Genomic DNA, 45,410 nt, shown 5'->3' on the forward strand with positions numbered 1-45,410 from the left:
ACGATCGGGTGTTCACCCCCACTCCGCCGGTCGCGCCCGCGGCTTGACATCTTCATTGAGACTCCTTGTCGGCTGTATGACTATTGACATGTTATCAGTCGATGCATACCGTGGAATCCAGCCTAGTTATCAGTCGATTACAACAAGGACTGGATATGACCGAAATCCTGAGCCCACCGGCTACGGCATCCGCTCCCACTACGGCGCCGGATGTGCCGTCACGGCGCCCGTTGGCGGCCGTCCTCGCCGCCGTCGGCATTCCGATGTTCATGGTCACGCTGGACAACCTGGTGGTCACCAACGCGCTCCCGGTGATCCGCACCGAACTGGGCGCCTCGCTGAGTGACCTCCAGTGGTTCGTCAACGCCTACACCTTGTCCTTCGCCGCTCTGCTGCTCACGGCATCCGCGCTCGGCGATCGGCTGGGCCGCCGCCGGGTCTTCCTGGCGGGCATCGTCGTATTCACGCTCGCCTCGGCGGCCTGCGCACTCGCGGCCGATCCGGGGATGCTGGTCGCCGCGCGGGTGATACAGGGCTTCGGTGGTGCGGCGGTGATGCCGCTGTCGCTGACCCTGCTCTCGGACGCGGTGCCCGAACGGTTGCGCAGCGCGGCCATCGGGATCTGGGGCGGGATCGCCGGCCTGGGTGTGGCGGTCGGCCCATTGCTCGGTGGGGCCGTGGTCGACGGGTTGAGCTGGCAGTGGATCTTCTGGGTCAATGTGCCCATCGGGGTGCTGGTCCTGCCGCTGGTGGTCTGGACGCTGCGCGACTCCCGCGGTGGCGGCGGGCGGCTGGACCCGGCGGGCCTGGTCCTCGCCTCGGCCGGAGTGCTGGCGGTCGTCTGGGGAATCGTGCACGGGGCCGATGACGGCTGGAGTTCGCGCGGTGTGCTCACCGCGCTCCTCGGCGGCGGGGTCCTGCTGGCCGCGCTCATCGTCTGGGAACGCAGGGCCGCCGCCCCCATGCTGGCGCCGCGGCTGTTCCGGGTCCGGGCCTTCGGCGTGGCCAATGTGGTGGCCTTCGCGTTCTCGATCGGTGTGTTCGGGTCGATCTTCCTGCTCGCTCAGTTCTTCCAGGTGGTACAGGGCTATACACCGCTCGAATCCGGTATCCGCACCATGCCGTGGACCATGGCGCCGATGGTGGTGGCCCCGCTCGCGGGCCTGGTGATCGACCGGGTCGGCGCCCGGGCGCTGCTGGTGACCGGGCAGGCATTGCTGGCGGTGGCCCTGGCCTGGATGGCCGCGATAATTTCGGTCGATCTCGCCTACGGCTCGTTCGTGGCACCGTTGCTGGTCGCGGGGATCGGGATGGGGCTGACCTTCGCGCCGCTGGCCACCGTCGTGATGGCCGCCGTTCCGGAGGCTGATCGCTCCGTCGCCTCGGGTACCAACAACACGGTGCGTGAGGTCGGGGTGGCCATGGGCATCGCGGTCCTCGCGTCGGTGTTCGCCTCGTACGGGGCGTACACCGATCCGCAGAGCTACGTGGACGGACTGGTGCCGGCGGTATGGGTCGGCGCGGGGACGGTGGCGGCCGGGGCGCTGGCCGCGGCGTTGCTTCCGGGGCGAGCCGGTCGGCTGAGCACGGTGCGCTGAACGGTCACGGCCCCGTCGGCGCGGCGGCCCGGAAACCGGACGTATCGATCTGCGGCGTGCCGACCGGCGTGTCGCAGATCAGCGTTCGCGGACCGAGACCAGCGATTCCGCGGAGCCGGTGGGAGCGGGCCGGGGGAGTGCCCGCTGCCGCCGGCCCGCGGCCGCGTACAGCACGACCAGTAGCAGGCTGAACCAGACGTAGCCGTTACCGATCACTTTCTCCCATGCCGACCAGTCCAGCTCGCGGCCTTCGTTACCGGGTAGGTCGTTGTGCTTCGCCAGTACGAACACCACCATCGTGGCCGCCGCCGCGGCGTACCAGCCACGGACCTGGGACCAGGGCCGGGTGGTCGCGTACCCGATCATCGCCAGCAGCGCCGGTGCCACCCACACCCAGTGATGTGACCAGGAGATGGGGGATACGAGCAGCGCGACCACCGCGTTGACGGCCAGCGCGATCATCGGTGGGGTACCGGTGCGCCGGATGGCGGCCACCGCCACCGCGACGAGCGCGACCGCGGCGACGAGCCACAGTGCCGTGGCCGCGGTGCCGGTGACCTCGAAGCGGGCCAGGACGGCCTGAATGGATTGGTTGGTCTGGAACTCCGAGCCGCTCAACCCGCCGACGTTGCCGAACCCGCCGAACCAGTACCGCACCGACTCGTCGGGCATCACCGCGAAACCGATCACCGTGGCGATCGCGCCGCTGATCGCGGCCGTCGCGGCGGCTTTGTAATCCTTGCGGATCAGGAAGAACAGGACGAAAGCCGCCGGGGTCAGTTTGATCGCCGCGGCGATACCGAGCAGCGCACCGCGCGGCCAGCGCGGGCTGCGGGTGAGGCAGTCGGCCGCGACCAGGCCCATCAGGATCAGATTGACCTGGCCGAAGTCGAGGGTCGACCAGATCGGCTCCAGCAGCAGCGACAGCGGGGTCGCGGTCGCGGTGACCACCAATGCGAGTTTGCGCTGGTCCTGACGCGGCCAGACCTGCCAGGCCACCAGGAACAGCGTCATGGCCAGAGCGCCGATCGAGACCACCAGATAGGTGATGACCGACGCGGCCCACGGCAGCAGCGCGTAGATCCCGAGGGCCAGCGCCGCGAACGGCGGGTAGATGAACGGGAGGCTGATATCGGCGCCCGTCTCGGGGAGATGACCGTAGAGATCGCCGCCCGCGCGCCACTGCTCGACCCCGAGGCGGTAGACCTCGAGGTCGATGTACTCGCCGCTGATGGCGCGGAACGGATCGATCGGGTGCGACATACACACCCACGTCACGATCACCGCCAGAAGCGGCAGCAGCCAGACCGCCTGCTGGCGGGTACGTCCGGCGAGCGTCTCGGTGCGGGTCAAGGCGTTCGTCATCGGAAGGGACTTTACCGGTTGCAGGTGTCCGCGTACCGGGCAGTGATCGACGGGGGATATCGGCGTGAGCCGAGTGGAGGCCATCGAATACGATTCCACCAGCAGCAATACGGGCGCCGGAGCCGACCGCGCCCGCTCACCGATGCCCAGGGGAGAGACGAGTAGACCGTGGCCGACGACACCGACGCAGGCGCAGCGACCGGCGAGCAGGAATCCGCCCTCACCGAAGAAGCCCTGGCCGCCGCGGCCGCGGCCGCGGAGAAAGCCTTCGCGGCCGCCACCGACCTGGACGCGCTCGCCACCGCGAAAACCGAGTACATGGGCGGCCGGTCGCCGATCGCGCTGGCGCAGCGGTCGCTGGGATCGTTGCCCAAATCGGAGAAGGCCGACGCCGGTAAGCGGGTGAACAAGGCGCGGGCGCGGGTATCGGAGGCGTTCGAGGAACGGCAGCGGGTGCTGCTCGCCGAACGCGACGCCGCGGTGCTCGTCGCCGAGGCGATCGATGTCACTCTCCCGGCGAACCGCGGTCCGGTGGGTGCCCGGCATCCGATCACCGTCATCTCCGAGCAGGTCGCCGATGTGTTCGTCGGGATGGGCTGGGAGATCGCCGAGGGCCCGGAGGTGGAAACCGAGCATTTCAACTTCGACGCGCTCAATTTCCTGCCCGACCATCCGGCCCGAACCATGCAGGACACCTTCCATATCGCCCCGGCCGGTTCGCGTCAGGTGCTGCGCACCCACACCTCCCCGGTGCAGGTGCGGTCCATGCTGGAACGCGAATTGCCGATCTATGTGGTGTGCCCGGGCCGTACCTTCCGCACCGACGAACTCGATGCCACCCATACGCCGGTGTTCTCCCAGGTCGAGGGACTTGCCATCGACAAGGGCCTGACCATGGCACATCTGCGCGGCACCTTGGACGCGTTCGCGCGGGCACTGTTCGGTCCCGATACCACCACCCGGATCCGGCCCAACTACTTCCCGTTCACCGAACCCTCGGCCGAGGTCGACGTGTGGTTCCCGGACAAGAAGGGCGGCGCCGGCTGGGTCGAATGGGGCGGCTGCGGCATGGTCAACCCGAAGGTGCTGATCGCCAGCGGTATCGACCCCGACGAGTACACCGGTTTCGCCTTCGGGATGGGGCTGGAACGGACTCTGCAGTTCCGCAACGGCATCCCCGATATGCGCGACATCGTCGAGGGCGATGTGCGGTTCACCCTGCCCTTCGGCATCCGGTCCTGATCTTCCCGAGCGAGAGAGCGAACGTCACAGTGCGAGTAGCGCAGTCCTGGCTGACCGAAACGATCCGCCGCACCGTCCCCGACTGGTCGGTGACGCCGGCGGAACTCGACGCCGGATTCGTCCGGGTCGGGCTGGAAGTCGAAGAGATCGACACACTCGAACGGGTCGGCGGGGATATCGACCATCCGCTGGTGGTGGGGCGGGTCGCCGAGATCATCGAACTCACCGAGTTCAAGAAGCCCATCCGGTTCTGCAGGGTCGATATCGGCGCCGCGGAACCCCAGGAGATCGTCTGCGGCGCGTCCAACTTCGCCGTCGGTGATCTGGTGGTCGTGGTGCTGCCCGGCGGTGTGCTGCCGGGCGGTTTCGCCATCTCCTCGCGCAAGACCTACGGGCATATCTCCCACGGCATGATCTGCTCGGTCGCCGAACTCGGTATCGGCAAGGACCATTCGGGCATCCTCGTACTGGAACCCGGTACGGCCGAACCCGGTACCGACGCCAACGAACTGCTCGGCCTCGGCGATACCATCATCGAACTGAACATCACCCCCGATCGCGGCTACTGCTTCTCGGTCCGCGGACTGGCCCGGGAACTGGCCTGCGGTTTCGACCTCGAATACGCCGACCCGGCCGTACGCACCCTGGGCGACGGCGCCGAGGCCTGGCCGGTCCGGGTGGAACCGGAATCGCGGTGCACGCGTTTCGGAGTCCGCCGGGTGACCGGTATCGATCCGGACGCGGTGAGCCCGTGGTGGTTGCAGCGCCGGCTGCTGCTGTCGGGCGTGCGCCCGATCTCTCCGGCGGTCGATGTCACCAACTACGTGATGCTGGAACTCGGTCAGCCGCTGCACGCGTTCGACGCCGCGAAACTCAGCGGCGGACTGGTGGTGCGCCGGGCCCGCGCCGGTGAGACCCTGCGCACACTCGACGATATCGAACGTGAACTCGATGCCGGGGATGTGGTGATCGCCGACGACACCGGTGTGGTCTCGCTCGCCGGTGTGATGGGTGGCGCGACCACCGAGGTGGGCGCGGAATCCACCGATATCGTCCTGGAAGCCGCGACCTGGGACCCGCTGTTCATCTATCGCACCGCCCGTCGCCACAAGCTGGTGTCGGAGGCGAGTAAACGCTACGAGCGGGTCGTCGATCCGGAACTCAACCTGGCCGCGCTGGATCGGGCCGCGACTCTGCTCGCCGAGATCGCCGGGGGCACGGTGGAGCCCACTCTCACCGATATCCGGCTGCCGCTGTCCCCGCCCGAACCGATCCGCGTGGATATCGACCTGCCCGACCGCGTGGCCGGCGTGCAGTACGCTCCCGGCACCTCCGCCCGCCGCCTCACCCAGATCGGCTGCCATGTCGAGGTGGCGGTCGACGAGACCAGCGGTCACGGTCAGCTGGTGGTGACCCCGGCGAGCTGGCGGCCCGACCTCGCCCAGCCCGCCGACCTGGTGGAAGAGGTGCTGCGGCTCGAGGGCCTGGAGCGGATCCCGCTGGTACTGCCGCAGGCGCCGGCCGGGCGCGGTCTGACCTCGGTGCAGCGCCGCCGCCGCGCGGTGAGCCGGGCGCTGGCCTTCGCCGGTTGCGTCGAGGTGCCGCCGCCGGTGTTCCTGCCCGCCGGTGTATTCGATATATGGGGCCTGGACGAGGACGACCCCCGACGGACGACCACCCGGGTGCTCAACCCGCTGGATGTCGAGCGTGCCGAACTCGCCACCACCTTGCTGCCGGGTCTGCTGGAGATCGCGGTCCGCAATATCTCGCGCGGCGCGCGCGATCTGTCGCTCTACGGGATCGCGCAGGTGGTGTTGCCCGGGCCGGACACCAAACCCGTGGAACCACTGCCGGTGGACCGCCGCCCGACCGATGCCGAGATCGGTGAACTGCTGGTCTCGCTGCCCGATCAGCCACAGCATGTCGCGGTGGTGCTCACCGGCCGCCGGGAGCCCCGCGGTCCGTGGGGACCGGGTCGTGTGGCCGAGGCCGCCGACGCGTTCGCGCTGGCGGATGTGATCGCCGAGGCCGCCGGGGTCGAGCTCGAACGCCGGCCCGGGAAGCAGCTGCCGTGGCATCCGGGGCGATGCGCCGAGCTGACGGTGGACGGCACCGTGATCGGTTACGCCGGTGAACTGCATCCGGGTGTGCTGGAACGGTCCGGTCTGCCGCCGCGCACCTGTGCCCTGGAACTCGATCTGGACGCGCTGCCGCTGCGCGAGTCCCGGCCCGCGCCGGCCATTTCGCCGTTCCCGGCCGTACTGCAGGATGTCTCGGTCAGCGTCTCCACGGACGTCCCCGCGGCGGCCGTCGAGACGGCGCTGCGGGCCGGTGGCGGTGAACTGCTCGAGGATATCTCGCTGTTCGACCTGTACGCGGGCGCGCAGGCCGGGGAGGGGCGTAAATCGCTCACCTACGCCCTGCGTTTCCGGGCCGCCGACCGCACCCTGACCGAGGACGAGGCCAGCGCCGCCCGCGACGCCGCCGTGACCGCGGCCTCGGGCGCGGTGGGCGCGGTGATCCGTTCGTAGGTAGGGCTGTTCGCGGGCAGCGTGGTCGGTCCGTCCGAACGGACGGGCCGGACGTCGTAGGGTGGTCGCATGAGTGAACCGAGCGCAGGCGATCCGGGCGCGCTCGCCGCGCGGTTGGCGGCCCTGCCCGACGAGCAGTTGCTGGCCGTCCTGGTCGTGGCCGCCGCGGGCCGCGATAAGCTGACCCCCCTGTACGAGGCCGCTACGAGGCTGCTGTCGGAAACCGGGCAGAGCGGCTCGGAGCCCGGTGTGATTCCGGGCACCCCGGATGCCGCCGGCTATGGATCGTCGCCCGATCTCATATCGTCGTCGCAGGTCGGCGGGGGTGTCGGTACGGTAACCGGGCAGGGCGCAGGAGCCGCCGGTCCGGCCGGTGGCTACACCCGCTCCGGTGTGCCGACGTTCGGGTCCGTACGCGATAAGGTCGAACGGCGTATCGGCACCGCGTTCGGCGCCCGGGCACTCGATCGGCAGAGCCCGGCGGGCCGCGGGACCGACGAACAGTGGGAAGCGCGTGAACAGGCCGCGCGGGAACGTCTGGCACAGATTCGCACCTCGCTGCACGAGGGCGAAGAGGCGTGATCCCGCCCGGCCCGCGCCGGAGTGACAGGGGGCCGACCCGATGAGGCGATACCTCCGCCTTCGCTGCGGCCTCCGCCGATCGCATGAAGCCGCTCCGAAGGAGGATCTATGATCGAGGGTGAGGTCGCACGCGTGCTCGCCGACCGGCTGCTCGACGTTCAGGTGCAGTGGCTGCTCGACGAAGTGAGTGGCGACCGGTTCGCCGAAGTCGTCGCCCGGGATGTGGCCGCCGTCCTCGACATCGCGGGCACGGTGAACGCGGGTGAGGTGGTCGAGGCCGAACAGCTCGAGCAGACGGTGGCTGTACTCGTCGACAAGGTCGGCGGCAGTGCTGTACTGGCCGATACCGTCGGCCTGTTCGCCGACGCGATCTACGACAGTATCGCCGCCAACGAGGACCACACCCTCGGTGAACTGGTCGAACGTGAACCGGTCGAAGCGCTGCTGCAGAAGATCGTGGATATGCACCACACCCAGGAACGGGTTCTGGAACGCCTGACCGACAGCCCGCTGGTGGCCACCGTCGCCTCCAAGTTCGTCGACAAACTTGTCGGGGATTTCGTGGAGGTCAACCGGCAGCGCGCGGAGAAGATCCCCGGTATGGGCACGCTCATGTCGATCGGGCAATCCGCCGCCGACCGCGCCCGCAAGGTCGCGGAGTCCAACACCATTCTCGGCGATATCGCGGGTAAGGGCGCCATGTACGCGCTCAAACGGACCAACAGCGCGATCCGCGAAATGCTGCGCGATGCCCCCGTGCACGACGCGACCATGGAGTTCTGGGATCTGCACGCCGACGAACCGATCAGCGGCCTGCGGGAATACCTCACCAAAAAGGATCTCGGCGAGCTCGTCCTGCTCTGCTACCGGATCGCGGTGACCACCCGGGAGAAGGAGTACTTCGGTCTGCTGGTGGCCGAATGCGTGCAGGTCTTCCACGAGAAGTACCGGGACCACACGCTTGCCGCGTTGCTCGCCGAACTCGGGCTCACCGGTGAGGACATCGTCGCCGAGATCCTGCACTATGGCCCGGCGGTGGTGGAGGCCGCCAAACGGGATGGGGTGCTCGCCGGGTTGATCCGGGAGCGGCTGGAGCCGTTCTACCACTCGGAAGCCGTTCTGAAGCTCCTGTCTCCGACGGGGTGAGGGGTGTGGGCCCGGTGCCCGGCCCGGGACCTGCTGTGCATCGGTCGGGCTCGACTCGGAACAGGACATAGCGTTCAGGATCTTTTACGCTTCGGATGTACCGTGATATCCGTCCGACCGGGGACAGCGGTGCGCCTCGGAGCGTGGGGTGAGGGAGCGGCGGCTTGATCAGCAGAGCGGTCGCGATCATGCGAAATCTCCGCGAGACCCTTTCGCGTGCGGTGGTGGGCGGTGGGCAAGGTACTTCCGAAGCGATCAAACGGGGCATCAGCGGACCCTTGGCGAGGGGTAGCGACCTTTTCCGGTATATGGAAGGCAACGGTAAGAGACGGTTCAGCGCAGAGGAACTAGCCGCCGCACACGGCGCACCTTTCGACCGGTCCATGAGGTCGGACTTCGATCCTTCCCGACCGGTGAGTGCCCGGAATATTCCGCCGATGGACGAACTTCGGTTCAGCAGTCTTTCGGGCGGCACGGGGCATGTCTATCTGGTGGAACACAACCACACGCCGATCGGAGTGTACAAGCCGATGGGCCCCATTAAAATCAAGAACGAGTCGAGCGCGTGGAAAGCCGATCGAATTCTCGGACTGGATATCGTGCCCTATACCCGCGAATGGTCGGGCCCGCGGGGACCTGGATCATTTCAAGAATTCGTGCCGAACGATGGACCGGGTTGGAAATTCAGAAGTGTCGAAGGTCAGAAGGTGGCTGTGTTCGACTACATCATGGCGAGTGGTGACCGACACTCGGCAAATTGCCTGAGCAGGGAGGGCGGCGGGTTGGCGGCAGTCGATAACGAGGATATTCTGCCACCTCGGTTCAGCAACGACGCGAACACTATTCAATCGGTATACATCGCGGCGAATCTCGGTGAGAATCTCGACAGTTCACTGGTGGAGCAACTCGGGCAGGTGGATCCGAAGGGGTTCAGTGACAGCTTGGTCGAACTCGGCTACTCACGCGATACTGCCGATTGGTCGGCGCAGCGGTTGAGGGAAATACAAGGAGACGGCAAAATAACCGGTGAATCCTGGGGCTGCGCAATTATCAACGAGAATTTTCGTGTGATCTATCCGCCGGAATACAGCGATCTGGTCGACTACTGGCGGGATCATCCACTTGATCCGGCGGACCTGCAGTGACAACGACCGTTGTACCCGCAGGCGGCGGAAATACCTGCTCCTGGTTCAGGTTGCCTGCACAGGGTATATTCGGGACGGCAGATATCATGAATCCGGCGCGCGAGGTGAACGAGTGACCGCTGGTTTGCGTGTGATAAGCCTCCACGCGGTCACGGCTGGGAAAACAGTACGGGCCGCGGAATTCCGCTGGTCGCCGGGAAATGATGTCACGTTGACGGTTATGGATCCCCGGTGGGGAAGTCTCGCTCAGCACTACTATGACCACGGTGTTCCCGACCGCGCTTCCCTGACGGCGGTGGACCGTGCGGCCGGAGCCGAATTCATGTCGGCCCTGGCAAGATTGCAGTTGGGAAGCTACTGCCACCTGATCGTCGAGAAATAACGGAGCGCGGCAGCGGTTCGGATCTCGGTGACCGGTGTCGGTCCGGATGGCGTCCGGACCGAACGATCTGCATCGTGCAGCACGGTGGCCGGTCCGAAGCATACGACGCATGATCCGAATAAGGGGTGAGCGCTCCCCGGACTCAGGAGGAATGCACCTGCTCGGTGTCCCGCTTACCGAGTTCGGGGCGCCCGGCGCGTTCGGCGAGCAGATCGCGGATCTCGGTGAGCAGCGCGATATCGGCCGGAGTGGACGGTTCGGCCGCCACATTGTTCTTCGCGTAGAAGCGCTTCTGCATGGTTTTCATCGGCAGGATGAGGGCGAAATACAACACCGCCGCGACCATGACGAAATCGATGGCGGCGCTGATGATCGGGCCGAGCGCGATGAAGGTCGCGGGTTTGCCGGCCACCAGGGTGACGCCGAAGCCGAACTGACCGCTCCCACCGAGAACTGCCAGCAACGGTTCCACCACGCCCTTGGTGACCGAGCTCACGATCGCGGTGAACGCGGTGCCCATCACGACCGCGACGGCCAGATCGATGACGTTCCCGCGCATGAGGAAGTCTTTGAAACCTTTTAGCATCAACCCACTCCGTATCGAACGCTGCTGTTCACCGCCGGTCCCGGACTCGGCCGATGAGCGGTATCGCCGCGATCGGGGTCCCGGCGCTACACCGCAGGTGATAGTGGCAGCCACGCTTTCCCCGCGCAAACCGGCAGCGATCCGGTAGGTCGCCCGGACGGCCCGGACCTCCGCTGTGACCGGGTGCACTGTGATCGGCGCCCCACCCCGTCACGGGCTAGGGTCGAGTCGACGGGGGGACATTTACCGAGCAGGAGGAACCCTTGACATCGTCGACACTGCTGGGCCGGGCGGTCCGGGGCATCAATACCGGCGTGGTCGCCCTGCTCGACATCCCGGTGCTGGGGCCGTTGCTGGGCAAGGGCTTCGTGGAGGTCGAGTACGTGGGCCGCCGGTCGGGGCGGACCTTCCGGACCCCGGTCAACTATCTGAAGAAGGACGGCGGCCTGGTGATCGGTGTCGCCATGCCCGACAAGAAGAGCTGGTGGCGGAACTTCTTGGGGGAGGGCGCCCCGATCCTGCTGCACTTCCGCGAGGGCGACCGGCGCGGACACGCGACTGCCCGGCGCGATGAGAAGGGCAGGGTCACAGTGCAGGTCCGGCTCGACGATCCGAGCTGATCGCTCCGTACGCACCCGGCATCCGCCGGACCGCCGCCGCGGGCCGGTGCACGAAATAGGTGTGCGCCGGCGCGAGTGGGTCGCTACTCTCTGTTCCATGTCGAGCCCGGAGGCATCCAGAGCAGGGCTGTCGGTCATCCCCGTCAGCTCCTGAACCCTTGCTGTTCCCTACCGTGCCGAGTCCATCCGACCGGCACGGTGATCCGGTGATCCCGGGCGCTGACCGGGGTGACGAGACGTTTCCTGTCTCTTCCACCTCGGAGTCTTCATGCCCTTCGCTCTCTATCTGCTCGCCCTGGCGATTTTCGCCATGGGTACCTCGGAATTCATGCTGGCCGGGCTGGTCCCGGATATCGCAGCCGATCTCGGTGTGGGTCTCGGTGCCACCGGTCTGCTGACCTCGGCGTTCGCGGTCGGAATGGTCGTGGGCGCACCGCTTATGGCCGGTCTCGCCCGGAACTGGCCGATGCGGTCGAGCCTGCTGGGATTCCTGCTCCTGTTCCTGGCCGCGCATATCATCGGCGCCGTAACCGACAGCTTCGCCTTCCTGGTGGCCACCCGGGTTGTGGCGGCCGTCGCGAATGCCGGCTTTCTCGCGGTCGGGCTGACCGCGGCCACCTCGCTCGTTCCGGCCGGGAACAAAGGGCGGGCACTGGCGGTCCTGCTGGCCGGCACCGCCGTGGCCACCGTCGCGGGGGTACCCGGCGGGGCGCTGCTCGGCGCGGTGCTCGGCTGGCGGGCCACGTTCTGGGCGATCGCGGTGCTCTGCCTGCCGGTGGCGGCGGGGGTACTCGCCGGGATTCCGGAACGCTCGCGGGGAACCGATACTGTCGCGCGTCCGCACCTCAGCCGTGAACTCGCACAGTTGCGACACCCGCGGCTCCTCGCGGTGATGCTGCTGGGAGCCCTCGTGAACGCCGCCACTTTCGGTAGTTTCACCTTCCTCGCGCCGCTGGTGACCGGGACCGCCGGGCTCGCCCCGCTCTGGGTGCCGGTGGTGCTCGTCCTGTTCGGTGCGGGTTCCTTCGCGGGGGTGACGGTCGCCGGGCGATTGTCCGACAGCCGCGCCGGGACGGTGATCGCGGTAGCGGGACCGCTGCTGTGTGGTGGGTGGTTCGCTCTCGCGGCGACGGCCGACTGTCCCGGCGCCCTGTTCACCCTGGTGTGTATCCAAGGTGCGTTGTCTTTCGCGGTCGGGAGCACCGTGATCACGCGGGTCCTCTACGAGGCCGCGGAGGCTCCGACCATGGCGGGCTCCTATGCGACCGCGGCACTGAATCTCGGCGCCGCGGTGGGACCGGTGGTGGCGGCCTTCGCCCTGGACACCGGAGCGGGCGAGCGGGGGCCGGTATGGCTGAGTGGTGCCCTGGTGGCGGTGGCGCTGCTGCTCGCAGCGAAGGTTCGCGCTGTTCTCACTGCGAGCCCGGTCCCGATAGCAGCCGATGGGTAGTTTCCCCGTCCGCCGGAGACCGGTGGCCGTGGCGGATCCCTTGCCGGCGATGCGTATTCGACCCGGTCGGCCAGGATTGCGGCGCGGTGAACAGCAGGTGGTGTAAACGCGACGTAACAGTGTCCAGAGTTCGACGACACGCGACCTGAACCGGTGTGCCGACTCGGTCCGGACCGCTAACCTCGGCATCACCATGCGGAGTGGCCGAGTGGTGTGGCGCAACGGCCGAGGGTGATGGAGGTACCGGCATGGGTACACCGTCGGCGATCGATATGCGGGCCCGCGGCCCGCAGTTGTATCACGTGCACCAGGACCATCCGCTGGCCGTCGCGCTGCTCGCGGAACTCGCCATCGACTACAGCATCCGATACGGCGGCACCGCCGGTGCGATCCACCGGCGGCTCCGGGACTGCCCGGCTGCCGATTTCGCCGCCCCCGACGGTGATCTGCTGGTGCTGGTGGACCACGGCGGCCCGGTCGCGGGCGGTGGTTTCTGTCGTATCGATGCGACGACCGCCGAACTGAACCGTGTGTGGACCGCGCGTGAGCATCGCCGGCGCGGACTGGCGACCCGGGTGCTCGCCGAACTGGAGGCGGAGATGATCCGGCTCGGCTATCGGCAGGTATCCGCGACCGCCGGAGACCGTCGGCCCGAGGCCCGGGCGTTCTACACGGCGGCGGGGTTCACCGAGGTGGTTTCCGGTGCCGCCCGGCTCTTTCGGTTCGAGAAGGTGCTGGGCGTCGGTGCGGGACCCTGCGGGGCGACGCCGCCCGGCGCGGCCGTCGAGGTCCGGGGCCGTCGTCGTCGTCGGCACCGCTGAGTCTTCGGCACGGCTGGGTCGTAACCACGTGGTCACGACCTCGGTCTTCGACTCCGGCGTCGGTATCGTGATCCACCGGCCGCGGTGACGGCGGCCGGAAAGGACGCCCATGCTCGCCTCCGTACTCTTCGCGGTGCTCGCCGCCGGACAACTGGCCCTCGCGGCCCGGTGCGTCCTTCGAATCCGGCGGACCGGCGACGGGCTGCCGATCGTGCCCGCGATGGTGTGCGCCGCGTTGGCCTATGACAACGCGGTGCTCGCGGCGGGCCGCTGGATCGGTGCGGGCGCCACCTTGGAGGGATGGTCGGCACCTCGTTTCGTGGCGCATATCGTGCTCACGCCACTGCTGATGCCGTGGGCGTGCGCCGCCGCGGTCCGGGCCGGGGTCGGCTGGTGCCGGGCCCGGTGGGTGCGGGCCGCGGTCTGGGCGGTGACGGCGGCGGTGATCGTGCTGGGGGTGCTCGGTGAACTGACCCCGCTCACGCTGGAGCCACGGGAATGGGCCGGCACCGTGCGCTATACGACCGCGCACGCGTCGGCTGCCGGAGTGCTGCCGCCGGTCGTGACGGTGCTGGTGGTCCTTGTGGCGGCGGTCGCGGTGTGGCGGGCCCGGGGCTATCGACTGTGGACGGTGACCACCGTGATCATGACGGTGGTCTCGGCCGCGATGCCACCCATGCTGCTCACCAACTGCGCCGAACTGGTGTTCACCTCGGGCGTGGTCGCGACGGCGATATGGCTGTCGCAGCCGTCGCGGTCGTCCGGCAGCGGAGCCGCCGCGGCGCCTTGATCGCCGAGTCGGAACGGCGGCCGGTCACGGGCGCGCACGGCACACTCATCTGCACCACGGAATCGGTCGACGAGACCTTCGCGCGGCTGCGTGACGCCGGGGTGCGGGTCACTCAGGAGCCCATCGACCAGGTGTACGACGTGCGGGATTGCGGATTCGCCGATCCGGGGGGGGGGGGGGGAATTTCCTGCGTTTCTCCCAGCCGCTGGGCTGAGGGTCTCGCGAGGGGCGTCACCTGCGCTGATAGCGGAAGTTCGCGGCGTCCGGCGCATACGGGTTCGCCCGGCCCGTGTGCGTCGTCACAGCTACCGGCACGGTGGCCGTCCATACTGTCTGATCATGGGCGATGCGCAGACCGCTGCAGGAAACGACGCGACCCAGCCGCTACGCGAGGATATCCGGTTCCTCGGTGGCGTACTCGGTGACACCATTCGCGACCATGAGGGCCCGGAGGTCTTCGACCTCGTCGAGCGGGTGCGGGTGGAGGCGTTCCGGGTCCGGCGCGAGGAGGTGGAGCGCAGTGCGGTCGGTGAGATGCTGACCGGGGTAGACATCACGGTCGCGCTACCACTGATCCGGGCGTTCAGCTATTTCGTCCTGCTGGCCAATCTCGCCGAGGACATCCAGCGCGACCGCCGCCGCGCCGCTCACGAGGCGGCAGGGGAGGCGCCGCAGGATTCTTCCCTGGCAGCTACCTACCGGAAGCTGGACGCGGCGGCGGTGCCGGGGGAGCGGGTGGCCGAACTGCTGTCCGACGCGCTGGTGTCGCCGGTGATCACGGCACATCCCACGGAGACCCGGCGTCGGACGGTGTTCGATACGCAGAGTCGTATCACCGAACTGATGCGGCAGCGGCTGCGCGCCCCCGAGGCCGAACGGGAGACTCTGGAGATCGAGATCCGGCGGCAGGTGCTCACCCTCTGGCGCACGGCCTTGATCCGGCTGTCGCGGCTGCGCATCCAGGACGAGATAGCCGTCGGACTCCGGTACTACGAACTCACGCTGCTCGATGTCATACCCGCGATCAACGCCGGGGTGCGCGCGGCGCTGGGGTCGCGCTGGCCCGAGCAGCGGCTATTGCCGAAACCCCTGCTGCGACCCGGTTCGTGGATCGGCGGCGACCGGGACGGGAACCCGTATGTGACAGCGGAGGTGGTACGGACGGCTGCCAGCCAGGCCGCGGGGGTGGCGTTCGGGCGCTATCTGCGCGATCTGGTGCAGCTGGAGAAGACCCTGGCATTATCGGCGCGGCTGGTTTCGGTGACTCCGGCGCTGGACGCGCTCGCCGATCGCGGCTACCCGGATCCGAGAACCTACGCCGACGAACCGTACCGGCGGGCGCTGTACGGCATCAGGGTGCGGCTCACCGAGACGGCCCGGCAGGCCGTCGCCGCGCTGGATCCGGCCGCGGCGGGTCCCTGGGAGTTCGAGTCCTACGGCGCGAGTGACCCGGACGGGGGCACTCCGTACCCGACGCCCCAAGACCTGCTCGACGACCTCGACGCGGTCGACGCCTCACTAAGGGCCGGTGGTGACGCGCTGCTGGCCGACGATCTTCTCGCCACGCTGCGATATTCGGTGGAAACCTTCGGATTCCATCTGCAGGGCCTGGATATGCGCCAGAATTCCGAAACCCATGAGCAGGTCGTCACCGAACTGCTGGCCTGGGCCGGAGTGCACCCGGACTACCCGAGCCTGCCCGAGCCCGAACGGGTCGAGCTGCTCACCCGGGAACTGCGTACCCGTCGGCCCCTGCTGAGCCCGCGGGCGCGGCTCAGCGAACAGGCCGCCGAGGAACTGGGCATCGTACGCGCGGCCGCCGCCGTGGTGGCCGCGCTCGGTCCGGACGCGGTGCCCAACTACATCATCTCGATGTGTACTTCGGTCAGCGATCTGCTCGAAGCGGCGCTGTTGCTCAAAGAAGGCGGGCTGCTGGATCCGGGCGGCGCCGACAGCGGGCCCTCCTGCCCGGCCGGGATCGTCCCACTGTTCGAAACCATCGAGGATCTCGCGGCCGGGGCCTCGACACTGGCGGCGGCCCTGCGGGTGCCCGAGTACCGGGAACTGGTGGCCGCCCGCGGTATGCGTCAGGAGGTGATGCTCGGCTACTCCGATTCGAACAAGGACGGCGGTTATCTGGCCGCGAACTGGGCGCTGTACCGCGCCGAACTCGATCTGGTCGAACTGGCGCGCGAACACGGGATCCGGCTGCGGCTCTTCCACGGTCGCGGCGGTACCGTCGGGCGCGGTGGGGGCCGCAGCTACGACGCGATCCTCGCCCAGCCCGCGGGTGCTGTGCGGGGTGCGTTACGACTCACCGAACAGGGCGAGGTCATCGCGGCGAAATACGCCGAACGCGGTTCGGCGCATCGCAACCTCGAATCGCTCATCGCGGGCACCCTCGAATCGACACTGCTGGATGTCGAGGGCTTGGGTGCCGACGCCGAACCGTCCTACGCGCTCATGGACGAACTGGCGGCCCGGGCCCGCGCCGCGTACTCCCAGCTGGTGCACGAAACTCCCGGGTTCGTGGAGTACTTCCGGCAGTCGACCCCGGTCGCCGAGGTGGGCGATCTCAATATCGGCAGCCGTCCCGCGTCCCGTAAACCCACCAACTCGGTCTCCGATCTGCGGGCGATCCCGTGGGTGATGTCGTGGAGCCAGGCCCGGGTGATGCTGCCCGGCTGGTACGGCACCGGTACCGCGCTCGAGGAATGGATCGACGGCGACCCGGAGCGGCTCGCCCGGCTCTCGGATCTGTACCGGCGGTGGCCGTTCTTCCGCACCGTCCTGTCGAATCTCGCGCAGGTGATGGCCAAGAGCGATCTCGATATCGCCGCCCGCTACGCCGAACTGGTCGACGATATCGATCTGCGGAAACGTATCTTCGCGATGATCGAGCGCGAGCACGCCCGGACCGTGGCTGTGCACGCCGCCATCACCGGCAACGACCATCTGCTGGCCGACAATCCGTCGCTGGCGGAATCCATTCGCAACCGGTTCCCGTACCTGGAACCGTTGAACCAGATGCAGGTCGAACTCCTGCGCCGGTTGCGTGCCGGGGACGATTCCGAACTGGTCAAACGCGGCATCCTGCTCACTATGAACGGATTGGCCACCGCACTGCGCAACTCGGGGTAGAAGTCGTACCGTCGCGTGTATGACGACATGGAGCGAATTCACCGCCGAGGCGCCGCGGATCAGCGAGATCTTCCGTCGTCGCCACACTGCGACCAGCAATCTGTGCATGCTCGCCACCCTGCGTTCGGACGGATTCCCCCGGATCAGCCCGGTGGAACCGCTGATCTTCGAAGAGCGACTGGTGATCGTCGGGATGCCCGGCACCACCAAGTTCCGGGATCTGATCCGCGATCCCCGCTTCTGCCTGCACACCGCCACCGAGGACACGATGGTGTCCGAGGGCGACGCGAAACTCTTCGGCGTGGTGGTCGACGATCCGGATACCGCGCTGCACGCGCGTTTCGCCGAGTACCTGTACGAGGACAGCGGCCTGGATCTGCGGAACCAGCCGTTCGACCATTTCTTCGTCGCCGATCTGATCTCGGCGTCGTCGGTGGAGGTCGGTGACGACCTGCTGAAGGTCACCATCTGGAAGCCGGGTGAGGGCGAGCGGGTGGTCGAGAAACGATAGGCGGGTGTCGGGGGTCGTTCCGGCCGGGTGTTCAGGGGACGCCCGACAGGCGCAGCGCGGCAGTCGTCGCGGCCGCGGCCACGAGTACGAGCGGTAGCGGTGCCCGGAACCGCAGGAGAACAGCGGCGAGCAGGACCCCGGCCGGGCGGGCGATTCCGGCCGGGCCGGCGTCCTCGGTCAGGCTGGTGGTGAGGACCAGAGCCGCGAGCACGACAACGGACGCGTTCTCGAGTAGTTGCGCCGACCGGTCGGATACGGAGATCCGCGACCCCAGAGCGGGTCCGGCGAGCCGGAAGGCGAAAGTCCCGGCGGCCAGCATCGCGGCGGCACCGACCAGGTACCCGAGGTTGTTCATCGGTGCCTCCGTCGCGGAATCGTGAGGGCCGCTCCCGCGCCGGCCAGCAGGATCGGCAGGCCGGGAGGTAGCAGGGGAGTCGTGAGCAGCGCAAGTATCGCCCCGGCCGCCGCCCCGCGCCGGACCGGAGGTTCACTCAGCGCGGGCATGATCAGCGCGAGCAGGACCGCCGGGAAGACGGCGTCCAGCCCGAGCGCGCCGGGGTCGGGAACCGAGTTGCCGAGCAGGCCACCCAGCAATGTTCCGCTGGGCCACGCGGCCAGGATCCCGAGCCCGCAGGCCAGGTAGGCGGCCCGGCTGTGCCCGGTCGCGCGCTGCGACAGCGCCACGGCCACGGTTTCGTCGTTGAGCAGGTGCGCGTGGCGGATTCTCCGCCACCCGGTGCCGAGGACATCGGCGACCGAGAACCCGTAGCCGATATGGCGTGCGTTGACCAGCAGTCCCGCGAGCAGGGCGGTGGCCGGGCTGCCGCCGGCGGCGACGATTCCGAGGAAGAGGAATTCCGATCCCGCCGCCAGCACCACTATGCCGAGCGCGACCGGGAACCACAGCGGCAGTCCCGCGGCGACGGCCGCGGCGCCATAGGACATCCCGGCAACGCCGACCGCGATACAGAGAGCTCGGATCAAGGACCGGGCCGGCCGATCGACTGTTCGCCATAACGAACGCATAGCTACTATGTTGAACATGGAACCGACTGTTCGTCAAATCGAACAAGATGATGATGTGCCGAACGGGGTTCGGCGGGGTGGCCCCGAAGGGGGGCCGGACCGCTCCCCGCAGCAGGTGATCGCCGCCTCGCTGCGTCGCGAACGCCTGCGCGCGGAGCTGTCGCTCACGGAGGTCGCCCGGCGGGCGGGTATCGCGAAATCGACCCTCTCGCAGCTCGAGTCGGGGACCGGAAACCCCAGCCTGGAGACCCTGTGGGCGTTGTGTGGCGCGCTGGAGATGCCGTTCTCCCGGCTGCTGGACCCGCCGCGTCCGCGGACCCGGGTGATCCGGGCCGCGGAAGGCCCGGCGGTGTTCTCGGCCGAAGCCGATTACCGGGCCACCCTGCTGGCGGTGAGTCCCACGGGTGTGCGCCGCGATATCTACCGAGTCGCCGCCGAACCGGGGCGTCGGCGAACCTCGCAGCCGCATATGCCGGGTGCGGTCGAGCATGTACTGCTGGGGACGGGGCGCGCGCTCGTCGGGACGGCGACGGATCCGGTGGAACTCGGCCCCGGTGATTACATCGCCTACCCCGCCGACGTGGCGCATATTTTCGAAGCGCTCGTGCCGGCAACGATGGCGACCCTGATCTCCGAATACGCCTGACGGGGCGGGCGTGCTCGTACGGGGGCGGGGTCGCGGGGGGACGGGACTGCGGATCAGTCCCCGGTGAAACGGGGTGCGCGCCGCTCCAGCATGGCCGCGACCGCCTCGTCGTGATCGCTGGTGTGATGGGTGAGGGCCTGCATCGCGGCGGAGAGCTCGAGCAGGGTTTCCAGGCTCTGCTGCTGTCCCTCGCGCAGCAGGCGTTTGGTCATCCGCAATGCGTGCGGTGGATTGACCGCGATCTCCGCGGCGAGGCGGTGGGCGGTCTCGAGCAGCCGATCCGGTTCGACCACCTCGTTGACCATGCCCCATTCGAGCGCGGTGGCGGCGTCGATGGCCGAGCCGGTGAAGGCGAGCTGGCTGGCGCGGGCCATACCGACCGCCCGTGGCAGCAACCAGGCGCCCCCGTCGCCCGGGATCAGGCCGAGGCGGACGAAACTCTCGGCGAAGGTCGCGGTGGTCGCGGCGATCCGCATATCGCACATCAGGGCCAGATCGCAGCCGGCGCCGATCGCCGGGCCGTTCACCGCCGCGATGGTGGGAATCTCGCAGTGGTAGAGCGCCTTGGGGATGCGCTGGATACCGTGCCGGTAGCCCTGGCGCAGATCGGCCGGGGAGCCGCCGAACATACCGGCCTTGTCCCGCATGTGTTTGACATTGCCGCCGGCGCTGAACGCCGTGCCCGCGCCGGTGAGGATGGCCACCCGGATCGAATGATCGCGGTCGGCCTCGCGCACCGCGGTCTCCAGCGCCTCGATCGTCGCCTCGTCGGAGATCGGGTTGCGCTGCTCGGGATTGTCGATGGTCCAGACGACGACGTCGCCGGTGCGCTCCACGCGCACGGGTGCGGTCACGATTACTCCTCGGGCCACGGTGCTGCGGTCACCGGAAACAATGCCCGATCGGTTCGGTTCGAGCGAGCGCGAGGTGCGGTTCGCCGCGCACGGACCGGTCGCGGTGGTGCGCCCGGTCGCGGATTCGGTGGTGGTCGCGGCGGTTCGCGGAGCGGTATGTGGTCCGGCACTGCCGCCGCGGCGCGAGCGTTCGTCCGTCATCCGGACGGTGAGCCCCATCAGGTTGCGTGTTCGTGATTCCAGCCTGGACAGCGATTCGGCGAGTTCGGTCTCGGGGGCGGCGGTGAGGTCGCAGGTGAGCAGGGTGTCGACCGCCTGTTCGAGGGCGCCTATCTGGGCCCTGAGCCTGTCGTTCGAACACATGTTCTAATGGTAGCCGATCATGGCGGGCGTTCCGTCGAGAGGCACGGGCGCGCCGACCGGGTGGGCGAGCAAGGCTCCGAGGGCCGGCTGCGTGGGAGAATGGGCATTCGAATCGATCCCGCTGTGCCCCCGTCCTGGAACCGACCCTGTCGATCGGAGTCGGCGCCTTGGTGACCGCCGCGCGGACCTGGTTATCGCCGGTCCGGTAACCCGCCGGGGCTCAGGGCTCGGCCGGGCACTTCGGCCGGGGCGGTGACGGCTCACGAATAGCGTGCCCGGACCGGTTTGTGAATGAGCTTGCATGGTCGTGCATAATCATCACATGGCTGATCTCACGGATATGCCCGACCGGAACGGACCCCTGCGCGTGGCCGTCGCCGGTGCCAGTGGTTACGCGGGCGGGGAAGTACTGCGCCTGTTGCTGGGGCATCCGGAGTACCGAGCCGGGCGCCTCGAGATCGGGGCGCTGACCGCCGGTACCAACGCGGGCACCGCCCTGGGCGCGCTGCAACCGCAGCTGCTGCCGCTGGCGGACCGGATCCTCGCCCCGACCACGGCCGATGAACTGGCCGGGCACGACATCATCTTTCTCGGCCTGCCGCACGGCCAGTCGGCGGCGCTGGCGGCCGAACTACCGGCGACAACAGTGATCATCGACTGTGGTGCCGATTTCCGGCTCACCGACCCCGCCGCCTGGGACCGGTACTACGGCGGCCCGCACGCGGGCAGCTGGCCCTACGGACTGCCGGAGCTGCCCGGTGCGCGGGACACGTTGCGGGGTGCCACCCGCATCGCGGTTCCGGGTTGCTATCCGACTGTCAGCAGTCTGGCCCTGGCTCCCGCGGTCGCGGCGGGCATCGTCGAACCGGCGGTAAATGTGGTCGCGGTCAGCGGTACCTCCGGTGCGGGCCGCAAACTCGATGTGAGTCTGCTCGGCTCCGAGGTCATGGGGTCCGCGCGGGCCTACGGGGTCGCCGGCGCGCACCGGCACACGCCGGAGATCGCGCAGAACTTATCGACGGTCGCGGGCGCGCCGGTCCGGGTATCGTTCACCCCTGTGCTCGCGCCGATGCCGCGCGGAATTCTCGCGACCTGCACCGCGCCGGTGCGGGTGGACGCGGCCGAGGCGCGCGCCGTCTACGAGAAGGCCTACGCGGACGAGCCGTTCGTACACCTGCTGCCCGAGGGCGTCCTGCCCCAGACCGGTTCGGTGCTGGGCGCCAACGCCGTCACACTGCAGGTCGCCGTCGATATCGACGCGGGCCTGCTCGTGGTGATCGGCGCGATCGACAATCTGACCAAGGGCACCGCGGGCGGCGCGGTGCAGTCCATGAACCTCGCGCTCGGCTTCGACGAGACCGCCGGGCTGTCCACCGTAGGAGTGGCACCGTGACCACCGACAAGAACGGAAATCTCGTGCACAACCAGGGTGTCACCGCGCCGCTGGGCTTCCGGGCCGCCGGGATCGCCGCGGGTATCAAGGCCAAGGGCGGCCCCGATCTCGCGCTCGTCTTCAACGAGGGCCCCGACTACGCCGCGGCGGGTGTGTTCACCGGCAACAAAGTGAAGGCCGCGCCGGTGCTGTGGTCGCAGCAGGTACTCAAAGCCGGACGGCTGCGCGCGGTGATCCTGAATTCCGGCGGAGCCAATGCCTGCACCGGGCCGCTGGGCTTCCAGGACACCCATCGCACCGCCGAGGAACTCGCCACGGCGCTGAGCGACTGGGGTACCGAAACCGGAGCCGGGGAGATCGCGGTCTGTTCCACCGGCCTGATCGGTGACCGGCTGCCGATGGACAAACTGCTGCCCGCTGTCACCGAGATCGTGCACGAGATGGGCGGCGGGATGTCCGGCGGCACCGACGCCGCGCACGCCATCATGACCACCGATACGGTGCCGAAAGAGGCGTCCCTGCATCATCCGGACAAGTGGAATATCGGTGGTATGGCGAAGGGCGCGGGCATGCTGGCCCCGTCGCTGGCGACCATGCTGGTCGTGCTGACCACCGATGCCGTCGCGAGTGCCGAACAACTCGACACCGCCCTGCGGCGAGCCACCCGGCTCACCTTCGACCGGCTCGACGTGGACGGATCGATGTCCACCAACGACACGGTGCTGCTGCTGGCCAACGGCGCCAGCGAGGTCGCGCCGAGCCAGGAGGACCTGGACGCGGCCGTATTCGCGGTCTGCGACGATCTGGCCGGTCAGCTGATGGCGGACGCCGAAGGCGTCACCAAGCGGGTCATAGTGACGGTCGAAGGAGCGCGCGGCGAGGCGGACGCGCTCACCGCGGCCCGGGTCATCGCGCGGGACAGCCTGGTCAAAACCGCCATGTTCGGTTCCGACCCGAACTGGGGCCGGGTACTGGCCGCGGTCGGTGCCGCTCCGGTCGATCTGGACCCGGACCTGATCTCGGTATCGTTCAACGGTTTCCCGGTCTGCGTCGACGGCACCGGCGCGCCCGGTGCGCGTGAGGTCGACCTGTCCGGCGCCGATGTCCATGTTCTCGTCGACCTGCGGCTCGGCGACGGAACCGCCACTGTCCGTACCACCGATCTGTCTCACGGTTACGTCGAAGAGAACTCGGCCTACAGCTCATGACCGAAGCGCTGCACGAACTGTCCGCGCTGGACAAAGCGCATATCCTCGCCGGTGCCCTGCCCTGGCTGCAGAAATTCCGCGACAAGATAGTGGTCGTCAAATACGGCGGGAACGCCATGATCGACGACGGGCTCAAACGGGCGTTCGCCGCCGATATGGCCTTCCTGCGCACCGTCGGCGTGCACCCGGTGGTGGTGCACGGCGGTGGTCCGCAGATCTCGGCCATGCTGCGGCGCCTCGGCATGTCGGGGGAGTTCCGCGGCGGATTCCGGGTCACCACACCGGAAGTCATGGATGTGGTGCGGATGGTGCTGTTCGGCCAGGTCGGCCGGGAACTGGTCGGGCTGATCAACGCGCACGGACCGTTCGCTGTCGGGATCTCCGGTGAGGACGCCCGGCTGTTCACCGCGACCCGCCGCACCGTCTTCGTGGACGGCGAGGCCACCGATATCGGGCTGGTCGGCGATGTCACCGACGTGCACCCGGATTCGGTGCTCGACCTCATTCGCGCGGGCCGGATCCCGGTGGTCTCCACCATCGCGCCCGACGCCGACGGCGTGGTGCACAACATCAACGCCGATACCGCGGCCGCCGCGCTGGCCGAGGGTATCGGAGCCGAGAAACTGGTGGTGCTCACCGACGTCGAGGGCCTGTACACCGATTGGCCCGATCGGTCGTCGCTGACCAGTGTGATCGACACCGACGCGCTGGCCGAGCTGCTGCCGTCGCTGGATTCGGGGATGGTGCCCAAAATGGAGGCGTGTCTGCGCGCCGTCCGGGGCGGGGTATCGGGTGCGCACGTCATCGACGGTCGGGTACCGCATTCGGTACTGCTGGAACTCTTCACCGGGGAGGGTATCGGGACCATGGTCACACTGCCGACGAACGAGGAAAACGGAGTCAGAGCATGAACACTGCGGAACTGCGGCAACGTTGGTCGAACGTGATGATGCGCAACTACGCCACCCCAGAGGTCGTGCTGACCCGGGGGACCGGCGCGGTGGTGTACGACGCGGACGGCGACCGCTACATCGATTTCGTGGGCGGGATCGCGGTCAACAGTCTCGGCCACGCGCATCAGGCGATTCTGAGCGCGGTGATGGACCAGCTCGGCACACTCGGTCACGTCTCGAATCTGTACGGCAGCGAACCGGTGATCGAGCTGGCCGAGCGGCTGCTCGGGCATTTCGGTGACGGTGACGGCCGGGCGTTCTTCTGCAACTCCGGTACCGAGGCCAACGAGGCCGCTTTCAAAATGGCCCGGCTCACCGGCCGGCGCAAGATCATCGCCTGCGACGAGGCATTCCACGGCCGCACCATGGGCGCCCTCGCGCTCACCGGTCAGCCGTCCAAGCGCGCGCCGTTCGAACCTATGCCGCCCGGTGTGGTGCACATCCCCTACGGCGATACCCGGATCCTCGAGCGCGCGGTCGATGCCGATACCGCCGCGGTCTTCCTGGAGCCGATGCTCGGTGAGAGCGGTGTCGTGGTCCCGCCGATGGACTATCTGGTCCGGGCCCGCGAGATCACCGCACGAGCGGGCGCCCTGCTGATACTGGACGAAGTGCAGACCGGGATCGGCCGCACCGGCAAGATGTTCGCCCACCAATCCTTCGGCATCACTCCCGATGTCATCACGCTCGCCAAGGGTCTGGGTGCCGGTCTGCCGATCGGCGCGGTACTGGCGACCGGACCGGCGGCCGAACTGTTCACCCCCGGGTTGCACGGCACCACCTTCGGCGGTAATCCGGTCTGCGCGGCCGCGGCGCTCGCCGTGCTGCGCACACTCGAGGACGACGGCCTGCTCGAGCACGTCGAATCGGTGGGTAAACGGCTCAGCGATGGGATCGCGGTGCTCGAGCATCCACTGATCGCGGATGTGCGCGGGGCCGGACTGCTGATCGGGATCGGCCTCACCGAACCGGTGGCCCCCCGGGTGGAAGCCCGGGCGCGTGCCGCGGGCTATCTGGTGAACCCCGCCAAACCCGATGTGATCCGGTTGGCGCCCCCACTGGTGCTCACCGAAACGCAGGCCGACAACCTGGTCCTGGATCTTCCGGGCATCCTCGACGATGTCCTGGCCGAAACGAAAGGATTCCGCCGATGACCGCCTCCCTACCATCGGCCACCGCTGTCCGCCATTTCCTGCGTGACGACGACCTGACACCCGCCGAACAGGCCGAAGTGCTGGCTCTTGCCGCCGAACTGAAGAAGAGCCCGTTCGCGCACCGGCCCCTGGAGGGACCGCGCGGTGTGGGGGTCATCTTCGACAAGAACTCCACGCGCACCCGGTTCTCCTTCGAACTGGGTATCGCCCAGCTCGGCGGGCACGCGGTGGTGGTGGACGGGCAGACGACCCAGCTGGGTCGCGACGAGACCCTCGCCGATACCGGACGGGTCCTGTCGCGCTATGTCGAGGCCGTGGTATGGCGGACCTTCGGTCAGGAGCGTCTGGAGGAGATGGCCTCCACCGCCACGGTTCCGGTGGTGAACGCGCTGTCCGACGAATTCCACCCCTGTCAGGTGCTGGCCGATCTGCTCACCATCACCGAGCACAAGGGCGGGCTGCGCGGACTGCGCCTGGCCTACTTCGGTGACGGCGCCAACAATATGTCCCATTCGCTGCTGCTCGGCGGCGTCACCGCCGGACTGCATATCCGGATCGCCGCTCCCGCCGGTTTCCTCCCGGCGCCGACCGTGCTCGAAGCCGCCGAGGCCCGGGCCGCCGAAACCGGGGGCAGTATCCTCGTCACCGAGGATCCGGTGGTCGCGGCCGTCGGTGCCGATGTGCTGGTCACCGACACCTGGACCTCCATGGGCCAGGAGAGCGACGGCCTGGACCGGGTCGGTCCGTTCCGGCCGTACCAGGTGAACACCGAGCTGCTGTCCGGAGCCGGTACCGATGCGATAGTGCTGCACTGCCTGCCCGCGCATCGCGGCGAGGAGATCACCGACGAGGTACTCGACGGACCGCAGAGCGTGGTCTGGGCCGAGGCGGAGAACCGGCTGCACGTGCAGAAGGCGCTACTGGTGTGGCTGCTGGCACGCAAGGACGCGCGGCGACGATGAGCGAGACCCGGATACACCCGGCGGGACCGGTCACCGCCCCCACCCGTGCCGGCCGGCAGTCGCGGATCATCGCGCTGCTGGCCGCGCATCCGGTGCGCAGCCAGACCGAGCTCGCCGCCCTGCTTGCCGCGGAGGGAATCGAGACCACCCAGGCGACGCTGTCCCGCGATCTGGACGAACTGGGCGCGGTGAAACTGCGCGCCGCCGACGGCGGGGCGGGCGTCTACGTGGTGCCGGAGGACGGCAGTCCGGTGCGCGGGGTCACCGGCGGCACCGGCCGGCTGGCGAAACTGCTCGGTGATCTGCTGGTCTCCACCGATTCCAGCGGGAACATCGCGGTGCTGCGGACACCGCCCGGCGCCGCGCACTTCCTGGCCAGCGCACTGGATCGGGCGTCGCTGCCCTACATAGTCGGCACGATCGCCGGTGACGACACCATCGCGGTGATCGCGCGCGAACCCCTCACCGGCGCCGAGCTGGCAGCGCAGATCGAAAACCTGGCCTGACGCGCGCGGTGTGGCACGACGGCGGTGTGGCCGAACCGGCGCTGGCCCGGCTCGACCCGGTAGCGGGTTCGGTGCGGCCCGAAGCGGCCGATCAATACCGGGGTCCACCGGCCCGACCACATCGGCTTCCAGCTCGAACCGCCGGGCGAGTTCGGCATCGGTACTCACCTCTCGGTTCAGCAGTTTCAGCGCGACACGGCGGGGCAGTCGCGGATGGCGGGCGAGGTACACCGTCCCCATACCGCCCCGGCCCAGCACTCCTTCGACTCGATATCCGGCGAAGGTCGCGCCCACCCCCAGCACCGCTGCTCCCTCCACGCTCATCGGAATGCCGTGACGCTACCGCACTTCGCGGCACAGGACCGCAGGTGTCCGGGGCAGCGCCGAGCCTGCGTCCACCGGCCGCGACCCGGTCACAATACGACGGGCTGCCGGGAGCGTAGGGCCGGTGAAAGCGGCCCGGGATCGGGACGGTTCGTAGTGTCGATACCGATGAGGCCGGCGATCGCTCGACAAGCTGTCCGTGGGATCCGGCCGGTCGCCGGGCACCGGTAGGTCCGTGCCCGCAGGGCGCCTCGGTGTGCCGGTTCGGACGCGGTCGCGCTACCGGCTCCGGTCGCCGCGGCTCAGTGGTTGTTCACCAGATCCTGTAGGAGCGGTGTTGCCATCTCGATGCCCCATTTGCCAATGGTCAGGGCGGCATTGCCGAGGTTGACGACGAAGAAACCGATCGTCTCGTAATTGTCCTGCGCCCACTGCTGCAACGTCTGCATGATTCCGTCCTCCTTTGCCGGTCGAGCGCCGATCGGTGTGATCAGCGTCTCATACCGCGCAGGGGTGGGAAAGGGTCGGCGATCGATCGCAACCTTCACTCTTGCCCGTATCGGGCCTGGTAGTGGGCACTTCCACCCCGATTATGAATGAGATTGCACCATCGTGCATAATCATTTGTAGCGGCGGCGCGAGCCGATCCGGCAACGGGCCAGCATACTGCTGGGAGGCCGGCGGGCCCGCGCACGCAGACCATCCGCACCACCGAAAGCATCCGAGGAGCACCAGAACATGTCCGATCGCGTCGTACTCGCCTACTCCGGTGGGCTGGACACCTCCGTGGCCATCAGCTGGATCGGCAAGGAGACCGGCGCCGAGGTCGTGGCCGTGGCCATCGATCTGGGGCAGGGTGGCGAGGATATGAACGTCGTGCGTCAGCGCGCCCTCGACTGCGGCGCCGTCGAAGCGGTCGTAGTGGATGCCCGTGACGAGTTCGCCGACGAATACTGCCTGCCCACCATCCAGGCCAACGCGCTCTACCAGAGCGAGTACCCGCTGGTCTCGGCCATCAGCCGCCCGCTCATCGTCAAGCATCTGGTGGAGGCCGCCAAATTCCACGGTGCCGATACAGTCGCGCACGGCTGCACCGGCAAAGGCAACGACCAGGTCCGCTTCGAGGTCGGCATCGGCGCGCTGGCTCCTGATCTGAATGTGATCGCCCCGGTTCGCGACTACGCCTGGACCCGGGAGAAGGCCATCGCTTTCGCCGAGGAGAACAAGCTCCCGATCAACGTCACCAAGAAGTCGCCCTTCTCCATCGACCAGAACGTCTGGGGCCGTGCGGTCGAGACCGGATTCCTCGAGGACCTCTGGAACGCCCCCACCAAGGACGTCTACGACTACACCACCGACCCGACCGTCAACTTCGAGGCGCCGGACGAACTGATCGTCACCTTCGACCGGGGTGTTCCGGTCGCCATCGACGGCCGTCAGGTCAGCGTGCTCGAGGCCATCACCGAGCTGAACAGCCGGGCGGGCCGCCAGGGCGTCGGCCGCCTGGACATGGTCGAGGACAGGCTCGTCGGTATCAAGAGTCGTGAGATCTACGAGGCCCCCGGCGCCATCGCGCTGATCACCGCGCATCGCGCGCTCGAGAGCGTGACCCTGGAGCGGGAACTCGGCCGCTACAAGCGGCAGGTCGAACAGCGCTGGGGCGAGCTGGCCTACGACGGCCTGTGGTTCTCGCCGCTGAAGCGGGCCCTGGACGCCTTCGTCGCCGAGACCCAGCAGCATGTGTCCGGCGATATCCGGATGGTGTTGCACGCAGGCAACGTCGTGGTCAACGGTCGCCGCAGCGACCAGTCGCTCTACGACTTCAACCTGGCCACCTACGACGAGGGCGACAGCTTCGACCAGTCGCTGGCCAAGGGCTTCGTGCAGATCCACGGCTTGTCCTCCAAGGTCGCCGCCAAACGGGATCTGAACCAGAAGTAACGCGGAGTCCGGGCGATACGGTGCGTCGTTCGTCCGGTCGCGACCGGACGAACGAGTCCGATCCGAGGCATCCGCGCCGCTTCGCAGCCGAACGGGGTCGACGATCGCGGCCGCGAGTGGGTCGCCGGGAGTGCCCGGTCGCCCGACCCGGCGTCGCTCCTTTCGGCGACCACGAACCGGAGCCGCGGACGCGTCGGAAGGGTGGGTGCGTTCCGATGCTCACCCGGCGAATACCGTGGGCCGACAAGACGAACAGCCAACCGAGACGTGGGAGAGGTAGTGGGCACCAACAAGGGCGCGTTGTGGGGTGGGCGGTTCGCTTCCGGCCCCGCCGAGGCGATGGCGGCGCTGAGTAAATCGACCCAGTTCGACTGGGTGCTGGCGCCCTACGACATCCGCGCCTCCAAGGCGCACGCCCGGGTGCTGAACAAGGCCGGGCTGCTGTCGGAGGCCGATCTGGTCGATATGCTCGCCGGTCTGGACCGGCTCGCCGCCGATGTCGAATCCGGCACGTTCGCGCCCGCCGAATCGGACGAGGATGTGCACGGCGCGCTCGAACGCGGCCTCATCGACCGGGTCGGCCCGGAGCTCGGCGGGCGGCTGCGCGCCGGACGTTCGCGCAACGACCAGGTGGCCACACTGTTCCGGATGTGGCTGCGCGATGCCGTGGGGCGGATCGCCGCCGGGCTGGTGGCGGTCGTGGACGCGCTCACCGATCAGGCCGCGGCGCACCCCGACGCGGTGATGCCCGGCAAAACCCATCTGCAGGCCGCCCAGCCGGTTCTGCTGGCCCATCATCTGCTGGCACATGCTCACCCACTGCTGCGCGATATCGACCGGCTGCGCGATTTCGACAAGCGGGCCGCCGTCTCGCCGTACGGTTCCGGGGCGCTTGCCGGATCCTCGCTCGGCCTGGACCCGGAGGCCATCGCGGCCGAACTGGATTTCACGGCCGCCGCCGCCAATTCCATCGATGCCACCTCCGCGCGCGATTTCGCGGCCGAGGCCGCGTTCGTACTGGCGATGATCGGGGTGGACCTCAGCCGCATGGCCGAGGAGGTCATTCTCTGGAGCACGCCGGAATTCGGCTATATCACCCTGGCCGATGCCTGGTCGACCGGCTCGTCGATCATGCCGCAGAAGAAGAACCCGGATGTCTCCGAGCTCACCCGCGGTAAGGCGGGCCGGCTGATCGGCAATCTCACCGGGCTCCTCGCCACCCTGAAGGCCCAGCCGCTGGCCTACAACCGGGATCTGCAGGAGGACAAGGAACCGCTGTTCGATTCGGTGGCTCAGCTGGAACTGCTGCTGCCCGCCATCGCCGGACTGGTCTCCACGCTCACCTTCCATACCGCCCGGATGGCCGAACTCGCTCCCGCCGGTTTCACCCTGGCGACCGATATCGCCGAATGGATGGTCCGCAGCGGAGTGCCGTTCCGGGTCGCGCACGAGGCGGCCGGTGCGTGTGTGCGTACGGCCGAGGCGCGGGGTGTCGGGCTGGCCGATCTGACCGATGAGGAATTCGCGGCGATCGATCCGGCGCTCACCCCGCAGGTGCGCGAGGTGCTCACAGTGGCCGGTTCGGTCGCGTCGCGCAATGCCCGCGGCGGCACGGCGGGGGAGCGGGTGGCCGAGCAGCTCGGTGAGATCCGTGCCGCGGTGGACGGTATCCGCAGCTGGCTCGGCTGAGTAGGCGTCCGAACGGGTGATTTTCGGAGCGACCGCGTCCGGCTGTGTCCGGACTCGGTAGCCCGAGGCGGGGTGCGGGCCGGCGGAGATACGCCGCCGTCTTCCGCCTGAGCGGCACGGCCTGCCCGCCGAGTCTCGCTACGACACTCGATCCGGCGCGATGTGGTCGGAGGCCGCGACGCGCGCGACTGCTGGGCAGACACCATAGCATCGTCATATGTGTAACTACCTAGATATGCGCATCTAAACATTGATCTGCCTCGTCGATCTGAGATCGAGACACCCGAAGACGACAAGGAGCGTACGAGGTCCTATGGCCCGGTAGCTGCTCGTATCGCTCTTACGCCGGGCCCGGCTGTGCGGTGTCTGCGCCTGTGCTCAGGCGCGCACCGGGGGCGCCGCTGCGGCAATTTCCAGAACCCCCGCCAGCCAGGGGCTGAAATCGTCGGGGTCTTCCCGCAGCCGGTCGCGCAACTCCTCCGGGCGCACCCAGCGGTAGTCGGCGACCTCGGCCGGATCCGGATCGGGCCGTGACCCGTCGAGGAGACCCACCAGCACGTGGTCCCATTCGTCCTCGACGAAACCGGTGCGCGGGTCGCCCGCCCGATAGCTGTAGACGCCGACCTCGGTCAGCGGAACCCGCAGCCCCATCTCTTCGGACAGCCGTATCCCGGCCGCTTCGGCCACAGCAATGCCCGGCGCGGGATGGCCGCAGCAGGTATTCGACCAGCGTGCCGGGAACCGCGTCTTGCCGGGCGCGCGCTGCTGGAGCAGCGTCCGGCCCGCCGTGTCGAAGATGAGTACCGAGAACGCCCGGTGCGGTAGGCCGGGGGCGCGGTGGGCTTCGGCGACCGGGCACGAGCCGACCGTGTTGCCGGCGGAATCCACGAGCTCGACGGGCAGCGTTTCCCGGTCGACGGCCGCGGCCGGGTGGGCCGGTGGGAGGGTCGGATCGGTCACGATCCTCAGCCTATCGGCGCGAGCACGAGGTTCCGTCGAGGTGACGGGTACATGATGTAGATGTCACAACGGAACCGACGGGTGCCGGGTGCGATATGGCAGGCTTTGGTGCATACCGCAGGGTTTGTGAGGTATGCCACGCCACGGGTAGGGCTGGGAGCGGAACGTGAAGTTGAGTGTGCGAGGTCTGGCAGGGTCGGCGCAGCGGGTGATGTCGACAGCGCAGAACGGCCTGGAGGTGATCCGCTTCGGCGGCCTGGGCCGGGATACCGATTCCTCACCCTTCGAGATCGTCGAGCGACGGCCCATGTACCGGTTACGCCGCTATTTTCCGGGCGCCCCCACCGGTGGCCCGGTGGCGCTGTTCGTGCCGCCGCTCATGGTCAACGCCGATATCTGGGACGTCAACGGTGACGACGGCGCGGTGGGGATCCTGCATCGCGGCGGTATCGACTGCTGGGTGATCGACTTCGGTTCTCCGTCGGTGGAGGAGGGCGGCTGGAAGCGGGATCTCGCCGACCATGTGCTCGCCGTGAACAGCGCGATCGATACGGTGTGCGCGACGACCGGCCGGAACGTACACCTGATGGGGTATTCGCAGGGCGGGATGTTCGCCTATCAGGCCGCGGCGTTCCGGGCGGGTAAGGGGATCGCGAGCATCGTGACCTTCGGCAGTCCGGTCGATATCGTCGCCGGGATGCCCCTGGGGCTGCCGCACGACGCGGTCTCTGATCTGGTGGATTTCGCGGCCGACCACGTGGTGCCCCGGCTGCCCATCACCGACCGCATGGTGCGTATCGGCTTCCAGCTGCTCGACCCGGTGAAGACTGCCAAGGCGCGGATCGATTTCCTGCGCCAGCTGCACGACCGGGAGGCGCTGCTCCCGAAGGAACGGCAGCGGCGCTTTCTGACCAACGAGGGCTGGATCGGCTATGCGGGACCCGCCGCGGCCGATCTGCTCAAACAGTTCGTCGTGCACAACCGGATGATGCTGGGCGGCTTCGTGATCCGCGATCAGCCGATCTCGCTGGCCGATCTGAAATGCCCGATCCTGGCGTTTCTCGGCGAGGTCGACGAGATCGGGCAGCCCGCGGCGGTACGTGGGATCGTGCGGGCGGCGCCACGTGCCGAGGTGTACGAGTCCACGCTGGTATCGGGTCATTTCGGTCTCGTGGCCGGTTCGGTGGCGACCAGGCTCACCTGGCCGCAGGTCCGTGACTGGGTGGGCTGGATCGACGGCAGCAATCCGCTGCCCGAGGAGATCGTGCCGATGTCGGACCATGTGCCGGAGGGAGTACCGCGAACCGCGCTTCGGCGCGTGGTCCACACCGCGGCGGCCCTGGTCGAAGCGGGCGCCGAGGTCGGCCGGACCCTGGAGCATCTGGCCACCAATACCTTGCGCGGTTCGGTCGGCGTGGTGGAGGGCGCCGCGCGCACCCTGCCCCGGCTGACCCGCCTGGGCATGATCGAACCGAGTACCCGGATCTCCATCGGCCGGCTGATGGCCGAGCAGGCCCGCCGATCGCCGCGCGGGGAATGCTTCCTCTTCGACGATCGGGTGCACACCAACGTCGCCGTCGATATGCGGATCGAGAACGTGGTGCGCGGACTGATCTCGGTCGGCATCCGTCCCGCGACCCGGGTCGGCGTGGTGATGGAGACCAGGCCCAGCGCACTGGTGACCCTGGCGGCACTGTCGCGTATCGGTGCCGTCGCGGTGCTCATGGCACCCGAGAGCGATCTGAACTCCGCTTTGGAGCAGACCGGGACGATGATCCTGGTCTCGGATCCGGAGAATCTCCGCCATGCCGTCGCCACTGGGGCCCGCGTGCTCGTACTCGGCGGCGGTGACGCCCGTGGCCTGGCGGTTCCCGACGGTACCGATCTCGTCGATCTCGAACAGATCGATCCCGAGCGGGTCCGGGTCCCGGGCTGGTATCGCCCGAACCCGGGCCGGGCTCGCGAACTGGCCTTCATCCTGGTCGCGGGGGTCGGCGACCGGCTCGACATCAAATACATCACCAACCACAGGTGGGCGCTGTCGGCCTTCGGCACCGCCACCGCGGCCGATCTGGACCACAAGGACACGGTGTACTGCCTGGCGCCGCTGCACCATTCGTCCGGACTGCTGGTGAGTCTGGGCGGCGCGATCGCCGGCGGGAGCCGGATCGCGCTGGCCCGCTCCCTGGATCCGGCCCGGTTCGCCGAAGAGGTGCACCGCTACGGGGTCACTGTCGTGACCTACACGTGGACGATGCTGCGCGATATCCTCGACGCCGAAGTATTTCCCGAAGGGCACGCGCATCCGGTGCGGCTGTTCATCGGATCCGGGATGCCCGCCGGACTGTGGCGGCGCACTGTCGAACAGTTCGCGCCGGCCCGGGTTCTCGAGTTCTATGCCTCCATCGAGGGCGATGTGGTGCTGGCGAATGTGCCGGGGGTGAAGTTCGGCTGTAAGGGCCGTCCGGTTCCGGGGACTGCGCGAGTGGAGCTGGTCGCCTATGACCCGGTATCCGGTCAGGTCCAGGTGGACGACAACGGTTACGCCCGGCGTTGTGGAGACAACGAGGTGGGGCTGCTGATCGGGTCGGCCGGGGCGACGGTGGATCTGTCGCTGGGCGGTTTGCGCGGTGTGTTCGAACCGGAGGACTCCTGGTTGCCCACCGAGAATCTCTTCCGGCGCGACAGCGACGGAGACTTCTGGCTGGTCGACCGTATCGACACGGTGATCCGGACCCGGCGCGGGCCGGTGTTCACCCAGCCGATCGTCGATGTGCTCAACGATATCGCCGCCGTCGATATGGAAGTGGCCTACGCGCTGCCGGGTCGTGATCGAGTGCTCGCCGTCGCGGCGGTGAGTGTGCGGCCCGGGTTCCGGCTCGAACCCGTCGATATCACCGAGGCCCTGCGTTCCCTGGCACCGGACCAGCGCCCGGATGTCGTCTATGTGGTCGACGATATTCCGCGCAGTCCGTGGTTCCGGCCCTCCGCACATGCCGTCGCGGCGGCGGGTGGCCCGCGGCCGGGCCCGCTCACCTGGTGGTACGAGCCCGAATCGGAGAGCTACGCCGTGCTCACCGATACCGACGCGGCCTGGTTCTGACCGTTCGCCGGCCTCGATTCAGCACCGGTAGGCGGTGACGGCGTCGAGTACGCGGTCGAGCTGATCGGGGGTGAGCATGGGCCACAGGGGCAACCGGACGATGGTGGCCGCGAACCGGGCGCTGCGGGCGCACGGATACGGTGTCCGGCCGTATTTGAGCCCCGCGGCACTGGAATCGAGCGGTACATAGTGGAACGGTGCCACGATCCCGTGGTCGGCGAGATGCCGGATCAGTCCGTCGCGGGCGTCCTCGGTGGGCATCCGTAGATAGAACAGGTGCGCGGTGTGCCGGCGATCCGGTGGAACCGTCATCGGTGCCACTCCGTGGTCGGCCGCCCACGAGCCGAGCCCGGCCGCGTAGGTGTGCCATACCCGGTGCCGGGAGCGCTGGATGATATGGAATTCGGCGAGCTGGGCATCGAGCACGGCGGCATTGAGCTCGCTCGGCAGATAGCTGGACCCGATGTCCTGCCACGAGTATTTGTCCACCTGACCGCGCAGGAACCGGGCACGGTCGGTGCCCTTCTCCCGGATGATCTCCGCGCGACCCATCAGAATGTCGTCGGAGAGCAGCAGGGCGCCGCCTTCACCGCAGTGCACATTCTTCGTGTCGTGGAAACTTTGCGTACCCAGCGTGCCCAGGGTCCCGAGGGCGCGGCCCCGCCAGGTCCCGCCCAGGCCGTGCGCGTTGTCCTCGATGAGCGCGATACCGTGCCGGTCGGCCAGCTGCCGCAGGGCGGCCATATCGGCGGCGACCCCGCCGTAGTGCATGACCACGATCGCCTTGGTGTGATCGGTGACCGCCGCCGCGGCGGCCTGCGGGTCGATATTGCCGGTGGCGCTGTCGATATCGACGAACACACAGGTCGCGCCGTGTACCGCGAAAGCGGTGGCGGCGGAGGTGAACGCGAAACTCGGTACGATCACCTCGTCGCCCGGTCCCAGCTCCAGCAGGAGCGCGGCCAGTTCCAGCGCATGGGTGCACGAGGTGGTCAGCAGGGCGTGGCGCGCACCGGTGATCGCGCGCAGTTTCGCGGTCGCGGCGGCGGTGAACGAGCCGTCACCGTGACAGTGGTCGGAATCGAGTACAGCGGTCACATTCGCCAGTTCGGCGGCCGACCGGTAGGGCCGGCTGAAGATGATCCGGTCGTTCACCCGGCCGCCGCCTCGGCGGGCTGCCGCACAGCCGGTTCCCGGGCCTCCGGTGGCCGGGGCGTCGGTGATTCCACCGTCAGATACAGCGGTTTGCCGACCAGGATGTGCAGCACGACCCCGAGATATTCGGCGATGAGCCCCAGCGAGAACAGGACCGCCCCCGAACACAGCAGCAGCACCACGATGATCGAGGCCCAGCCCTCGGGATCCCCACCCCCGCCGGTCAGCGCCGTGTAGATGATCACGCCGGCCAGGACCGCCCCGGCCAGTGCGAGCGTGACACCGAGCAGGCTCACGACGCGCAGCCCGCGGGTCCCGGTGCACAGCACCATCTTCCAGAACAGAGAGAACAGCCGCCGGTAGTTGTAACCGGATTCGGGCCTTCCCTCGGTGCGCAGCAGTACCGGGACGGCCGCCGTACTGCCCACGACCCAGCTCAGTGCGACATCGAGATAGGCACCGTTACCGGTGACTTCGGCCAGCCGGCGTCCGATATCGCCACGGATCAGCCGGAAGCTTTCGAAGCGGGTCGAGGCGGGAAAGGCGAACAGCGTGGCCAGCACCAGTTTCGCGCCGCGCGAGGTGAGATTGCGCAGGGGGCTGTGTGGCCGAGTGTTGACGGGCCGGGAGTAGACCAGGTCGGCGCGGTCGCGGTAGGCGGCATCCAGGAACGCGGCGATACAGCCCGGATCGTGTTGCCCATCCTCGTCCATGGTGACGATCCAGCGGCCTCGGGCGGCAGCCATCCCCGCGATCGTGGCGGCGTCCTGTCCGTAATTGCGGCTCAGCCAGATCACCCGGACCCGCGCGTATTCGCCGGCCAGCCGTTGCAGCACGATATCGGATCGATCGGGGCCGTGATCGTGGACGAGCACGATCTCCTCGACGCGGAACCGGATCCCGCCGGGTGTCGCGGTGGGCGCGGTCAGCATATGTAGTTCGCGCACCAGTGCGGTGATGGTCTGTTCGCCCCGATAGACGGGAACGACGACCGAAATACCGCACACTTCGGGCGAATCGGATTCCGGGTCGGTGGCCGGGACCGTGGACCCGGGCCACGGGGCGGCCGGAGCATGCCCCGGCACGAGCGGGCCGGCCGGGGGCCGATCGGTGACCGGGGTGGGAGCGAACTTGGGAGAAAACGGCATTGGCGAGATCGACTTTCGACGGTGGATAACGCGTGCCGGGTCTCGATGACGCTGGTGAGCCCGAGAAATGCGAACTCTAGCAGGCGCACTGGGTGTGGCGCGGGCAGATCTGGATGCGCGTCGTTACGACCGCAGAACCCGAGGCACGCGGTAGGGTCTGGGACCCGTGGCGGATGGTCGAGCCGAGAATCGGCGGGATGTGTTCCGGTGGGGTCTGGTGTGCGCGGCGGGGGTCCTCGCCGCCTATCTCGCTGTGCTGCTGGCGAACTCCCGGCATTTCTACACCGACGACACCGAAGCCCAGTACGCGCCGCTGTGGGTGATGACCGGCCGTGCGCTGCGGGAGGGGAGATTCCCGGTGCTGGTGCCGGAACACTGGCTGGCCGGTAACTATGCGATCGAAGAAGCGGGTCTGCTCAATCCCCCGCAGCTGCTGATCGATCTGCTCGCGGTATCGGTGGATGATCTCGCGCTGTACGCGACCGCCGTGAAACTGCTGGTCGCGATCGTTCTCGGACTCGGTGTCCACCGGGTCTGCCTGGCCTACGGTGGCCACCCGGCCTGGTCGGCAGTGGCCGGTGTGGCGTTTCCGTTCAGCGGTTTCCTACTGTTCTTCGACGCGGCCAGCTGGATGACCGCGTTCACCGGGACGGCCTGGCTGGTACACGCCTGGGCGTCGGGCGTGCGCTACGCCCGCGGCCGCGGCGGGCCCGTTCCGGTGTTCGTGTTCCTCTATCTGACGCTTTCGGTCCAATACGTTTTTCCCGCCGTCGAAGCGGGTGTCCTGTTCGCCACGGTGCTCGTGGGCGAATTCGTGTACCGCCGGGAGTGGGCCCCGGTGATCCGGCTCGCCTTCGTCGCCGGGTGCGCGGCGCTCGCCGGTCTGGCGACCTATCTGCCGAGTCTGCTCACCGCGGATGTCACCTGGCGCGGCGCGTCGGAGATTCGCAACGACCAGTTTCTGGCCGTGCCCTGGTCGGAATCGCTGAACGCGAGCCTGCCCAGCACCCTGCCGGCCTTCACCTCCTGGTGGGGGTACGTGCAGCCGTTGCCGATGGTCTACATCGCCTGGTTCCTGGTCCCGGTGCTGGCGTTCATCGACTGGAAGCGGGCCGCGGGCGCGGCGCGGGAGCTGAGCGGCCCCGCGCTGTTCGCCGTGCTGACCCTGCTGTGGACCGCCGGGCCCGGCACCATGGGACCGCTGCGCTGGCCGGCCCGCGTACTACCGATGGTCGGGCTGGCGCTGTTGGTGCTGGTGTGTGTCCTGCTCGGCCGGTTCGGCACGGTCGCCGGGAGTCGGCGTCGCGGTATCGCGGCCGGTCTGCTGGTGCTGCTGCTGCTCGCGCGTTCCGCGGCGGCTGCGCCGGAGGCGGTGCTCGCCCATCTCGTGGCGGCCGCGGGAGTCGGCGTGCTGGGCGGAGTGGTCGTGTGGCTGGGGCGGACACGCGGTCGTGCCGCGGCCTGCCTGCTGACGCTCGCCGCGGTGGCTCCGATCGCCTATCTACAGGTGCACGCGGCCCAGCCCACGCCCATGAGCTGGAATCTGCCGGCGAAGCGGTCGGAGATGAAGGCCGCCTTCCCCGATTTTCCCGGGACCACGCTGCAACTGGGTGACCGGGCGCTGATCGCTCCCGCCGAGCGCACTCTCGACGGCGCCTACGGTTCACTGGCCTTCGGCAACTACGCCAAGAACCTGGAGGTGGACTATGTGGGCGGATACACCCCGAACGGCCATTTCTATTTCGGTCATCTGCTGTGCATGCGCTGGGATGTCAGCGTTTGCCCCGACGCCTACCGGCGGGCATTCGCGCCCGAACCCGAAACCGGGCGTTCGCTGGTGGATCTGATGCTCGTCGACCGCGTGGTGTTGCAGCGTGCCCTGTTTCCCGATGCCCGCGAGCAGCCCGCGCCGCCGGGCTGGAAATGGGTCGACTACCCGGGACACGAGCAGTACATCGCTGTGCTCGAACGCGAGACGGGGCCGGTATCCGGTCGTAGCGGCCGGGTCGCCCACACCGAGGGTGTCACCGCAGCCGCATCAGCGGAATCCGATACCACCAGCCGGGTCCGGGTCGATTCGCCCGCCGGTGGCCGCATTGTCTTCGCCAGGCTGGGCTGGCCGGGGTACCGGGCTCACCTCGACGGTCGGCAGATCCCGATCGATGTGGTCGCGAACAGTTTCGTCGCGGTGGATATCCCATCCGGCACCAGGGCGGGCGACCTCGAGCTCACCTGGCGTCCACCCGGCTGGAAGATCGGCGCCGCACTCGCGGTGGCCGGGCTGTTCGGTCTCGGGATCCTGGAGGCGGAACACCGGCGCCGCCGCCGGCATCGGGCGCGGCCACCGGCGTCACCGCCTGCGGAACCCGTTGCCGCAGAACACGATCTGGTGGCCGCGCACCCGTGACCGATTCCGCCGGAAAGCCGGCCACCGCTGGCGGGACCGCGCTCGGGGAACACGCCGATCCCGGCCCCCTGCTGCGGCTCGTCCGCCGCCAGGAGCTGGCCTTCGCAGTGGTGGGTGCGGTCAACACGGCGATGGGGATCGGCCTCACCATCGGCTGGCTGTGGATCCTCGGGACCGCGGTACCGCCGTCTATGGCGGTGACCGCCGCGTACGCCACCGGAGTCGGGATCGCCTTCGTTCTGCACCGCAGGCTGGTATTCCGGGTCCGCGGCCGACTGCTCCGGGATTTCGCGGGTTTTCTGGCCGTCAACAGCGGCGGACTCGTGGCCAATGCCCTGCTGCTCGAACTCACGGTCACACTGCTCGGTTTCCCGCCGGCTCCCGCCGCCGTCGTGGTGATGGGCGCGGTCGCGGTCGGTAGCTATTTCGGCCACCGATATATCTCGTTCCGCCGACCGGTAGGTTGAAGCACATGTCGGAGGAAACCATTCTGGACCCCACCCTGCTGAGTCTGCTGGCGTGCCCGCAGGACAAAGGCCAGTTGCATCTGGTGCGCGCCGCCGACGGCGCGGATCTGCTGTACAACCCGCGCTTGCGGCTGGCCTATCCCATCGACAGCGGTATCCCGGTACTGCTCGCCGACGAGGCGCGCCCTGTCGACGACGGCGAGCACGCCGATTTCGCCCGCCAGTTCGGGGAATGACACCGCCCGGGTCAGGGCTCCCCGGCCCCGGGTGAGTCCTGACCCAGATCTCCGGTGAGATACCGCTGCACTGTCGGCCCGACGGCCGCGACGATCTGCGGCAAAGGTAAACCGCTCACCGGCCGCAGATCCAGAATCTTGCGCGAGATCACCAGGCCCGCCATCTGCGAGGCGGCCAGCGCCACCCGGAGGCGGCCGTCGTCGGTATCGGTCGCGATCCGCTGCCGAACCCGCTCCAGCACCACCGACAGCAGGAAATCCCTGGCCAGCGATGTGTCTCCGTTCGCGACCATACTGCGGACCAGCGCGACAGCGCCGGCGCCCGCCGGCGAATCCCACAGGCCCACCACCGCGGCGACGATGGTTTCGCCGAGCCGGTCCAGCGGGACCGCGTCCACCTGCCGGAGCACCACCTCCGGATCCACCGGTAACTCCACCACTGCCGCGAACAATTGCTGTTTGGTCCCGAAGTAGTGGTGGACCAGCGCCGGGTCCACCTCCGCGTCGGCCGCGACCGCCCGGATCGAGGTCTTGTCGAACCCCACCTGTGCGAACCGTTCTCGCGCGGCGGCGAGAATCGCCTCCCGAGTTCCGGACTGTCCGGGGCGGCGCCCCGAACGGGCCGGGCGCGCCCCGTCGGAATCAGCGGCGGTCATGCGGTACGGCGGCGTAGCGTCGCTGCGCCCAGGCTCAGGGCCACGGCCGCGAATCCCGCCACGATCGCCAGGTCACGCCACATCAGCCCGGTGGGCTCGGTATGCACCGAGACTTCGTGCAGCGCGTCGACCGCGTAACTCAGTGGCATCACATTGCTGATCACCTCCAGCCAGTCCGGCAGCTGGGAGCGGGGCACCAGCAGGCCGCACAGGAAGATCTGGGGTGCCGCCACCAGCGGCATGAACTGCACCGCCTGGAACTCGGTACGCGCGAACGCGCTGCACAGCAGTCCCAGCGCGACCCCCAAGATCGCGTCGACCATCGCGATCAGCACCACCCAGCCGGGATTTCCGGCCGCCTCCAGGCCCAGCAGACCGAACGACACCAGGCATGCCACCACCGCCTGGGCGGCGGCCGCGAGCGAGAACGCGCTCCCGTATCCGCCCAGCAGATCGAGTTTGCTCAGCGGGGTGGTGAGCAGCCGTTCCAGCGTTCCCGAGGTGCGTTCGCGCTGCATGGCGATCGCGGTGATCAGGAACATCACGATGAACGGCAGGATGCCGAGCATGCTGATCCCGACCCGGTCGAACAGGGTCGTTTCCTGGGCGGGAGTAGCCGGTACATCCTGGTAGACGAAGTAGAGCAGGGTCATCAGCAACGCCGGCACCACCAGGATCATCGCGACCGTCCGGTGGTCGTTGCGTAGCTGCCGCAATATCCGTGTGGTGGTCGCCAGATATGCCATACCCGGCCGGGGTCCGGGCCCGGCGGGCCCGTTCCGGCGGGTGTCCGTGGTCGCGGTCGATGCTCGCTGGTCGCTCATGCCGGGGCTCCCATCGTGATGAGGGCGAGAAACGCCTGTTCCAGGTTCTGTTCACCAGTACATTCGCGGAGTTCGTCGGGACTCAGCTCGGCCAGCAGATCGCCCTCGCGCATGAGCAGCAACCGGTCGCAGTGTTCGGCCTCGTCCATCACATGGCTCGACACCAGCAGGGTTGTCCCGCCGTCCGCCAGTTCGTGGAACTGCTTCCACAGTTCCACTCGCAGAACCGGGTCCAATCCGACGGTCGGTTCGTCGAGGACGAGCAACTCCGGGCCGGCCACCAGCGCGCAGGCGAGGGAGGCGCGGGTCTGTTGCCCGCCGGACAGTTCGTCGCCGCGCTGCGATTGGTGATCCAGGAGCCCCACCGCGCTCAGCGCGGATTCGACGGCGTCCCGGTCACCGCCGTAGAGCGCCGCGAAATAGGCGACATTGTCGCGCACGCTGATATCGGCGTAGATGCTCGGCGCCTGGGTGACGTAGCCGATCCGCCGCCGTAACGCCGCGCTTCCCGCGGGCAGCCCAAGCGCGGTGATCTCCCCGGCGGCCACCAGTTGGGTGCCGACGATGCTCCGCATGAGCGTGGTCTTCCCGCAACCCGATGGGCCGAGCAGCCCGGTGATCGACCCCCGCGGGATGCTCAGCGAAATATCGTGCAGCACTTCCCGTTTGCCGCGGCGCACGGTGAGGTTGCGAACCTCCACCGCGGCCGGTGCGCTGGAATCGGACATGATCCGCCTCCATTCATCCAGTGTTGAATTCATTGCTTGATGAATTATTGGCTCAGCTCCGCGGCCACCGCAAGACCCGCGGCGGATCGATTTGTCCACCCCGCTTTCGCCGACCAGCGCCCCGCCCCGCGGACCCGCGTGCCCGTCCGCGGCTGCGACAATCCAGGCGTGAGTGCTGAGGAACTGGCTGTCGATCCGCTGACCGCAGCCCGGCGCCTGCTCGGCGCGACGCTGTGGTCCGGTCCGGTCGGCGCCCGCATCGTCGAGGTCGAGGCCTACGGTGGCGATCCGGCCGGTCCCTGGCACGACCCCGCGGCGCACTCCGGTCGCGGCCGCACCCCGCGCAACGCGGTGATGTTCGGTCCACCGGGCCGGCTCTACTGCTATTTCAGCTACGGCATGCACACCTGCGTGAACATCATCAGCGGGCCCGACGGTGTGGCGAGCGGTGTGCTGCTGCGGGCGGCCGAGATCGTCGCCGGTATCGATACGGCCCGCAGCCGCCGGCCCGGCGCGCGCACCGATGCCGACCTGGCCCGAGGGCCCGGAAATCTGGGCAGCGCGCTCGGTATAGGTCTGAGCGACTACGGCACCGATGTGTTCGATCCCGAGTCCCCGATCCGGCTGGATCTGCGCCGCCCGGTCGCCGCGGCCCGGATCGCCGCCGGGCCGCGCGTCGGTGTGAGCGCCGAGGCCGACCGCCCCTGGCGGGTCTGGTTGTCCGACTCGCCGGCGGTCTCCGCCTACCGCCGCAGCCCACGCGCGCCACGAATCGAGGAATCCGCCTGATCGGTCCCGGCGGCAGTGATGCCCGCACCGCGAGGTTTCGGACCACCTCCGGTGCGGTCGCGGAACCGGGCGATGACCGAGATCCGGGCCATCGACAGCCGTAGCGGAAGCCGCCGGGCCACGGCGGCGAGTGCCGGTCGTGAGGACCGGCTCCACCAGTGCCGCACCGCCGGGTGGCGATCCCGCACCGGCCGTTATGCGGTTACGGACGTACGCGAAGATGGACCCGTGAGCAGCGACATCATCGACGAACTGACCTGGCGCGGTCTGATCGCGCAGTCCACCGACCTCGACGCGCTCCGGGAGGCGCTGGGCTCGGGCCCGCGCAATCTCTATGCCGGCTTCGATCCGACCGCGGCCAGTCTGCATGCCGGTCATCTGGTGCCACTGCTGGCGCTGAAACGTTTCCAGCAGGCGGGTCATCGCCCGATCGTGCTGGCCGGTGGTGCCACCGGTTTGATCGGCGACCCGCGCGAGGTCGGGGAGCGCACGATGAACTCCGCCGATACCGTCGCCGCCTGGGCCGACCGGATCCGATCGCAGCTCCAGCGGTTCGTCGACCTGGACGATTCACCGACCGGCGCGCTCATCGTGAACAACATGGACTGGACCGGCTCGCTGAGCACGATCGATTTCCTGCGCGATATCGGCAAGCATTTCTCGGTCAACGTGATGCTCGCCCGCGACACGGTCAAGCGCCGCCTGGACGGGGAGGGGATCTCCTACACCGAGTTCAGCTACATGCTGCTGCAGGCCAATGACTACCTGCAGTTGCGCCGTCAGCACGATTGCGTGCTGCAGGTGGGCGGCTCGGACCAGTGGGGCAACATCATCGCCGGTGTGGAACTGAACCGCCGTGTCGACGGCGCCGCTGTCCACGCGCTGACGGTTCCACTGGTGACCTCCGCCGACGGCAAGAAGTTCGGCAAGTCCACCGGCGGCGGAAGTCTCTGGCTCGACCCGGAACTGACCAGCCCCTACGCCTGGTACCAGTACTTCGTGAACACCGCCGACGCCGATGTCGTCCGATACCTGCGCTGGTTCACCTTCCTGGACCGCGCAGAGCTCGCCGAATTGGAGGAGGCGACCGCCGAGCGGCCGCACGCGCGCGAAGCGCAGCGCCGACTCGCGGTGGAAATGACCACGCTGGTGCACGGCGAGCAGAACACCCGCTCGGTGCAGTTGGCGAGCCAGGCGCTGTTCGGCCGCGGTGAACTCCGTGATCTCGACGAGCCGACCCTGGCTGCGGCGCTGCGGGAAGCGGCGGTGGACGGGGAGGTCGCCGAGGTCGTACCCGGGAGCGACACGATCGTCGATCTGCTCGTGGCCGCCGGCCTCTGCGAAAGTCGTGGTGCGGCCCGTCGAGCGGTCAACGAGGGGGGCGCATCGGTCAACAACGAGCGCGTGAAAGACCTCGAGTGGACCCCGGAAAACAGCGACTACCTGCACGGACAATGGCTCGTATTGCGCCGGGGGAAGCGGAATTTCGGGGGTGCCCGGCGGGCTCCGGCGAATTGATCTTGGTGGGCTGGGTCACAGTTCCGCGATCCAGCCCACCGAATAGCCCCGCCGCAAGCCTCTGAACTGCGCAAACACACTGTAGAAGCCGCGATTTGACGTAGCGTTCCCCGCCGCGTAACTTTATCCAAGTCAGAGCGACACGGACACCGACCAGGGGCCCGGAGTGAGGCGGAAACGCCGAGCCGGAGGGACCAGGGACAACGAGGTTGTACGATGAGCGCCTGGCGCGACCGGCCGAAGAGCGGAGTTTGACTCTGAGCCACTGGACGGTTAAGCTAGAAAACCTGCCCCATTGAAGCCCTGGTTTACTCCAGTCGCTGAGATGTGTGCGTGTGTTCTTTGAGAACTCAATAGTGTGTTGATGAATGTCAGTGCCAAATATTTAATTTGGTTTCGGTTCTTCATACCCCCGTGTGGAGGCCGAACATTTAAGTCAGCTAAATTCCAGCTGGCGATTTGTTTTGCTAGGTTTTCGGACTCTAGTTTG

The 45,410-nt window shown here is 68.3% G+C and carries 41 protein-coding genes; 29 read left to right on the forward strand and 12 right to left on the reverse strand.

What is annotated here, in order from left to right:
* The first annotated feature begins 155 nt into the window (after positions 1-155).
* On the forward strand, positions 156-1,598 hold the full coding sequence (locus IEY68_RS33370; RefSeq protein ID WP_063000848.1) for a DHA2 family efflux MFS transporter permease subunit: 1,443 nt from the start codon (positions 156-158) through the stop codon (positions 1,596-1,598).
* Positions 1,599-1,676: 78 nt separating this feature from the next.
* Here IEY68_RS33370 and IEY68_RS33375 read toward each other — a convergent pair whose 3' ends face one another.
* Positions 1,677-2,963, reverse strand: a complete 1,287-nt coding sequence (locus IEY68_RS33375; protein ID WP_189094633.1) for a glycosyltransferase 87 family protein — start codon at positions 2,961-2,963, stop codon at positions 1,677-1,679.
* A gap of 168 nt (positions 2,964-3,131) precedes the next feature.
* Between IEY68_RS33375 and pheS the strand changes: the two genes are divergently transcribed.
* From pheS to IEY68_RS33405, 6 genes are all read left to right on the forward strand, one after another.
* A complete protein-coding gene (gene pheS / locus IEY68_RS33380; RefSeq protein WP_063000846.1) occupies positions 3,132-4,205 on the forward strand; it encodes a phenylalanine--tRNA ligase subunit alpha in 1,074 nt (357 codons plus the stop codon).
* A 29-nt stretch (positions 4,206-4,234) separates the two neighbouring features.
* Positions 4,235-6,736 carry a phenylalanine--tRNA ligase subunit beta gene (gene pheT, locus IEY68_RS33385; protein WP_063000844.1) on the forward strand — a complete coding sequence of 834 codons (2,502 nt, stop codon included), beginning with the start codon at positions 4,235-4,237 and terminating at the stop codon, positions 6,734-6,736.
* A 69-nt stretch (positions 6,737-6,805) separates the two neighbouring features.
* Entirely contained in the window at positions 6,806-7,318 is a 513-nt protein-coding gene (locus tag IEY68_RS33390) for a hypothetical protein (protein WP_189094634.1), read from the forward strand.
* A gap of 108 nt (positions 7,319-7,426) precedes the next feature.
* Complete coding sequence (locus IEY68_RS33395; protein ID WP_063000842.1) at positions 7,427-8,464, forward strand: hypothetical protein; 1,038 nt, start codon at positions 7,427-7,429, stop codon at positions 8,462-8,464.
* Between the two features lie 164 nt (positions 8,465-8,628).
* Positions 8,629-9,609: a protein kinase family protein gene (locus IEY68_RS33400; protein ID WP_189094635.1), complete on the forward strand. Its 981-nt coding sequence runs from the start codon at positions 8,629-8,631 to the stop codon at positions 9,607-9,609.
* 211 nt (positions 9,610-9,820) lie between these two features.
* Positions 9,821-9,991 (forward strand): hypothetical protein, encoded by a 171-nt coding sequence (locus tag IEY68_RS33405; protein WP_189094636.1) that lies wholly within the window; start codon positions 9,821-9,823, stop codon positions 9,989-9,991.
* Between the two features lie 142 nt (positions 9,992-10,133).
* Here IEY68_RS33405 and mscL read toward each other — a convergent pair whose 3' ends face one another.
* The gene (gene mscL / locus IEY68_RS33410; protein WP_063000861.1) at positions 10,134-10,577 is read right to left on the reverse strand and encodes a large conductance mechanosensitive channel protein MscL; all 444 of its coding nucleotides are present in this window, start codon (positions 10,575-10,577) and stop codon (positions 10,134-10,136) included.
* A 263-nt stretch (positions 10,578-10,840) separates the two neighbouring features.
* On the opposite strand from mscL, the gene IEY68_RS33415 reads away from it, so the two are divergent.
* The 7 genes from IEY68_RS33415 to IEY68_RS33440 all read left to right on the forward strand — a co-directional run bounded on the left by IEY68_RS33415 (position 10,841) and on the right by IEY68_RS33440 (position 17,910).
* Positions 10,841-11,197, forward strand: coding sequence for a PNPOx family protein (locus IEY68_RS33415; protein ID WP_063000839.1), 357 nt, complete (start codon positions 10,841-10,843; stop codon positions 11,195-11,197).
* 268 nt (positions 11,198-11,465) lie between these two features.
* The gene (locus tag IEY68_RS33420) at positions 11,466-12,647 is read left to right on the forward strand and encodes a Cmx/CmrA family chloramphenicol efflux MFS transporter (protein WP_063000837.1); all 1,182 of its coding nucleotides are present in this window, start codon (positions 11,466-11,468) and stop codon (positions 12,645-12,647) included.
* A gap of 248 nt (positions 12,648-12,895) precedes the next feature.
* Entirely contained in the window at positions 12,896-13,468 is a 573-nt protein-coding gene (locus tag IEY68_RS33425; RefSeq protein ID WP_063000836.1) for a GNAT family N-acetyltransferase, read from the forward strand.
* Between the two features lie 109 nt (positions 13,469-13,577).
* Positions 13,578-14,258, forward strand: coding sequence for a hypothetical protein (locus IEY68_RS33430; protein ID WP_063000834.1), 681 nt, complete (start codon positions 13,578-13,580; stop codon positions 14,256-14,258).
* Positions 14,204-14,683 carry a VOC family protein gene (locus IEY68_RS37260; RefSeq protein ID WP_373293046.1) on the forward strand — a complete coding sequence of 160 codons (480 nt, stop codon included), beginning with the start codon at positions 14,204-14,206 and terminating at the stop codon, positions 14,681-14,683. The genes IEY68_RS33430 and IEY68_RS37260 overlap by 55 nt, the downstream gene beginning before the upstream one ends.
* Positions 14,598-17,399, forward strand: a complete 2,802-nt coding sequence (gene ppc / locus IEY68_RS33435) for a phosphoenolpyruvate carboxylase (protein ID WP_063000832.1) — start codon at positions 14,598-14,600, stop codon at positions 17,397-17,399. The genes IEY68_RS37260 and ppc overlap by 86 nt, the downstream gene beginning before the upstream one ends.
* A 19-nt stretch (positions 17,400-17,418) precedes the next feature.
* Positions 17,419-17,910, forward strand: coding sequence for a pyridoxamine 5'-phosphate oxidase family protein (locus IEY68_RS33440; protein ID WP_063000830.1), 492 nt, complete (start codon positions 17,419-17,421; stop codon positions 17,908-17,910).
* Positions 17,911-17,941: 31 nt separating this feature from the next.
* On the opposite strand, the gene IEY68_RS33445 is transcribed toward IEY68_RS33440, so the two are convergent.
* Positions 17,942-18,265: an AzlD domain-containing protein gene (locus IEY68_RS33445; RefSeq protein ID WP_063000828.1), complete on the reverse strand. Its 324-nt coding sequence runs from the start codon at positions 18,263-18,265 to the stop codon at positions 17,942-17,944.
* Entirely contained in the window at positions 18,262-18,936 is a 675-nt protein-coding gene (locus IEY68_RS33450) for an AzlC family ABC transporter permease (RefSeq protein WP_063000826.1), read from the reverse strand. The genes IEY68_RS33445 and IEY68_RS33450 overlap by 4 nt, the downstream gene beginning before the upstream one ends.
* 16 nt (positions 18,937-18,952) lie before the next feature.
* Between IEY68_RS33450 and IEY68_RS33455 the strand changes: the two genes are divergently transcribed.
* Entirely contained in the window at positions 18,953-19,582 is a 630-nt protein-coding gene (locus tag IEY68_RS33455; RefSeq protein ID WP_189094637.1) for a helix-turn-helix domain-containing protein, read from the forward strand.
* Between the two features lie 53 nt (positions 19,583-19,635).
* On the opposite strand, the gene IEY68_RS33460 is transcribed toward IEY68_RS33455, so the two are convergent.
* Entirely contained in the window at positions 19,636-20,436 is an 801-nt protein-coding gene (locus IEY68_RS33460; RefSeq protein ID WP_063000857.1) for a crotonase/enoyl-CoA hydratase family protein, read from the reverse strand.
* Between the two features lie 685 nt (positions 20,437-21,121).
* On the opposite strand from IEY68_RS33460, the gene argC reads away from it, so the two are divergent.
* The 6 genes from argC to IEY68_RS33490 are packed head-to-tail and all read left to right on the forward strand — an operon-like array spanning position 21,122 to position 26,975.
* Positions 21,122-22,192 (forward strand): N-acetyl-gamma-glutamyl-phosphate reductase, encoded by a 1,071-nt coding sequence (argC, locus tag IEY68_RS33465; RefSeq protein ID WP_063000855.1) that lies wholly within the window; start codon positions 21,122-21,124, stop codon positions 22,190-22,192.
* Positions 22,189-23,400, forward strand: coding sequence for a bifunctional glutamate N-acetyltransferase/amino-acid acetyltransferase ArgJ (gene argJ / locus IEY68_RS33470; protein ID WP_063000824.1), 1,212 nt, complete (start codon positions 22,189-22,191; stop codon positions 23,398-23,400). The genes argC and argJ overlap by 4 nt, the downstream gene beginning before the upstream one ends.
* Complete coding sequence (gene argB, locus IEY68_RS33475) at positions 23,397-24,311, forward strand: acetylglutamate kinase (protein WP_063000822.1); 915 nt, start codon at positions 23,397-23,399, stop codon at positions 24,309-24,311. The genes argJ and argB overlap by 4 nt, the downstream gene beginning before the upstream one ends.
* Positions 24,308-25,507: an acetylornithine transaminase gene (locus IEY68_RS33480; protein ID WP_063000820.1), complete on the forward strand. Its 1,200-nt coding sequence runs from the start codon at positions 24,308-24,310 to the stop codon at positions 25,505-25,507. Before argB ends, IEY68_RS33480 begins: the two co-directional genes overlap by 4 nt.
* Positions 25,504-26,469 carry an ornithine carbamoyltransferase gene (argF, locus tag IEY68_RS33485; RefSeq protein ID WP_063000818.1) on the forward strand — a complete coding sequence of 322 codons (966 nt, stop codon included), beginning with the start codon at positions 25,504-25,506 and terminating at the stop codon, positions 26,467-26,469. The genes IEY68_RS33480 and argF overlap by 4 nt, the downstream gene beginning before the upstream one ends.
* Entirely contained in the window at positions 26,466-26,975 is a 510-nt protein-coding gene (locus IEY68_RS33490) for an arginine repressor (protein ID WP_063000816.1), read from the forward strand. The genes argF and IEY68_RS33490 overlap by 4 nt, the downstream gene beginning before the upstream one ends.
* Before the next feature lie 626 nt (positions 26,976-27,601).
* Here the strand turns inward: IEY68_RS33490 and IEY68_RS33495 are convergent.
* Entirely contained in the window at positions 27,602-27,847 is a 246-nt protein-coding gene (locus IEY68_RS33495; protein ID WP_189094644.1) for a hypothetical protein, read from the reverse strand.
* Positions 27,848-28,037: 190 nt separating this feature from the next.
* Here IEY68_RS33495 and IEY68_RS33500 point away from each other — a divergent pair, with 190 nt between their 5' ends.
* Entirely contained in the window at positions 28,038-29,240 is a 1,203-nt protein-coding gene (locus tag IEY68_RS33500; RefSeq protein ID WP_063000814.1) for an argininosuccinate synthase, read from the forward strand.
* Positions 29,241-29,519: 279 nt separating this feature from the next.
* Complete coding sequence (gene argH, locus IEY68_RS33505; RefSeq protein WP_373293047.1) at positions 29,520-30,929, forward strand: argininosuccinate lyase; 1,410 nt, start codon at positions 29,520-29,522, stop codon at positions 30,927-30,929.
* A gap of 378 nt (positions 30,930-31,307) precedes the next feature.
* Here argH and idi read toward each other — a convergent pair whose 3' ends face one another.
* Complete coding sequence (idi, locus tag IEY68_RS33510) at positions 31,308-31,889, reverse strand: isopentenyl-diphosphate Delta-isomerase (RefSeq protein ID WP_229719195.1); 582 nt, start codon at positions 31,887-31,889, stop codon at positions 31,308-31,310.
* A gap of 166 nt (positions 31,890-32,055) precedes the next feature.
* Between idi and IEY68_RS33515 the strand changes: the two genes are divergently transcribed.
* Positions 32,056-34,992: an AMP-binding protein gene (locus IEY68_RS33515; protein ID WP_189094638.1), complete on the forward strand. Its 2,937-nt coding sequence runs from the start codon at positions 32,056-32,058 to the stop codon at positions 34,990-34,992.
* A gap of 18 nt (positions 34,993-35,010) precedes the next feature.
* On the opposite strand, the gene rffA is transcribed toward IEY68_RS33515, so the two are convergent.
* Both rffA and IEY68_RS33525 read right to left on the reverse strand, forming a co-directional pair.
* Entirely contained in the window at positions 35,011-36,147 is a 1,137-nt protein-coding gene (gene rffA / locus IEY68_RS33520; protein ID WP_063000809.1) for a dTDP-4-amino-4,6-dideoxygalactose transaminase, read from the reverse strand.
* Positions 36,144-37,154 carry a glycosyltransferase gene (locus IEY68_RS33525; RefSeq protein WP_063000853.1) on the reverse strand — a complete coding sequence of 337 codons (1,011 nt, stop codon included), beginning with the start codon at positions 37,152-37,154 and terminating at the stop codon, positions 36,144-36,146. The genes rffA and IEY68_RS33525 overlap by 4 nt, the downstream gene beginning before the upstream one ends.
* A gap of 307 nt (positions 37,155-37,461) precedes the next feature.
* Here IEY68_RS33525 and IEY68_RS33530 point away from each other — a divergent pair, with 307 nt between their 5' ends.
* From IEY68_RS33530 to IEY68_RS33540, 3 genes are read left to right on the forward strand one after another with little or no spacing between them, the layout of a single operon-like run.
* Positions 37,462-39,702, forward strand: coding sequence for a hypothetical protein (locus tag IEY68_RS33530; protein ID WP_063000807.1), 2,241 nt, complete (start codon positions 37,462-37,464; stop codon positions 39,700-39,702).
* Positions 39,699-40,169, forward strand: coding sequence for a GtrA family protein (locus tag IEY68_RS33535; protein WP_063000804.1), 471 nt, complete (start codon positions 39,699-39,701; stop codon positions 40,167-40,169). Before IEY68_RS33530 ends, IEY68_RS33535 begins: the two co-directional genes overlap by 4 nt.
* Positions 40,170-40,174: 5 nt before the next feature.
* Entirely contained in the window at positions 40,175-40,405 is a 231-nt protein-coding gene (locus IEY68_RS33540) for a Trm112 family protein (RefSeq protein WP_063000802.1), read from the forward strand.
* 11 nt (positions 40,406-40,416) lie between these two features.
* On the opposite strand, the gene IEY68_RS33545 is transcribed toward IEY68_RS33540, so the two are convergent.
* The 3 genes from IEY68_RS33545 to IEY68_RS33555 form a co-directional block, all read right to left on the reverse strand.
* A complete protein-coding gene (locus tag IEY68_RS33545) occupies positions 40,417-41,061 on the reverse strand; it encodes a TetR/AcrR family transcriptional regulator (protein ID WP_063000800.1) in 645 nt (214 codons plus the stop codon).
* Entirely contained in the window at positions 41,058-41,807 is a 750-nt protein-coding gene (locus IEY68_RS33550) for an ABC transporter permease (protein ID WP_063000852.1), read from the reverse strand. Before IEY68_RS33550 ends, IEY68_RS33545 begins: the two co-directional genes overlap by 4 nt.
* A 74-nt stretch (positions 41,808-41,881) precedes the next feature.
* Positions 41,882-42,613, reverse strand: coding sequence for an ABC transporter ATP-binding protein (locus IEY68_RS33555; protein ID WP_063000851.1), 732 nt, complete (start codon positions 42,611-42,613; stop codon positions 41,882-41,884).
* Between the two features lie 168 nt (positions 42,614-42,781).
* Between IEY68_RS33555 and IEY68_RS33560 the strand changes: the two genes are divergently transcribed.
* Together IEY68_RS33560 and tyrS are read left to right on the forward strand one after the other, a co-directional pair.
* Complete coding sequence (locus IEY68_RS33560) at positions 42,782-43,402, forward strand: DNA-3-methyladenine glycosylase (RefSeq protein ID WP_063000850.1); 621 nt, start codon at positions 42,782-42,784, stop codon at positions 43,400-43,402.
* A 228-nt stretch (positions 43,403-43,630) separates the two neighbouring features.
* A complete protein-coding gene (gene tyrS / locus IEY68_RS33565) occupies positions 43,631-44,920 on the forward strand; it encodes a tyrosine--tRNA ligase (protein ID WP_063000849.1) in 1,290 nt (429 codons plus the stop codon).
* Positions 44,921-45,410: the final 490 nt, after the last annotated feature.

The sequence above is a fragment of the Nocardia jinanensis genome (assembly GCF_014645735.1).
Classification (GTDB): domain Bacteria; phylum Actinomycetota; class Actinomycetes; order Mycobacteriales; family Mycobacteriaceae; genus Nocardia; species Nocardia jinanensis.

What these genes read in the sequence shown, in the direction of transcription:
- IEY68_RS33545 (WP_063000800.1), bottom strand. Translation starts at nt 41,061, where the DNA reads ATGACCGCCGCTGATTCCGACGGGGCGCGCCCGGCCCGTTCGGGGCGC.
- IEY68_RS33500 (WP_063000814.1), top strand. Translation starts at nt 28,038, where the DNA reads ATGTCCGATCGCGTCGTACTCGCCTACTCCGGTGGGCTGGACACCTCC.
- ppc (WP_063000832.1), top strand. Translation starts at nt 14,598, where the DNA reads ATGGGCGATGCGCAGACCGCTGCAGGAAACGACGCGACCCAGCCGCTA.
- IEY68_RS33540 (WP_063000802.1), top strand. Translation starts at nt 40,175, where the DNA reads ATGTCGGAGGAAACCATTCTGGACCCCACCCTGCTGAGTCTGCTGGCG.
- IEY68_RS33430 (WP_063000834.1), top strand. Translation starts at nt 13,578, where the DNA reads ATGCTCGCCTCCGTACTCTTCGCGGTGCTCGCCGCCGGACAACTGGCC.
- IEY68_RS33480 (WP_063000820.1), top strand. Translation starts at nt 24,308, where the DNA reads ATGAACACTGCGGAACTGCGGCAACGTTGGTCGAACGTGATGATGCGC.
- argC (WP_063000855.1), top strand. Translation starts at nt 21,122, where the DNA reads ATGGCTGATCTCACGGATATGCCCGACCGGAACGGACCCCTGCGCGTG.
- IEY68_RS33370 (WP_063000848.1), top strand. Translation starts at nt 156, where the DNA reads ATGACCGAAATCCTGAGCCCACCGGCTACGGCATCCGCTCCCACTACG.
- IEY68_RS33455 (WP_189094637.1), top strand. Translation starts at nt 18,953, where the DNA reads ATGGAACCGACTGTTCGTCAAATCGAACAAGATGATGATGTGCCGAAC.
- mscL (WP_063000861.1), bottom strand. Translation starts at nt 10,577, where the DNA reads ATGCTAAAAGGTTTCAAAGACTTCCTCATGCGCGGGAACGTCATCGAT.
- IEY68_RS33395 (WP_063000842.1), top strand. Translation starts at nt 7,427, where the DNA reads ATGATCGAGGGTGAGGTCGCACGCGTGCTCGCCGACCGGCTGCTCGAC.
- argF (WP_063000818.1), top strand. Translation starts at nt 25,504, where the DNA reads ATGACCGCCTCCCTACCATCGGCCACCGCTGTCCGCCATTTCCTGCGT.
- IEY68_RS33555 (WP_063000851.1), bottom strand. Translation starts at nt 42,613, where the DNA reads ATGTCCGATTCCAGCGCACCGGCCGCGGTGGAGGTTCGCAACCTCACC.
- IEY68_RS33445 (WP_063000828.1), bottom strand. Translation starts at nt 18,265, where the DNA reads ATGAACAACCTCGGGTACCTGGTCGGTGCCGCCGCGATGCTGGCCGCC.
- IEY68_RS33425 (WP_063000836.1), top strand. Translation starts at nt 12,896, where the DNA reads ATGGGTACACCGTCGGCGATCGATATGCGGGCCCGCGGCCCGCAGTTG.
- IEY68_RS33490 (WP_063000816.1), top strand. Translation starts at nt 26,466, where the DNA reads ATGAGCGAGACCCGGATACACCCGGCGGGACCGGTCACCGCCCCCACC.
- IEY68_RS33375 (WP_189094633.1), bottom strand. Translation starts at nt 2,963, where the DNA reads ATGACGAACGCCTTGACCCGCACCGAGACGCTCGCCGGACGTACCCGC.
- IEY68_RS37260 (WP_373293046.1), top strand. Translation starts at nt 14,204, where the DNA reads ATGGCTGTCGCAGCCGTCGCGGTCGTCCGGCAGCGGAGCCGCCGCGGC.
- IEY68_RS33440 (WP_063000830.1), top strand. Translation starts at nt 17,419, where the DNA reads ATGACGACATGGAGCGAATTCACCGCCGAGGCGCCGCGGATCAGCGAG.
- IEY68_RS33550 (WP_063000852.1), bottom strand. Translation starts at nt 41,807, where the DNA reads ATGGCATATCTGGCGACCACCACACGGATATTGCGGCAGCTACGCAAC.
- argB (WP_063000822.1), top strand. Translation starts at nt 23,397, where the DNA reads ATGACCGAAGCGCTGCACGAACTGTCCGCGCTGGACAAAGCGCATATC.
- IEY68_RS33420 (WP_063000837.1), top strand. Translation starts at nt 11,466, where the DNA reads ATGCCCTTCGCTCTCTATCTGCTCGCCCTGGCGATTTTCGCCATGGGT.
- IEY68_RS33390 (WP_189094634.1), top strand. Translation starts at nt 6,806, where the DNA reads ATGAGTGAACCGAGCGCAGGCGATCCGGGCGCGCTCGCCGCGCGGTTG.
- IEY68_RS33450 (WP_063000826.1), bottom strand. Translation starts at nt 18,936, where the DNA reads ATGCGTTCGTTATGGCGAACAGTCGATCGGCCGGCCCGGTCCTTGATC.